The 57,276-nt window shown below is 50.1% G+C and carries 51 protein-coding genes, 2 tRNA genes and 1 pseudogene; 29 read left to right on the top strand and 25 right to left on the bottom strand.

All coding sequences use genetic code 11. The features are described from left to right. Positions 1-22: 22 nt before the first annotated feature. From ACTS3T_RS20710 to ACTS3T_RS20730, 5 genes are all read left to right on the top strand, one after another. Positions 23-265 (top strand): hypothetical protein, encoded by a 243-nt coding sequence (locus tag ACTS3T_RS20710; protein ID WP_462935548.1) that lies wholly within the window; start codon positions 23-25, stop codon positions 263-265. 196 nt (positions 266-461) lie between these two features. Then, entirely contained in the window at positions 462-1,289 is an 828-nt protein-coding gene (locus tag ACTS3T_RS20715; RefSeq protein ID WP_462935549.1) for a response regulator transcription factor, read from the top strand. 169 nt (positions 1,290-1,458) lie between these two features. Beyond that, a complete protein-coding gene (locus tag ACTS3T_RS20720; RefSeq protein ID WP_462935550.1) occupies positions 1,459-3,102 on the top strand; it encodes a CmpA/NrtA family ABC transporter substrate-binding protein in 1,644 nt (547 codons plus the stop codon). 23 nt (positions 3,103-3,125) lie between these two features. Further along, a complete protein-coding gene (ntrB, locus tag ACTS3T_RS20725) occupies positions 3,126-3,965 on the top strand; it encodes a nitrate ABC transporter permease (protein WP_462935551.1) in 840 nt (279 codons plus the stop codon). Then, entirely contained in the window at positions 3,962-4,849 is an 888-nt protein-coding gene (locus ACTS3T_RS20730) for an ABC transporter ATP-binding protein (protein WP_462935552.1), read from the top strand. Before ntrB ends, ACTS3T_RS20730 begins: the two co-directional genes overlap by 4 nt. Positions 4,850-4,926: 77 nt before the next feature. On the opposite strand, the gene ACTS3T_RS20735 is transcribed toward ACTS3T_RS20730, so the two are convergent. Further along, entirely contained in the window at positions 4,927-5,058 is a 132-nt protein-coding gene (locus tag ACTS3T_RS20735; protein WP_462935553.1) for a hypothetical protein, read from the bottom strand. Between ACTS3T_RS20735 and cynS the strand changes: the two genes are divergently transcribed. The 3 genes from cynS to ACTS3T_RS20750 all read left to right on the top strand — a co-directional run bounded on the left by cynS (position 5,057) and on the right by ACTS3T_RS20750 (position 6,907). Then, positions 5,057-5,500, top strand: a complete 444-nt coding sequence (gene cynS / locus ACTS3T_RS20740; RefSeq protein ID WP_462935554.1) for a cyanase — start codon at positions 5,057-5,059, stop codon at positions 5,498-5,500. The genes ACTS3T_RS20735 and cynS overlap by 2 nt on opposite strands. Positions 5,501-5,550: 50 nt before the next feature. Further along, positions 5,551-6,210 carry a HupE/UreJ family protein gene (locus ACTS3T_RS20745; RefSeq protein ID WP_462935555.1) on the top strand — a complete coding sequence of 220 codons (660 nt, stop codon included), beginning with the start codon at positions 5,551-5,553 and terminating at the stop codon, positions 6,208-6,210. Between the two features lie 220 nt (positions 6,211-6,430). Further along, positions 6,431-6,907: a nuclear transport factor 2 family protein gene (locus tag ACTS3T_RS20750; protein ID WP_462935556.1), complete on the top strand. Its 477-nt coding sequence runs from the start codon at positions 6,431-6,433 to the stop codon at positions 6,905-6,907. Between the two features lie 94 nt (positions 6,908-7,001). Here the strand turns inward: ACTS3T_RS20750 and ACTS3T_RS20755 are convergent, their stop codons facing one another. Next, entirely contained in the window at positions 7,002-7,445 is a 444-nt protein-coding gene (locus tag ACTS3T_RS20755; RefSeq protein WP_462935557.1) for a hypothetical protein, read from the bottom strand. A gap of 181 nt (positions 7,446-7,626) precedes the next feature. On the opposite strand from ACTS3T_RS20755, the gene ACTS3T_RS20760 reads away from it, so the two are divergent. Both ACTS3T_RS20760 and ACTS3T_RS20765 read left to right on the top strand, forming a co-directional pair. After that, on the top strand, positions 7,627-8,106 hold the full coding sequence (locus ACTS3T_RS20760) for a DUF4188 domain-containing protein (RefSeq protein ID WP_462935558.1): 480 nt from the start codon (positions 7,627-7,629) through the stop codon (positions 8,104-8,106). A gap of 120 nt (positions 8,107-8,226) precedes the next feature. Further along, a complete protein-coding gene (locus ACTS3T_RS20765) occupies positions 8,227-9,258 on the top strand; it encodes a cysteine hydrolase family protein (protein ID WP_462935559.1) in 1,032 nt (343 codons plus the stop codon). Between the two features lie 88 nt (positions 9,259-9,346). Here the strand turns inward: ACTS3T_RS20765 and ACTS3T_RS20770 are convergent, their stop codons facing one another. The 3 genes from ACTS3T_RS20770 to ACTS3T_RS20780 form a co-directional block, all read right to left on the bottom strand. Further along, positions 9,347-10,150 (bottom strand): eCIS core domain-containing protein, encoded by an 804-nt coding sequence (locus ACTS3T_RS20770; RefSeq protein WP_462935560.1) that lies wholly within the window; start codon positions 10,148-10,150, stop codon positions 9,347-9,349. 99 nt (positions 10,151-10,249) lie between these two features. Next, positions 10,250-10,468: a hypothetical protein gene (locus ACTS3T_RS20775; RefSeq protein ID WP_462935561.1), complete on the bottom strand. Its 219-nt coding sequence runs from the start codon at positions 10,466-10,468 to the stop codon at positions 10,250-10,252. 97 nt (positions 10,469-10,565) lie between these two features. After that, positions 10,566-11,897 (bottom strand): pentapeptide repeat-containing protein, encoded by a 1,332-nt coding sequence (locus ACTS3T_RS20780; RefSeq protein ID WP_462935562.1) that lies wholly within the window; start codon positions 11,895-11,897, stop codon positions 10,566-10,568. 262 nt (positions 11,898-12,159) lie between these two features. On the opposite strand from ACTS3T_RS20780, the gene ACTS3T_RS20785 reads away from it, so the two are divergent. Next, positions 12,160-14,688 (top strand): CHAT domain-containing tetratricopeptide repeat protein, encoded by a 2,529-nt coding sequence (locus ACTS3T_RS20785; protein WP_462935563.1) that lies wholly within the window; start codon positions 12,160-12,162, stop codon positions 14,686-14,688. A gap of 75 nt (positions 14,689-14,763) precedes the next feature. On the opposite strand, the gene ychF is transcribed toward ACTS3T_RS20785, so the two are convergent. Then, on the bottom strand, positions 14,764-15,855 hold the full coding sequence (ychF, locus tag ACTS3T_RS20790; RefSeq protein WP_462935564.1) for a redox-regulated ATPase YchF: 1,092 nt from the start codon (positions 15,853-15,855) through the stop codon (positions 14,764-14,766). 186 nt (positions 15,856-16,041) lie between these two features. Between ychF and ACTS3T_RS20795 the strand changes: the two genes are divergently transcribed. Both ACTS3T_RS20795 and ACTS3T_RS20800 read left to right on the top strand, forming a co-directional pair. Then, positions 16,042-16,698 (top strand): hypothetical protein, encoded by a 657-nt coding sequence (locus ACTS3T_RS20795; RefSeq protein ID WP_462935565.1) that lies wholly within the window; start codon positions 16,042-16,044, stop codon positions 16,696-16,698. Positions 16,699-16,791: 93 nt separating this feature from the next. Then, entirely contained in the window at positions 16,792-17,367 is a 576-nt protein-coding gene (locus ACTS3T_RS20800; RefSeq protein WP_462935566.1) for a thylakoid membrane photosystem I accumulation factor, read from the top strand. Positions 17,368-17,446: 79 nt separating this feature from the next. Here the strand turns inward: ACTS3T_RS20800 and egtD are convergent, their stop codons facing one another. The 8 genes from egtD to ACTS3T_RS20840 form a co-directional block, all read right to left on the bottom strand. Further along, positions 17,447-18,496, bottom strand: coding sequence for an L-histidine N(alpha)-methyltransferase (egtD, locus tag ACTS3T_RS20805; RefSeq protein ID WP_462935567.1), 1,050 nt, complete (start codon positions 18,494-18,496; stop codon positions 17,447-17,449). A gap of 134 nt (positions 18,497-18,630) precedes the next feature. Further along, on the bottom strand, positions 18,631-19,902 hold the full coding sequence (locus ACTS3T_RS20810; RefSeq protein ID WP_462935568.1) for an SUMF1/EgtB/PvdO family nonheme iron enzyme: 1,272 nt from the start codon (positions 19,900-19,902) through the stop codon (positions 18,631-18,633). Then, on the bottom strand, positions 19,899-20,699 hold the full coding sequence (egtC, locus tag ACTS3T_RS20815) for an ergothioneine biosynthesis protein EgtC (protein ID WP_462935569.1): 801 nt from the start codon (positions 20,697-20,699) through the stop codon (positions 19,899-19,901). The genes ACTS3T_RS20810 and egtC overlap by 4 nt, the downstream gene beginning before the upstream one ends. Positions 20,700-20,793: 94 nt before the next feature. After that, positions 20,794-21,180: a DUF423 domain-containing protein gene (locus ACTS3T_RS20820; RefSeq protein ID WP_462935570.1), complete on the bottom strand. Its 387-nt coding sequence runs from the start codon at positions 21,178-21,180 to the stop codon at positions 20,794-20,796. 95 nt (positions 21,181-21,275) lie between these two features. Beyond that, positions 21,276-21,938, bottom strand: coding sequence for a ribosomal protein L7/L12 (locus ACTS3T_RS20825; RefSeq protein ID WP_462935571.1), 663 nt, complete (start codon positions 21,936-21,938; stop codon positions 21,276-21,278). Positions 21,939-21,944: 6 nt separating this feature from the next. Next, the gene (locus tag ACTS3T_RS20830) at positions 21,945-22,370 is read right to left on the bottom strand and encodes a hypothetical protein (RefSeq protein ID WP_462935572.1); all 426 of its coding nucleotides are present in this window, start codon (positions 22,368-22,370) and stop codon (positions 21,945-21,947) included. A 38-nt stretch (positions 22,371-22,408) separates the two neighbouring features. After that, a complete protein-coding gene (gene bchM, locus ACTS3T_RS20835) occupies positions 22,409-23,092 on the bottom strand; it encodes a magnesium protoporphyrin IX methyltransferase (protein ID WP_462935573.1) in 684 nt (227 codons plus the stop codon). Between the two features lie 206 nt (positions 23,093-23,298). After that, positions 23,299-23,526 carry a hypothetical protein gene (locus tag ACTS3T_RS20840; RefSeq protein ID WP_462935574.1) on the bottom strand — a complete coding sequence of 76 codons (228 nt, stop codon included), beginning with the start codon at positions 23,524-23,526 and terminating at the stop codon, positions 23,299-23,301. A gap of 502 nt (positions 23,527-24,028) precedes the next feature. On the opposite strand from ACTS3T_RS20840, the gene ACTS3T_RS20845 reads away from it, so the two are divergent. Next, a complete protein-coding gene (locus tag ACTS3T_RS20845; RefSeq protein WP_462935575.1) occupies positions 24,029-25,282 on the top strand; it encodes a PAS domain-containing sensor histidine kinase in 1,254 nt (417 codons plus the stop codon). 155 nt (positions 25,283-25,437) lie between these two features. Here the strand turns inward: ACTS3T_RS20845 and ACTS3T_RS20850 are convergent. Continuing rightward, positions 25,438-25,510: transfer RNA gene (locus ACTS3T_RS20850), tRNA-Val, on the bottom strand. 96 nt (positions 25,511-25,606) lie between these two features. Between ACTS3T_RS20850 and ACTS3T_RS20855 the strand changes: the two genes are divergently transcribed. Beyond that, on the top strand, positions 25,607-26,143 hold the full coding sequence (locus ACTS3T_RS20855; RefSeq protein ID WP_462935576.1) for a metal-binding protein: 537 nt from the start codon (positions 25,607-25,609) through the stop codon (positions 26,141-26,143). Positions 26,144-26,181: 38 nt separating this feature from the next. After that, positions 26,182-27,036 (top strand): nucleoside triphosphate pyrophosphohydrolase, encoded by an 855-nt coding sequence (mazG, locus tag ACTS3T_RS20860; protein ID WP_462935577.1) that lies wholly within the window; start codon positions 26,182-26,184, stop codon positions 27,034-27,036. Between the two features lie 116 nt (positions 27,037-27,152). Here the strand turns inward: mazG and ACTS3T_RS20865 are convergent, their stop codons facing one another. Next, on the bottom strand, positions 27,153-30,542 hold the full coding sequence (locus ACTS3T_RS20865) for an EAL domain-containing protein (protein ID WP_462935578.1): 3,390 nt from the start codon (positions 30,540-30,542) through the stop codon (positions 27,153-27,155). Positions 30,543-30,684: 142 nt separating this feature from the next. Further along, positions 30,685-33,165, bottom strand: a complete 2,481-nt coding sequence (locus ACTS3T_RS20870; RefSeq protein ID WP_462935579.1) for an endonuclease MutS2 — start codon at positions 33,163-33,165, stop codon at positions 30,685-30,687. A gap of 378 nt (positions 33,166-33,543) precedes the next feature. Between ACTS3T_RS20870 and ACTS3T_RS20875 the strand changes: the two genes are divergently transcribed. The 3 genes and pseudogenes from ACTS3T_RS20875 to ACTS3T_RS20885 all read left to right on the top strand — a co-directional run bounded on the left by ACTS3T_RS20875 (position 33,544) and on the right by ACTS3T_RS20885 (position 38,728). Further along, positions 33,544-36,981 (top strand): response regulator, encoded by a 3,438-nt coding sequence (locus tag ACTS3T_RS20875; protein WP_462935580.1) that lies wholly within the window; start codon positions 33,544-33,546, stop codon positions 36,979-36,981. 7 nt (positions 36,982-36,988) lie between these two features. Beyond that, positions 36,989-38,218, top strand: a pseudogene (locus tag ACTS3T_RS20880) (DUF790 family protein); the annotation flags it as partial. A 138-nt stretch (positions 38,219-38,356) separates the two neighbouring features. Further along, the gene (locus tag ACTS3T_RS20885; RefSeq protein ID WP_462935581.1) at positions 38,357-38,728 is read left to right on the top strand and encodes a response regulator transcription factor; all 372 of its coding nucleotides are present in this window, start codon (positions 38,357-38,359) and stop codon (positions 38,726-38,728) included. A 117-nt stretch (positions 38,729-38,845) separates the two neighbouring features. Here the strand turns inward: ACTS3T_RS20885 and ACTS3T_RS20890 are convergent, their stop codons facing one another. The 3 genes from ACTS3T_RS20890 to ACTS3T_RS20900 all read right to left on the bottom strand — a co-directional run bounded on the left by ACTS3T_RS20890 (position 38,846) and on the right by ACTS3T_RS20900 (position 42,044). Further along, positions 38,846-40,231: a UDP-glucose dehydrogenase family protein gene (locus ACTS3T_RS20890; RefSeq protein WP_462935582.1), complete on the bottom strand. Its 1,386-nt coding sequence runs from the start codon at positions 40,229-40,231 to the stop codon at positions 38,846-38,848. Positions 40,232-40,416: 185 nt separating this feature from the next. Beyond that, the gene (locus ACTS3T_RS20895) at positions 40,417-41,373 is read right to left on the bottom strand and encodes a UDP-glucuronic acid decarboxylase family protein (protein WP_462935583.1); all 957 of its coding nucleotides are present in this window, start codon (positions 41,371-41,373) and stop codon (positions 40,417-40,419) included. Positions 41,374-41,861: 488 nt separating this feature from the next. After that, positions 41,862-42,044, bottom strand: a complete 183-nt coding sequence (locus tag ACTS3T_RS20900; RefSeq protein WP_462935584.1) for a hypothetical protein — start codon at positions 42,042-42,044, stop codon at positions 41,862-41,864. 159 nt (positions 42,045-42,203) lie between these two features. On the opposite strand from ACTS3T_RS20900, the gene ACTS3T_RS20905 reads away from it, so the two are divergent. The 3 genes from ACTS3T_RS20905 (at position 42,204) to ilvC (ending at position 44,874) form a co-directional block, all read left to right on the top strand. Continuing rightward, a complete protein-coding gene (locus tag ACTS3T_RS20905) occupies positions 42,204-43,268 on the top strand; it encodes an aromatic ring-hydroxylating dioxygenase subunit alpha (RefSeq protein WP_462935585.1) in 1,065 nt (354 codons plus the stop codon). Positions 43,269-43,271: 3 nt separating this feature from the next. Continuing rightward, complete coding sequence (gene uraH / locus ACTS3T_RS20910; protein ID WP_462935586.1) at positions 43,272-43,634, top strand: hydroxyisourate hydrolase; 363 nt, start codon at positions 43,272-43,274, stop codon at positions 43,632-43,634. 244 nt (positions 43,635-43,878) lie between these two features. Further along, entirely contained in the window at positions 43,879-44,874 is a 996-nt protein-coding gene (gene ilvC, locus ACTS3T_RS20915) for a ketol-acid reductoisomerase (RefSeq protein WP_462935587.1), read from the top strand. A 183-nt stretch (positions 44,875-45,057) separates the two neighbouring features. Here ilvC and ACTS3T_RS20920 read toward each other — a convergent pair. Further along, positions 45,058-45,131, bottom strand: a tRNA-Val gene (locus ACTS3T_RS20920). Between the two features lie 106 nt (positions 45,132-45,237). Between ACTS3T_RS20920 and ACTS3T_RS20925 the strand changes: the two genes are divergently transcribed. Continuing rightward, a complete protein-coding gene (locus ACTS3T_RS20925; RefSeq protein WP_462935588.1) occupies positions 45,238-46,011 on the top strand; it encodes a DUF1350 family protein in 774 nt (257 codons plus the stop codon). Positions 46,012-46,171: 160 nt separating this feature from the next. Here ACTS3T_RS20925 and ACTS3T_RS20930 read toward each other — a convergent pair whose 3' ends face one another. Beyond that, positions 46,172-46,645 (bottom strand): DUF4079 domain-containing protein, encoded by a 474-nt coding sequence (locus tag ACTS3T_RS20930; RefSeq protein WP_462935589.1) that lies wholly within the window; start codon positions 46,643-46,645, stop codon positions 46,172-46,174. A gap of 211 nt (positions 46,646-46,856) precedes the next feature. Between ACTS3T_RS20930 and ACTS3T_RS20935 the strand changes: the two genes are divergently transcribed. From ACTS3T_RS20935 to rpsU, 4 genes are all read left to right on the top strand, one after another. Next, complete coding sequence (locus ACTS3T_RS20935) at positions 46,857-48,548, top strand: M48 family metallopeptidase (RefSeq protein WP_462935590.1); 1,692 nt, start codon at positions 46,857-46,859, stop codon at positions 48,546-48,548. A 207-nt stretch (positions 48,549-48,755) separates the two neighbouring features. After that, positions 48,756-49,832 (top strand): magnesium-protoporphyrin IX monomethyl ester (oxidative) cyclase, encoded by a 1,077-nt coding sequence (acsF, locus tag ACTS3T_RS20940; RefSeq protein WP_462935591.1) that lies wholly within the window; start codon positions 48,756-48,758, stop codon positions 49,830-49,832. A gap of 337 nt (positions 49,833-50,169) precedes the next feature. Beyond that, positions 50,170-50,934, top strand: a complete 765-nt coding sequence (locus ACTS3T_RS20945) for a hypothetical protein (RefSeq protein ID WP_462935592.1) — start codon at positions 50,170-50,172, stop codon at positions 50,932-50,934. Between the two features lie 193 nt (positions 50,935-51,127). Beyond that, positions 51,128-51,304, top strand: a complete 177-nt coding sequence (gene rpsU, locus ACTS3T_RS20950; RefSeq protein WP_272064374.1) for a 30S ribosomal protein S21 — start codon at positions 51,128-51,130, stop codon at positions 51,302-51,304. Here the strand turns inward: rpsU and ACTS3T_RS20955 are convergent. The 3 genes from ACTS3T_RS20955 to ACTS3T_RS20965 all read right to left on the bottom strand — a co-directional run bounded on the left by ACTS3T_RS20955 (position 51,301) and on the right by ACTS3T_RS20965 (position 53,864). Continuing rightward, a complete protein-coding gene (locus tag ACTS3T_RS20955; protein ID WP_462935593.1) occupies positions 51,301-51,996 on the bottom strand; it encodes a response regulator transcription factor in 696 nt (231 codons plus the stop codon). The two genes, rpsU and ACTS3T_RS20955, sit on opposite strands and share 4 nt — an antisense overlap. Continuing rightward, positions 51,993-53,216, bottom strand: a complete 1,224-nt coding sequence (locus ACTS3T_RS20960; protein WP_462935594.1) for a sensor histidine kinase — start codon at positions 53,214-53,216, stop codon at positions 51,993-51,995. Before ACTS3T_RS20960 ends, ACTS3T_RS20955 begins: the two co-directional genes overlap by 4 nt. Positions 53,217-53,411: 195 nt before the next feature. Continuing rightward, on the bottom strand, positions 53,412-53,864 hold the full coding sequence (locus ACTS3T_RS20965; protein ID WP_462935595.1) for an iron uptake porin: 453 nt from the start codon (positions 53,862-53,864) through the stop codon (positions 53,412-53,414). 150 nt (positions 53,865-54,014) lie between these two features. On the opposite strand from ACTS3T_RS20965, the gene thrB reads away from it, so the two are divergent. Beyond that, a complete protein-coding gene (gene thrB / locus ACTS3T_RS20970) occupies positions 54,015-54,920 on the top strand; it encodes a homoserine kinase (RefSeq protein ID WP_462935596.1) in 906 nt (301 codons plus the stop codon). Positions 54,921-55,469: 549 nt separating this feature from the next. Further along, positions 55,470-57,086: an NAD(P)H-quinone oxidoreductase subunit 4 gene (locus ACTS3T_RS20975; RefSeq protein WP_462935597.1), complete on the top strand. Its 1,617-nt coding sequence runs from the start codon at positions 55,470-55,472 to the stop codon at positions 57,084-57,086. Positions 57,087-57,276 lie beyond the last annotated feature (190 nt).

Below are 57,276 nucleotides of genomic sequence, written 5' to 3' on the forward strand. Positions count from 1 at the left end.
CAGTGTGCCACCGTGAGAGATCGTGATTCAAGCGCCAGCGCCCCAGCCAATCAACCGCTCTAAAGACCTGCTCAAAGCCGAGATTAAAGCCCATTTGGACTGGCCTATACCGTTTAAGCAAAGGGCTGAGCCGACCTTTCTGGAGGCGATCGCTCGCCAAAACTGTATTCTAGTACACTACAAACCGACGCTTCACCGACTAATTAATAAAGACAAGTGGGTGTCTCAATTAAACAATATTGCAGGGAAAACAGCTAATGAATAAATAGGCTGTTCACCAGATTGATCTGTCAATTCAGGGAAAAACAGTCTAAATCAGCTCAGCCAAAATGTAAGCTGAGCACTTATCTGTTTAAGCAAAATAGTGCAGCCATATTGCTTAACTTAAGCAATATTTAACTGTTTTTTGCAGAGTAAATGGCTTTTGGAGTTCTCCTGAAACTAAGATTTCTGGAGCTTTTATGAAAACAATTTTGGTGATTGAAGATGAAACGCAAACTCGCAATATTTTTCTCAAATGTTTAGAGTTTGAAGGTTTTCGTGCCTTTGGCGCTGGCGATGGCACAACGGGTATGGGGCTGGCTAAGAACCACTGCCCTGATTTAATTGTGTGCGACATTATGATGCCGGATATGGACGGCTATTCCGTGCTGACGGCGCTACGTCGTTGTCAAAAGACAGCGCTAATTCCCCTAATTTTTTTAACCGCTAAAGTAACCATGTCTGATCTGCGTCGGGGTATGGAAATGGGCGCAGATGACTATCTCACCAAACCTTGTACGGTTGAGCAATTTTTAGCCGCCATCAACTCACGCCTGAAGCGCCAAGAAGAATTATTACGCCTTTATGGGCAAGCTGCGGCTGTGAATAGCCCGCAACCGACAGCCCCAACGATCGCCAAACCTCTCAGTCCTAACCCTAAAAAAACAGTTGACGAAAAGGGTTTCTTTCCGGACTGTCCTAAGCTGGCGGCGGTCTTTCATTTTATCGAAGCCCACTATCGTCAACCTATTAATCTCAGCGATGTAGCGCAAGAAGCGGGCTACTCTCCGGCTTACCTTACCAACTTGGTTCAAGAAAAAACTGGCCGCTCCGTAAAACGTTGGATTATTGAACGCCGTATGGCTCAAGCTCGCAATTTACTCGCCAATACGGTTCAACCTGTGCGCTATATTGCTGAATCTTCTGGCTATAGCGATGCTGGTTATTTTACTCGCCAATTTCGTCAGTTTCATGGGGTTTCGCCTCAGGTTTGGCGACAACAATCTGTAGCAAATTTAACGGATTAGTCCTTATTTTAACTACAAAAACTAAGTTCCAAAGAAAGTCCTATTAAGTTCAAAAATTGATCCAGTGCGATTTAGATTCAGCCTTGATATGGTACAGAACAACACAGCCGCTAGCTGATAATTCATCGATCAAGAGATATTTGCAGTCGCGTTCAGTTGGACTAAATCTATGGTTTTTGCATCATCCACTTCAACCAATCAAAGATGGGGAAATCTAAACTGCGATCGCGGAGAACTCTCTGATTTGCAGCTAGCTTGCATTATTTGTGGTGGGCAACATCTAACCCGCGACCACTGGGAATTTATGCAAACCATGCCCTCAGACCCAGTCGATATGGTCGATGACCTGGTGAAGATGGGTCTTTACAAAGAAAACCAGTTGCGAGCGGCTGATACGGTTAATGCTTATGAACTACGCAAAGCCCTGTTTCTCAAAACAGTTGGCCGTGGTGAGCCAAGACGAGAAAAGCTGATTTTGGCGCTTTGCCAACAGGCAGGTGGTTTAGAAAATGCGTTTGCGGCTGCTTTTGGCCCCCAAGCTGGTTTCTTCTTTGCTGACTCCATCCGCAACAGCAACGTCACGCGTCGAGAATTCTTACGCAATATGGCCGTGGGAGCAGCTTTGGTAACGCTGGCGAGCTGTACTAGCGGCAGTGGCGGAGAAGTGGCTGAAGATGGGCCAGACGAGCCAGTTTCTACGGAAGGCTTAGAAAAAACCGAGTTGCAAATTGGCTTTATTCCTATCACCTGCGCAACGCCGATTATTATGTCAGAGCCGCTGGGTTTCTATCAAAAGTATGGCTTTAACGCCAAAGTCGTTAAAATGCCAAGCTGGGGAGCGGTTAGAGATTCAGCGATCGCAGGCGAACTAGACGCCTACCATATGCTAGCCCCCATGCCCATCGCCATGACCTTAGGCTTGGGTTCTGCTGCTTTTGGCGTAAAACTAGCCAGCATCGAAAACATCAACGGTCAGGCAATAACAGTGGCCGAGCGTCATCGGGGCGCTGTCAATGGCCCTGCCGACTTCAGAGGCTTCACCATCGGCGTGCCTTTTCCTTACTCTATGCATAATTTACTATTGCGCTACTATCTAGCCACAGGTGGTCTTGACCCCGATGTCGATGTGAAGATTCGTCCTGTCCCCCCCCCGGACAGCATTGCCCAAATGGTAGCTGGCGATATTGATGCCTACCTAATGCCAGATCCCTTTAATCAGCGGGCGGTCTATGAAGGGGCTGGCTTCATCCACATGATTACCAAAGAACTGTGGCCGGGGCACCCCTGCTGCGCCTTTGCCGCGAGTGACCAGTGGATTAGCGAGAATCCCAACACCTTCCGGGCTTTAAACAAGTCAATCATTGAAGCCGCTGGCTATGCCCGCGATCCGAAGAATCGGCCTGAAATTGCTGCTGCTATCTCTGAGCGTGCCTTCCTCAATCAGCCCGTAGAAGTGGTAGAAGCCGTCTTGACAGGTAATTTTGAAGATGGCAACGGCAATACCCTCAGCGTGCCCGATCGCATCGACTTTGATCCCTATCCCTGGCAAAGTTTCGCTAACTGGATTTCCTCTCAACTGGTGCGCTGGGATCTCCAAGGCGATAGCAAAGCTGCACAAGTTATTCCTGAACGCGGCTATGACGAAGTCGGCAAAGAAATTTTCCTAACCGATCTAGCGCGAGAACTGGCTACCGAGTTAGGCCAAACACCGCCCGCCGAAATTTATCGCACCGAAGAGCTAAAGTTTGGCAGCTTTAACCCGGAAGCGCCAGACGAGTACATTCAAACACAAATCGACGAGTACGGTGTGTAGCGCAGTTTGACGGAGGTATCATCATGGCGTTAAGTAACCCGGCCATCCGGTCAGTTTCTAAAGCAAAAGGAGAAGCTCCCTTTCTTAACGAAAACATCCGCGCTATTGGGCTGTTTCTGCTGTCCTTGTTAGTTTTTCTCTTGTTTTGGGAAATGGGGGCACGGGCTGGCCTATTTGCTAAAGGGATGCCAACAGCCACCAAAACACTTCAAGAGTTTTGGTGGTGGATTACCCATCCCTTCTTCAACAACGGGCCTAACGATCTCGGTATTGGGTGGAACCTGCTGATTAGTTTGCGGCGCGTTGCGATTGGCTATCTTTTAGCTTCGCTAGTAGCGGTTCCTCTAGGAATTTTGATTGGCATTTCCCCGGTCGCATACAAAGCTTTTAATCCTTATGTGCAATTGCTCAAGCCCATTTCTCCTTTAGCTTGGCTACCGTTGGGGCTTTACATTTTGCGTGATTCTGAGCAAACCGGAATCTTCATTATCTTTATTTCCAGCATTTGGCCAACGCTAATCAACACCGCTTTTGGCGTAGCCAATGTAGATAAAGACTATCTGGACGTTGCTAACACGTTGGGAGCCTCACGTTTGCGCACTATCTTTAAGGTGATTATTCCGGCAGCGCTGCCTAACATCGTGTCGGGTCTGCGCATCAGCATGGGGATTGCCTGGTTGGTGATTGTGGCCGCCGAAATGCTGTTAGGGACGGGGTTGGGCTATTTCATCTGGAATGAGTGGAATAACCTTTATATCCCCAACATTTTGGTAGCAATTTTCATTATTGGTTTGGTGGGGCTGCTGCTAGATAGCATTTTTGCGGCTTTGGAAAAATTTGTTGCATTTGGTCGAAACTCGTGAGCTTAGCATCTGTGAACGGCGTCACTTCTGCTGAGTCGATATCTGATTCGTCTCAGTTGTCTATTCGCAACGTAGCGAAAGTCTTCTCTGGTAAGAAAGGTTGGTTTAACAAGCTTTCTGGTAAAACCAGCCGCGATTTTACCGCCATTGAAGATATCAGCATGGAGATTGAGCCTAATACCTTTGTCACTATTATTGGCCCCTCCGGCTGCGGTAAATCTACGCTGCTGGGCATGATTGCTGGGTTAACGCCCATTACCAAGGGTGAGATTTTGCTCAATGGTCGGCCTATTGCTGGCCCAGGGCCAGACCGGGGTATGGTGTTTCAAAACTATGCCTTGATGCCTTGGATGACGGTTGAAGAAAATATTCGCTTTGCGGTTGAAACAGTCCATCCCAAAATGTCGCCCAAGGCTATGAGCCGGGTGATCAAAGAAAATATTCAGCTTGTAGGGCTAGAGGGAGCCGAGCAAAAACATCCCCACGAACTCTCAGGTGGTATGCGGCAACGGGTGGGTATTGCCCGGGCATTGGCTATTAATCCGCAGATTTTGCTGATGGATGAACCCTTTGGGGCTTTAGATGCGCTCACACGCGGCTTTTTGCAAGACGAGATTGAGCGCATTTGGGAGCAGCAACGTAAGACGGTGATTATGATTACCCACAGTATTGACGAAGCCCTGCTGTTATCAGACCGAATTGTGATGATGACGCGGGGGCCTGCTGCCCGAGTAGACGAAATTTTAGAAGTGCCTTTTCCCCGCCCACGCAACCGCGAAACTATCGAACAACATCCGGCTTATCACGCGCTCAAGGCGGAAATGGAAAGCCATTTGTTTAGAGAAACCCGAGCGGTTGAAGCGGCTCGTATTCAGGGGGCGTAAGCGAAAACTGGCCGTGTCACATCCAGACGCAAATGGTTGATTCTGGTGGATGAGCAAAGCCTAGCTGCCATCAAAGCCTAACCTTTTAGCCGAATAGAGCCAGAACCATGTTTTTTGCCGATTCTGGTGTGATCCAACCCGGTGGGGCCAATGCGGTACTGCGATTTTTGGCAAATTTGACTTGACGTAATTGTGAGGACTTTAGACATGGCAATTTCAGAAATTACTGAGAAGTTGTTGGCCGCTAAGAAAGCCGCAGGGCTGAGCTTTGCCGATTTAGAAGCCAAGGTGGGCTGTGATGAAGTCTGGATTGCTGCGGTGATTTATCGGCAGGCCAGCGCTTCTGAGGAAGAAGCAACCAAGATTGTAGAAGCGATTGGGGCGGATGCTTCGCTAATCGAACCTTTGACGGAATGCCCGCTGAAGGGATCTCTAGAGCCAGTGATTCCTACGGATCCGCTGATTTATCGTTTCTACGAAATTATGCAGGTCTATGGCATGCCGATCAAAACTGTGGTGCATGAGAAATTTGGCGATGGCATTATGAGCGCCATCGATTTCACGATTGACGTTGAAAAAGAAGAAGATCCCAAAGGCGATCGCGTCAAAATCATCATGTGTGGTAAGTTCTTGCCTTACAAGAAGTGGTAAATCGTCCGGTCACGTCTCCCTTATGTTCATCACTTGCTGAGAGGATGCAAATGTTCAATTCCCTGTATCGTAGAGCGTTTCAGCCAACAGTCCGACGCGTTGGATCTTTAGGACTTGTGGTTACGGTCGGGCTTTTGCTGGTGTCAACGCCAGCGCTAGCTCACCACCCCTTTGGCGGACAGACACCTGCTAATGCGATTCAAGGCTTTTTGTCGGGTTTGGGTCACCCGGTCATTGGGCTTGATCATCTGGCTTTTGTGATTACGGCTGGGCTGCTGGCAGTGGTGACGGGCAGGGGGTTGAGCATTCCAATTGGTTTTGTGCTGGCGTCGCTGATGGGTACGGGAATTCACCTGATGGGGCTGAATCTACCTGCGCCGGAGTTTTTCATTTCGGCTTCTGTGTTAGTGTTTGGCATTTTGCTAGCCCTGAAAGCGCAACCCCCCACCGGACTGGTTTTGAGCTTAGCTGCTTTGGCGGGTATATTCCACGGCTATGCCTATGGTGAGGCGATCGTCGGGGCAGATATGGCGTCGCTTTTGGCTTACCTGCTAGGATTTACCGCCATCCAAGCTGTTATCGCGGTTGCGGCTTACTGGATCGCTCAGCGATTAGGGGCGGAGCGCGACAAGGCTCTGGGTCTAAGGTTTGCGGGCTTTACGGTTGCTGGCGTTGGGGCGGCTTTTTTAGCGGGCGTGGTGCTGGGCTAGAGCGCTACGAACCGTTTTGAGGGGTTGAACATTTTCAGTCAGCAGCCCTCTAGCGGCTTGACGTTTGCTGGTTGCAGGTTGGAGCTAGCTGGATTGAATATGCTTTGCAGCTTACTGCGCTCTTTTCTGCAAGAGCCGCTCTGGCTCTAGGCATTTGGTCAAATCCGCTCTGGCAGACGGTTTGCCCGGTAAAGTCTATTCTGTAACGATGGTTTGAATCATGACGGCCTCTGCAAAAAAGCTGATTCCTCCCTTTGATCGAGACAGTGCGATCGCTAAAGTTCGCATGGCTGAAGATGCCTGGAATAGTCGCGATCCTGAGCGAGTTTCTCTGGCCTACAGCGAAGATAGCCATTGGCGCAACCGGGCTGAAATTTTTCAGGGACGAGAAGCGATCCGCGCCTTTTTGCAACGCAAGTGGGATAAAGAATTAGACTACCGCTTGGTAAAAGAGATGTGGGCTTTTGGCGAAAACCGTATTGCTGTTCGTTTTCAGTACGAGTGGCACGATGACGCCGGACAGTGGTATCGAGCCTATGGCAATGAAAACTGGGAATTTGACGATAGCGGTTTGATGCGCCGCCGAGAGGCCAGTATTAACGATCGCCCTATTCCAGCGAGCGATCGCCGTTTTCACTGGTCGGCTCCTGGGCCACGGCCTCAAGATCATCCCGGTCTGATTGACTCTCCTGTTTGAGGAGGGCGCTTTATCCTGTCTAGACTCTCCCGAATTTAAAAATTTTTGGACGTACGGCTACGGCAGTACGTCCAATTTTTTAGCCTCCACGGCCTCAAGCGCTGGCTACCAGCACCCCACCGACAACAATCAGCACAGCGCCGATCAGCAGCTTAACGACTGAGATACTTTGCCATTCTGCAAAGAGGAGCAGCCCCAACATCACCGCTACCAGGGTGTTCATGTTGTAGAGCGGTACCAGTTTAGAAATGGGCGTGCTGTAGCGGGTCAGGGCGATCGCCACTAATGCTGTGCCACCCGCCCAAAACAGCCCCATCAACACCGTGTAGCCAAAAGCCAGCGGTGGCAAACTCCGGTTTGGCAGCAGGCTATAGCTAATGCCACCGAGCAGCAAAACACCCACACCAATGCCAATTAAATAAGGGCCAAGCCCGATATTGCTTTGATTGCTCGACTTCTGCAGCACACCAAAGAAGCCATAGAGTAAGGCCGGAGCCAGTCCACCAACCAGCAAACCGATGATTTGCGCAGGGGGCATACCAAAAATCCTGTCGTTTTCCTTCCTATTATCCGCCATACGCCCGCCCGCCTTGAGCCACCCACCAGATTGAGCATTTGGCGCTTGACATATTCAATAAATTGCATATAAATGAAAGCATTAAATGCAAAAAGTAGCATATGCATTTAGCTGAACACTCTGAGTAAGAGAGGTCAAGACTATGGCCCCGGTTTTTCCTGGTCGTTATACGGCTGAAATTGAAGGTTCTTTTGTTGTGTTTTTGATTGGCTTGCGGGTTAATCAGTTTTGGGCTTTTCGTCAATGGTTGCCCATTGTGCAGGCGATGCCGCCTATGCTAGAAACGCTAGAGCAAAATCCAGAAAAAGGCTTTTTGGGGGCTGAACAGTTTTTTCGGTTGAATCCGCTAGCGACGCTAATGGTGTCTTACTGGCGCTCCTTCGCTGCTTTGGAGACATTTGCCCGTAGTCATGACGATCCGCACTGGCAGGCGTGGCAAGACTTTATGCGTCGAGTGGGCAGCGATGGTAGCGTGGGGATCTGGCACGAAACCTATCTGGTAGAGGCAGGCCAGTATGAGTGTATTTATGCCAATATGCCGCAGTTTGGCCTCGCAAAGGCGGCTGATCATCGGGCGATCGCTCAAAAAAACCAAACGGCTCGCCAGCGAGTAGCCCAATAGTTCTGCAACACCCCTGACGTTGTAAAGTTCCGTTCAGTTCTGAGGCCAGGAATCTGACGGAACCTGAGGGGCTGACTACAATCGTAAAAAGGATTGATTTGTCCAGCCGGGTAGCCATTCATGACCCCTCAAACCCAACTTCCCATTCCTGCCTATTTTGATGCCGCCCGTGTGGGTGAAGTGTGGCGAGTCTTATATCAAGAACGCGCCATGCAGGCAAAAGCTTGGGCGCAGCAACACCACATTCAGCCCGCCGCCGCTGATGAAAAGCGTATTTGCTTACTCGCGATCGATGTGCAGAATACCTTTTGCATTCCTGACTTTGAGCTATTTGTGGGTGGGCGATCGGGTATGGGAGCGGTGGACGATAATGTCCGTCTGTGTGAGTTTATCTATCGCAACTTGGGGGTCATTACTGAGATTACGCCGACGATGGATACCCATACAGCCATGCAGATTTTTCATGCTGAATTTTGGGTAAATGAAGCTGGCGAAAACCCGCCCCCGATGACCAATATTCACTTTAAAGAGGTGCAGCAAGGGCACTGGCGGGTGAATCCGGCGATCGCCCCTGCTCTTGCTAATAGCGACTACGACAAGCTTCAGGCTTATGGTTTGCACTATGTTCAACAGCTCGACGCGCGGGGCAAATATCCACTGACAATCTGGCCTTATCACTCAATGCTGGGGGGGATTGGTCATGCTCTGGTGGCAGCCGTCGAAGAAGCCTGCTTTTTTCATAATTTAGCCCGCAACAGCCAGACCCGCTTTGAGGTGAAAGGCAGCAACCCCTTTACCGAAAACTATTCGATCTTAAGCCCAGAGGTGCTACAAGATGAGGCAGGCAAAGCGATCGCCCAAAAAAATACCAGCCTGATTGATAAACTGCTGACGTTTGACCAGGTGATTATTGCTGGACAGGCCAAAAGTCATTGCGTTGCCTGGACGATTGACGACCTGCTACAAGAAATTCAAGCCCACGATCCAACCCTGGCGCGGAAGGTCTATTTGCTAGAAGATTGCACGTCTCCGGTGGTGGTGCCGGGGGTGGTGGACTATACAGATCAGGCAGAAGCCGCCTATGCCCGCTATGCGGAGGCGGGTATGCATCTGGTGCAATCGACTGCAGCGATCGCCGATTGGCCTGCTTAGCAATCGGGCAGATATGACCCCAGGCATCAGGCAAGGACGCCGCCTACAGCAAAAATAGAGCCAGATTGCGATCGCCTATCTGTCTTTTCTACCGATCTTTTTTCTGCTGAATAGCGCTACCGTTTTGCTGAACCACATGGGTTAACTCGTGGGCTATCAGTTCTTGGCCGCCTCTATCACCAGGGTTGTAAGCGCCTTGGCGGAAGAATACATCTTGCCCCGTCGTGAATGCCCTAGCCTGAATTGACTGGTTGAGCTGATCAGACTGGGCATCGGTATGCACTCGCACCCCGCTAAAGTCCGCACCAAAAGCTTGCTCCATCGAGCCGCGAAGGCCATTATCTAGGGGCTGTCCCTGACCCCGCGAAGCCTGGATAGAAGATTCTAAGTCAGCTTCGGCCTGCATTCCTCCGGTCGATTGCCGCTGCAACATCGGCTTCATTTGCAGTTCTTCTTCTTCCGGCATGGCTTCGCGCTGCAACATCGGCTTCATTTGCAACTCTTCTTCTTCCGGTATATCTTCACGCTGCAGCATCGGCTTCATTTGTAGCTCTTCTTCTTCCGGCATGGCTTCGCGCTGCACAGGCTGGCCGCTTTGAGCTTGCGGTGAATTTATTTGACCGACAACCTGCTTGGCAACGTTGTCAGCTTCTTGTTCATATTTATCGCCCACCTGACCAATCGTCAGCTTGGTTTGAACAGTAGCCATCGCCGCTGGAAACACAGAAACCTGACTGGGGTCGAACCCGGTGGTTTTAGCCTGCGTTAGCTGAGCGTTGACGTCTGCGGTTGCATGACTGGCATCGAATGGCCGAGTGTGAAGCGATTTAGCCTGGAGATGCGCCACTGTGCTTTGGGCATTGGGGACTTTGGTTTGCTGTCTCGTACGCATAGCAGACCTCCAGCGGCTATCTGTGAACCTGTCGTTTGCTTCAAGTTTGGCACAGATAGCTATGGCTGTACCAAATTGTAAGGAAAATTCGACCTAGGTCTAGTTCCCCTCAGCGGGGCTGGTTGCAGCTACTGGTAGCCAGAGGGCAGCTTCGCTAGGCACCGTTTCGCTAGAAAACAAATCGGGCGATCGCAGACCCACAACCAACGGAATAGCTGCGACCAAGCAGGCTTGCAAAACAACAAAGCCCACCGTAAAAAGCGGATGGTAGACCGGAGCCTGGGCTACCGCTACCTGAGGAGAGTCTTGAGTATGCATGGGAGGAAATAAAAATGGCTTTACTTCCAACATAACGCCAAAAATCTGTAGCGTCTGTTACAGATTTTTTCCAGAAGCTTAACTTTATTCAGGTAACCTATCGGCAACCATGAATCTCCCCATCGGGCATAGTCGTGCCACAGAGACGGGTGCGATCGGAAAATACAATATCTTCCAACGTGGTTCCTAGCAGGCTGGCCTCGCTTAAGTCAGTACCGCGCAGGTTGGCATTGGTCAAATTGGCGTTGCTTAAATTAGCGCCAGCAAGATCCGCATTACCTAGGTCGGCATTTGTGAGGTTTGCCCCGCGCAAATCAGCGCCGCGCAAATCGGTACCGCGCAGGTTGGCATTGCTCAGATCAGTATTGCTGAGGTTGGCGGCTTGCAGGTCTGCGTTGCTGAGATCAATGTCGCTCAGGTTAGAGCCGCTTAAGTCAATGCTGACTAAATCAGTGCCGCTGAGGTTGGCTCCCCTCAAATCGCTACCTTGAGAAATGGCTGCTTCTAGCTCCGCTCCGCTCAAGCTGACCAAACTCAGCGTGCTGCCTGTCAGGTTTGCACCTGAGAGGTCGGTATCTTGCAAAGCAGAACCAGACAAGTTGGCTTGGCGCAGATCGGCTAAAAACAAGTTGGCATCGGTCAAGTTAGTGTTTGACAGGTTTGCAGCGGGCAAGATAGCTGAGTCGAAGTTGGCCGCTTGTAGATTGGCCTGTGTTAGGTTAGCGCCTTCTAAATAAGCCAGCGATAAGTTGGCGGCTTGTAAGTCGGTGGCTGTTAGGTCAGCTCGTCTGAGGTCGGTTGCCTGTAGGTTGCCTGCTCGCAGGTTTACCTGAGTAATGCCTGCGTCTTGCAGAGAGGCCAGAAATAAGTCAGCGCCTTCTAAATTTGCTTCACTCAGATTACTGGTACTGAGGTTAGCGGCTTCAAAGCTAGCGCCTGAGAGGTTGGCTCCTGTCAAATCTGCTTGGCGAAAGTCAACTTCGTCTAGGTTGGCATTGCTTAAATCGGCTCCGGTGAGGTCGCGATCGCCGACTCCTTCAGTTACCAAGGCATGAACCAGTCGCCATTTATCGTCAATGACGGTGAAGGTATCGACGAGAGCATTGGCTAACTGAGCGCGATCGAGTTCAGCACTGGTCAGGTTTGCGCCCGAAAGATTGGCATTGCGCAGGTCAGCTTCGTTCAGACGGGCTTGGATTAAAAATGCACCGCGCAAATCGGCTCCGTTCAAATTTGCCCCCCGCAGATCGGCTCCGCGCAGGTTTGCCTGCCGCAGATAAGCGCCAGACAAATCGGCATCTTGCAGATTGCAGTTGGCACACTGACGCGTTTCTCGCAGACGGGCGACGTGGTTTTCGTTTGCGCCATAGGCTGCTGAGGTCAGAACCAGCAGTAGTACCCCGCTAGGAAGCAAAGATTTTAGCATCATTGTCTTTAGCCTACCCATTCGTGCAAATCTTAGCCGATTGGGACAGGCTCAAGCATTCGACGTAGGTTTAGCTTGTAGCCCATAAAGCGATCGCAAAATGGCTAAAGCCGCTAGCAGAAAAGTTCAACTTCTGCCTTTTGCCCTTAGCAACAACTGGCCATTTTGCAGCCGGATAAACCTTTTTTCAAGCTATCTAACGGTTGCCGTCAGATTGGATTTGGAATTGGATAATGGCTTTATACCGTAAAAGCTCAAAATTGCCGTGAAGTTAATTGTCGCTTGCTTGAGTCCCTTACTGCTTCAGCTTTTACCGTTAACGGCGATCGCCCAAACCCCTGAGAGCTTGCAGCCTTACTATCAGTCTCTTCTCGACGATTATCTTGCCAACCCGGTGCCTGCCACGGCTCAAGACTGGCAAGCCATTGATCGCTTGAACGGTGCAGGTATTGCCTACCGCTACTTTGGCAATCCCCAAGCTGCTTGGGCGTTGCACCAACGCGCCTTAGCCATTGCCCAAACCTTAGGCGATCGCCCTCGCGAACTCGATACCCTACGGCACCTGGCTACCACTGCCAACCAATTAGGCGACGATCAAGGCATCGACTTTTATCAGCAGCAACTGGCGATCGCCCAACAACGCCAAGACGCCGAACTAGAAGCCTACCTACTCAACAACCTCAATCTGGCCTATACCAGCATTGGGGATTTGTCAGCGGCACTGGCTACCTACCAGCGCTACCTGCCCCTCGTTAGCCGTCTCGGCCAGTGGGAAAACCAGGTACACGCTTTGCAAGGGCTTTCGACGCTTTATTTCAGCACCTTTGGCCAGCCTCAAACCGCTTTAGAACTGCTAAAAGAAGCGCAGGCGATCGCCCAAACCCACGTCCAAACCCAACCGCAAATACTGCAAAACGTTTTGCTTAACCTGGCCACCGTTTATGAACTGTTGGCAGATACGCCTAACCTGATTCAAACCTATCAGCAAGGCATTGCCTTAACCCAACAAACCAACGACTACCAAAGCCAGTTACTCATGCAGCAAAAGCTGGCTTATCTCTATGCCCGTCTTGACCAGTTTGACCTTGCTCTGCCCCTGCTGACTGCCAATCTCACCTTAGCCCAGCAACAGCAAGATACCACTTGGGCTGCTTGGAGTTTGGATGATCTGAGCTTTGCCTACTGGCAGCAAGGTGATTTGGAGCAGGCGATCGCTTGGCAAACCCAAGCTTTAGCAAGGCATCAGGCCATTGGCGATCGCAGCGGCTTTAGCATCAGCGAAGCACAAGCCCACAGCAATTTAGGCTGGCTGTATTTGGCTCAAGGGCAGGCAGCCGTTGCTGAGCGATCGCTACGGGTGGCGATCGCTCAGTATGAAGGGCTAGCCGACTCGCTTTGGCAAAACCAAGGTTTGTTTGGCCAGCGAGTTGACGATTTGCAGGTCAATTTGCGCGAGGGCTTTCGCGATACGTACCAGGTTTTGCAGCAAGCGCTCGTGGCTCAAAATCAAATAACCGCCGCCTTAGAGGTAGCCGAGCAAGGCCGCGCCCGCAGTTTAGCCACCCTATTAGCGCTTCAAAGCGATCTGCAGGCTACTCCGGTTGAACCCCCCAACTTGGCTCAGCTCCAGCAGATTGCCCGCAGCCATCAGACCACGCTGGTTGAGTACAGCGTTCTCTACGACCAGCCCCGCAGCCAGGTGCAGGGGCGCTTGTCTCAAGTGCCGCGCGAAGCAGCGCTGCTGATTTGGGTGGTGCAGCCCAGCGGCCAGGTCGATTTGCGGCAGGTCAATTTGCGATCGCTTTGGTCTTCTGCATCCCCGCAACCGTTTGGCAGTTCACCGCTCAATGACCTGGTACAGCAAACTCGCGAAGCACTCGGCATTTATGGTCGGGGGTTAGCGGTGACTAATCGTACAGACGCTAATCGCCCTAGCGCCGCAGTTTCGTTACAACAGCTCTATCAAGTGCTGATCGCTCCGATTGCCGACCTGCTGCCTAGCGATCCCCAGCAGCGACTGACGATTATTCCGCAAGATTCGTTGTTTTTTGTGCCGTTTGCTGCCCTGCAAGACCCCGAAGGTCGTTATCTGATTGAACAACACACGTTGCTGATGTCGCCTTCAATTCAAATTTTGGGTTTAACCGAACAGCGCCGCCAGCAGCTAGATGCAACAGCCGGAACCGCCTTAGTTGTTGGCAATCCGCTCATGCCTCAAATTCGACCCCAGCCAACGGCTCCTCTAGAGCCGTTACCCCGTTTACCCGGTGCAGAACAAGAAGCCAGGGCGATCGCTGACTTACTTAACACCTCGGCCTTAATTGGCGCAGAAGCAACAAAGGCTGCTCTGCTAGAGCGTTTGCCCACCGCCCGCGTCATCCACCTGGCTACTCATGGCTTACTAGATGCCACCTACGGCTTTCAAAGCGCCTTAGCGCTTACCCCTACCGCCACAGACAACGGTTTGTTGAATACCCGTGAAATCATTAACTTAGATCTCAAAGCTGAGCTAGTGGTGCTAAGTGCTTGTGACACAGGGCGCGGTCGTTTGACGGGGGATGGTGTCATTGGCCTCTCGCGATCGTTTATTGGCGCTGGGGTGCCCAGTGTGGTGGTTTCGCTTTGGGTTGTGCCCGATGCGCCAACAGCAACCTTGATGACGGCGTTTTATCGCCACTGGCAACAGTCGCAAGATAAAGCCCAAGCCCTGCGGCAAGCCATGCTAGAAACCAAGACCCAATACCCTGCCCCCCAAAGCTGGGCCGCTTTTACCCTCATTGGCGAAGCTAACTAAAGGAATCAAACTTGGCTGGCCACCCCTCGCCCTCGAAAGGCCAAGTGCTAACCTCCTCCCCGCGACAAACTTGGCCTACACGTTAAACCGGAAGAGCATGACATCTCCCTCTTTGACGGTGTAGTCTTTACCTTCGCTGCGGACAAGACCTTTTTCTTTTGCGGCATTCATAGACCCAGCGGTAACCAAATCGTCATAGGCTACCGTTTCAGCGCGAATAAAGCCGCGTTCAAAGTCAGAGTGGATAACGCCTGCCGCTTGAGGTGCCAGCATTCCGGCTTGAATCGTCCAGGCACGGGTTTCCTTTGGCCCGGTCGTAAAATAAGTCCGCAGCCCTAGCAGTTCATAGGTTGCTCGAATCAGAGACTTCAGCCCCCCTTCTTCTACCCCCAGCGATTCTAAAAAGTCTTTACGCTCTTCGGCAGAAAGTTCTACCAGTTCAGCTTCTACTTGGGCAGAGACAACCACGACCTGAGCCGCTTCAGCCTGAGCCAACTGCTGTACCTGTGCTACCCAATCATTGCCTGTGGCTAAATCGTCTTCTGAGACATTGGCTGCATAGATGATTGGTTTGCGGGTGAGTAAGCCTAGCGGCTTGATAATCAGCGCTTCTTCTTCGTCTAGGGTGACGGTGCGGGCTGGTTGCCCTTCATCTAAAGCGGGCTGGAGTTTTTCTAAAATAGCCAGTTCTGCCTGGGCTTCTTTGCTGGTGCGGGCTTGTTTACGCACCCGCTCTAGGCGTCGTTCAATTTGAGCGAGATCTGACAGGGCTAGCTCCAGGTTGATCACCTCAATATCGCGCAGCGGATCAATCGAGCCAGAGACATGGATAATGTCGTCATTCTCAAAGCAGCGCACCACATGGACAATGGCATCGACTTCGCGAATATTGGCTAAAAACTGGTTCCCTAACCCTTCACCTTTGCTAGCCCCTTGCACCAGCCCTGCAATATCGACAAATTCAACCCGTGCAGGTAGAACTTCTGCCGACTCAGAGATTTTGGCTAAAGCCTCTAGGCGTTCATCGGGAACGGCCACAACGCCCACATTAGGTTCAATGGTGCAAAACGGAAAATTGGCGGCATGGGCTTTGGCATTAGCCACAAGGGCGTTAAACAGCGTTGATTTTCCAACATTGGGTAGACCAACGATTCCGGCTCTTAGCATGGTAATTTCGACTTGGCGTTTGCGATCGCAATAAAAAAGATGAAAAAGATAAAGTAGTCGCTCTCAACCTATCCTCCCACTTTTTTCGAGAGCCGTACGGCTAGGGACAGGTTGAAATCGTTAGGGGTGAGTCAACACCTCTCTCTAACCTCATCCTGGGAAAATTTATCTTATCGCTTAGGTGCTATGCTTTGGCTACAATTACCCCGTTCTTTATCGGCATTGAGAGCGATGGCAACTCAGCACATTAGGGTGACAGCAACGATCCCGGTCTTGATGGGCTTTTTACTCAGCGGTTGCAGCCTGGTAGAAGATCTCCTGGGCATTTCTGAACCAACTGAGGTTGAATCTGTAGACACACAACCTAACGCAACCCCTAGCTCCGACAACAACAGCCTGGGGCAAGGTGTCCGCAGCGAAGACGGTACCCTACAGCTATCTTTACCCGCTGGCTGGCAGCGAACCGAAGGTCTACACAGAAGCGCTCAGTTACAGGCAGCGCAGCAGGCAGAAGACCTGTATACCATTGTGCTGGCAGAAGACACAGAAAATTTAGACAAGTTTTCCTTAGAAAACAATGCCACTATCTACCGCCGTCTGCTGATTGGGGGGCTAGACCAGTTTGTTGAGGAAACGATCACCGATGTCGATACGGTCAACAATAACAATGCCGTACAGTACGTGATTGAAGGAGTCTATGAAGATGTGCCGATTACCTATCTGCATACCACTGTCGCCACTCAGCGCTCTTACTACCAAATTATTAGCTGGACAGAAACCGACCGATTCGATGGCTACCAAGAGGAGTTTCAGCAAATAGCCAGTAGCTTTCGCGAGAATTAGTCGGCTAACGACTCTCAAAATATGGCCTAATGAAGAAAGGGTCAGGGCAATCCCAGACCTGCTTTGTGTGTTGTTCTAAATGCTGCCGATTGAATGCTGCTTAACGCTCTCCAGTTTTGCCAACGTTTTTGCCGAAGTGTAGTTTTAGCCCTGCTGCTGTTTAGCCTTTTGGGGTTGATGCCTGCAACAGCGCTAGCGGGTTTAAATGACGATCATTACGATGGCAATATTTTTGCTTTGTATGCGGGCAATGGCTCTTTAGTGCCGCCGCGGGTTAACCTGGCGCAGTCTTTTAAGGCGCATAAGCCAGCTATTTTGGTTTTTTATGTCGATGATAGCGCTGACTGTAAGCAGTATTCGTCGGTGATTTCTCAACTGCAAGCGCCCTATGGACGCGCTGCAAACTTTATTCCCATCATGGCCGATTCGGTACCTGCGCAAGATAGCTATGAGCCAACGGAACCGGGGTATTACTTTAAAGGTTCAGTGCCGCAAACTCTGATTTTTGACGAAGCGGGAGAAGTGGTTTTTGATGCGGTGGGCACGGTTGCTTACACAACGGTGGATGATGCTTTGAGAGAAGTGTTTAACTTGCTGCCGCGATCGCAGTCGATTGAGCTAAAGCGACGTCCGGTTAACGAGGTGAATACTGAGCTGGTTAACGAATAGCCAATTGCTGTCTGGCTCAGGATCGAGGCTGAAATTTTACGGCAGGGGCACGACCAAGCGCCCCCTTTAACCTGTGGGTTTAAGCAGCCTGACGCTGGCACAGCAGCAGCGCGAACCACTTTTGCTCGTCGGTAAATGCTTGCAGACAGGCAAGCTGAAATGCGGCTAGTTCCTGCGTCATTTCTTCGAGGTCAAATTTGCGAGAAATCTCGCTCAGCAAACGCTCACCCTTAGCAAACTCAACCGTTAGATCTAAGGCCGCAAGCTGTACCGTTTGATCACGCAAACTTTCAATATAAATTTCAATTTGGTGGGCTACTGGGTTGTAAAAAGCCACATGGGCAAACTGAGACACATCAAAGTCACCGTCAAAGCGCCAGTTGAGGTGATGCAGCATGTTGAGGTTAAAAGCTGCCGTAATGCCCTGGCTGTCGTCGTAAGCAGCCTCTAAAATGGCTTTGGGCTTGCGCAAATCGATACCCAGCAAAAAGTATTCACCGGGTTGTAGCGCTTGTGAAACTTTGGCTAAAAAGGCTTGGCAGGCATTGGGGGCTAAATTGCCCAAAGTGCTACCGATAAAACCAATCAGGCGGCTGGGCAAAGCGGCTTTGGGTAGTTGAGCTAGGGCTGTTTCATAGGTGCTAACAAAGCCCTGCACCTGTAGCTGGGGATAGTCTTTTAGCAACTGGAGAGCGCTGTCTTTGAGAATACCGCCGCTAACATCAATGGGTAGGTAGTGTAGCGGCTGGCCTGCTGCTTGATACGCATCTAGCAAGAGGCGAGTTTTAGTAGAGCTACCACTACCAAGTTCAACCAATTCGCAAGAACCCGTTAAATGGGCGATCGCAGCGGCAGAGTCTGCCAAAATTTGAGTTTCGGTACGGGTCAGATAATACTCAGGCAGTTGGGTAATTTGTTCAAAGAGCTGAGAACCGCAATCATCATAAAAATATTTAGGGGGCAGTGATTTTGGCTGTTGAGACAGCCCCGTAATCACATCTTCTCCCATAGGGGCTGAGGCAGTATCCTCTAGCCAGTTGTGGAGGGTTAAGCGGTCTTCTATCACCTGGCTAGTTCTTGGCTCAGGTGGCTGGATCGGCGGTGTTTGTGACAGTTTTGAAATAGACATGACGTTTATAGCTAGGCGGATATCATCAACGTGACAAGCTTCACCTGTAGGCCGCTAAGCGGTTTCAGGCGGTGGATCCAGACGAAACTAACAGACTTTGGGGTTGCAAGCGTATTGTCCCACCCAGAGGAACTTTAACCGTTAGCGGCTAATTCTTTGTCAGATACACAGCGAAAACCCACAAAAACCTGCCGAACGTGGGGGTGATACCAGTTCCGAAATGTCAGCCGCCGCACCCAAGGGCGAGTTGCCCAACTGCTGCCCCTAAGAACCCGGTGCTGACCATCAAAGTAAACCTGAGAATAGCCGGGATAAGGATAGGCGCAAAAGCCTTCATATTCGGCAAACCAGGACGCTGTCCATTCCCATACTTGCCCTAGTGATTGGGTGAGATCTACCCTGGCAAGCGGATCTGGTTTCTGATGATCGCTGCCATTGTAAGACGTGCGATCGCCCCAGCCGTCTTCCATTAGAGTGACTTCTGCTACAGAATGGAGTCGCATAGCCTTTTCCCATTCTGCTTCGGTGGGTAATCGTTTGCCGACAAAGCGCGTATAAGCCTCTGCTTCATACCAGCTCACCCCGCAGACGGGAACGGTTTGCCACCCATCGCCCCAACGCCAGTAAAGCGGCTGACTCACCTGGGCTTGCTGTAGCCACTCCCAGCCAGCGGCTGACCAATAGGTGGGGCTTTGATACCCCTGAGCGGCGATAAACTGCTGATAGTCGCCTTGGGTGACGGGATAGGCGTCTAGATAAAATTCGTCTAAGTCAACCGTGTGAGCCAGCTTTTCGTTGTCAATTGCTGCTAGGCCGTCGTAGCCCATTTGAAAAGAGCCAGCCGGGATGCGGCAGGCAGGCAGGGGCACGGCAGCAGTGAGGGGTGTGGGAGTTTCCCAGGCTTGTGTCCCCCGGTGCAAAGCTAAGACCATTGCCATCGTTTCATAATGCTGGCTTTCGTGCTGCAAAAGCCAGTGCCACAGGCGACCCTGCTGGGCCAGCGGGGCGATCGCCAAATAGCTCAAAACTTGATCGCGGATAGTGCTGAGATAGCTCAGCAGGGTAGGCAAGTCGGGCAGATTTTGGCGCTCGGCTTTGGGTAAACCATCGGCGGCGAACAGGCGGCGATATTGGGGAAAAGCGCAAGGCTGCTGAGCTAGGTTCTCTAAAATCCACAGCGATTCGGTAAAGCCAATGTGCCCTAGGTGCCAGCCAATGGGGCTGAAATCTGGGTGGGCTTGTTGATAGAAGGTCGCCTCATCGAGATGAGCCACCAACGCCAGCGTATCGGCTCGACACTGAGCGTAGGCTTTTTCCAGGTGCGATCGCAGGACGATAGGGTCTGTTTCTAAGCCGACTGCGTGAGACGCTGAGCGCCGCAGGAGAGGAGAACTGGCATCCATCATGAGGCAAAGTCTAAGGGGCGGCTATGGAGTTCTAAGTCGGAGCTGATGTGTAGCAGCGTCGAAGGGGGACAAGCAACCCAATCAGCCTCAAAGAGCGGTTCTGAAACCACCAGAACCGCATTGGGCAACCTGAGGTCGTCACGCAGCCAGTAGAGCGAAGGTTGCGGAGCCGCAGTGGCAAAGCGGGCAGCGACCAACTGTTGGCCGTCGCTCACAACGATATTGGCTAAAGTGCGAATGTTGTGGGTGTGGCTGAGTTGAGAGAGTTGTTGCAGGGTTTGGTAGAGCGCTGCTGATAAAGACAACTCTGGCTGAACTGCGAGCTGATGCACCAGCAAAGCAAAAATATGCTCAGAGTCGGTCGTTCCCTGAATCCCTTGATAGGCCACATCACACAGGCGATCGCGCAAGGGGCGACAAAGCGACTGGCGAAAATTTTCAATAAAGCCGTTGTGGATAAAGAGCCAATGCTGGTGCTGAAAGGGCTGACAATTTTCTAAACTGATGGCCTGCCCAGGGGTAGCGCTGCGAATATAGGCCAAGGCACAACCCGACTCTATATAGCGACTTAGCGACGGCAAGTTGACATCATTCCAGATTGGCAGAATATTGCGATAGACAAAGGGATCGCTACGCCGCTGGGCGTGGTACCAGCCCAGACCAAAGCCATCGGCATTGAGCAGGGCAGTTTCCATTTCACGCGGCTGATAGCTTTGCTCAATGAGAGAATGCTCTGGCTTGGTCAACCAGCGATCGAGCGGAATGGCAGGGCCTAAATACCCCAATAGACGGCACATATAGCTTGTATCTAAGTGCAGGCGCTATTGGTGACTATAGCCTATTTACGGAAAAACACGGGTAGAGACGCCATTAGCGAAGGGTGAGCCGACTTCATCCGCCTGGGGTTGTTGTCAACGCGGCGATCGCCAGACAAGCCCAACCCACAATAAAAGCCACACCGCCTAACGGGGTGATAGCTCCCCACCATTTAATTCCTGAAAGGCTTAAGGCATAAAGGCTACCCGAAAAGATCAAAACACCCAGCCCAAACCCCCAACCCGCAGCGGTTAACCAGCCACTACTGGCCGATCCTTGCACACCCAAAATACCCACAGCCAGTAGCCCCAGCGCGTGATACATCTGGTAGCGAATGCCCGTTTCAAAAATCTCCAGCGATCGCACCGCTAGCTGGTTTTTCAACGCATGTGCCCCAAACGCTCCCCCAGCCACTGCTAAACCCGCCAAGACTGCTGCCAAAACCAGAAAAATACGAGCCATTTTTCCTACTCAAAACGCTGGAGCGATCGTATCGTTATTTTGCCAGCATCCGGTGGGTCGGTCTGGTTGCCCATTGCCGAGATAGAACCGCCCGCTCAATCGCGCAACACCAGTACCACCTGCGCCCCAACTGCTTCTAGCTGCCGCTTAAAGTCTTCGGCGGTCGTTTGAGCTGCCCCTTTTTGAATAGGTTGCGGCAGTTTTCTCATCAAGGCTTTAACATCTTTCCAGCTCAAGCCCGTCAGTTTTTGCACCGTGCGCACAACTTCCCGTTTTTTATATTCGGGTACTGCTTCTAAAATCACATCGAAGGTTACGGCGGGGGCGGGGCGTAGTAGCTGGGTATCGACATCGCCCAAATGAAAATAGTAGAAAACTCCACCTCGATCGTCTACCTGAAAATCTGCGTCGTAGATGCGGGCACGTTCGTCGAGATAAGCCTTGGCTGCTTCACCAGTCAAATTAGCTTCCATGGCAAATCGCAGCGGCGCTACTTTGCCTTTGCCCGCTTTGACCAGCTTAAAAAAAATAGCTTGCAGGCGATCGCGCTCTTGCCGTTTTTTTTGCAACTGGGCATCAAGCCCCAAATAAGCACCAAAGCCCACCGCCGGAACGCCCAGTAAAATTCCAGCTAATACCGTTTCGCGTTTATCTAGCCGATTGGGGTTGCGATCTAGCCCTGTTTCTAGCGATCGCGCCAAACACCAAAACCCAACCAACAGCAGCAGTCCGGCTGAAATTTGCTTAACTCGCCTCATGCCTCTCTACCTGGGGAACTGATAGAAAAACTCTCCTTGCTCTCCTACACTAAAGTCTGCCCCAAATTCTTTAGCGCGTTCGTCTAAATAGGCGCGAGCTTCTTGGCCTGACATGCCAGTGGCTCTGGCAAATTGCAGAACGCTGAGGGAACCTGAGTTTTCATCTATGAGTTGAAAAAAGGTCTGCTGTAGCTGCGCTTGGGCGGCTTCTGCCTGAGCAATTTTGGCCTGCTGCACCTGAGTGCGAAGTCGCCAAGCCCACCAGCCCCCTGCTAGTAAAGGCGGGCCACCAAAAATAGCAGCGGCGGCCAACAAGTCAGCGCGATCGCTAGCATTTTCAGGGGCAAACGCAACCGCGACAAACAACCCCAGCAAAAACAGACCTAGCAAAAGCAAACAGCCGGAACCGACTGTTTGAGCTGATTTCTTCATAGCGCATCCACAGGAAGACCGCCCCCATCTTAGCCTTGCTAGCGGGTCGCTTCCAACAGCCGAGAAAAGTAAAACTGGGTTTTGTTAAAAGCTGTGCGCTGAACTGTCCAGCCATTGGCTTCTAAAATTTTAACCACATCTGCTGGGCGGTGCAGGTAGGCACGGGTGGCTTTGCTAGGGCCAGGAAAAAAGTCGCCCACTTTTTTCAGGACTGTGTAAAAAATAGTTTTGGGAGCAAAGCTGAGAATCAAGCGCGATTCTGCCAGCGAACTCAGGTGCTGAATCATGTCAGCGGCTTTGTCTTGCGGGTAGTGAATCAAAACGTCTAGGCAAACGACAGTATGATAGCGACCTGCTAACTGTTCGAGATCTTTAACTTCAAAGGTTGGTACTTGCTCCGGTCGAAGTTCGGCTTGGGCGCGCTCTTTCGCCTCACCTACCATTTTTTCAGAAATGTCGCTAGCGTAAACCTGTGCTCCTGCCGCCGCCATCGGCAGGCTTAAACTACCGACTCCACAACCCGCATCACAGACCGACAAGTCTGCTAAGTTGCCATCTGCTGCAAACCAGGTCATAACAGTGTCAACGGTTTGCTGATGACCTTTGCGAATATCAAGCTGGACTTTATTAACTTCGCCGTCGCCATAGATGCGACGCCAGCGATCGAAGCCTTTGGCGTTAAAGTATTCGCGGACAACGGTTTTATCGTCTACTGCGGTCATAAGATATGTAAAGTTAAAAAGGCTGGCAAGATAAATCCTATTACGTTTTGCTGTCGTCAGTAACTTTTAGGGTGTGTTTGATCAAAAAATACTTGGCCAACAGAAAAGTGCAGCAGGATCGAACTGCTGCACTCTAGTACGCTTTTGGGATTAGGGGTCTAAAAAAAACTAGAAAATCGCTGGTCTAATTGATTTTTTGCTGCTTGCTAGCCGCCGTTTTGACCGAGAGACGCAGCAAACTTAGTTGCTAAATCTTGATCGGCTTCAGTGGCTTCTGACGCTAGCTGTTCGGTTGTTTCGCTGTCAACACCCACGTTTTCGTCTTCTAGCGCTTCGGCATGGTCGGCTTGGGCGGAAGCAAGGGTTTCGCGGACTCCACAGCGGCTCTCTTCAGACTGAAGTTCTGAGGGATTAAAGGGTTTAAAGAAAGTCATGATATTCTCCAGGGTCGTTAAAAATGTCTGTTTTAGAGAGCATTTCAACCACTAAGATTAAAGCCCAAGGGCCAAGCCCGTTCGTTTTCTACTCTCTACTTTTAAGATAAAAAGTAAAAGTAAAAAAGTTGATAGGGTTGGGCTTTTAACTTAGAAGTTCAGCCTAAAGAAAAAGGCTTCAGTCTAAAGAAATAGGCGATCGCTGAGAAATGAACAAAAGCCTGTTTCTAACCTTTGTTTCTCTCTTTTATCGCTTGAAACATAAGCGTAGCCGCTTTGGGTTTGCGCCTAGGAAGCGGAAAGATAGCCATCAAAAAGCAGAAATCGTACGCAGAAGCCAAGCAAACGTCAGGCGTAAAGCGCCCTTCACCGTGCCGTTTGCTTTTGTCTCCAGCCTGCATCCTTCTTGCTGCTTGCTGCCTTTGGCTATAACTTTGGCAAAGCAACCCCGTCTAGGCGACTAAGGCTGCAAAACTCAGCTTAAATGTTAAGCAATATTGCTATGACGCAAAATTACTGGCTATCTCCGTCTGGCTCTCCTTTACCGCCAAACGCTCCCCCAGGAGAAACCGTAGAGCAGCTACGTCGCCAGCATCAATTAATTTTGAATGCTGTTGGAGAAGGGGTATATGGCCTAGATGTTGACGGCAATGTCACCTTTGTCAACCCAGCCGCCGCCGCGATGATCGACTGGCCGATGGCAGAACTCATTGGTAAATCAATGCATGTGGTCTTACATCACTCGCATCCTGATGGGACGCCTTACCAGCGCGAAGATTGTCCGATTTATGCCGCCTTTCAAGATGGCAGTATCCGGCGAGTGACTCATGAAGTCTTTTGGCGACAGGATGGCACCTCCTTCCCGGTGGAATATATCAGTACGCCCCTGCATGACGAGACAGGGACACTCATTGGCGCAGTGGTGACATTTCGCGATATTACCCAGCGCCGCTGGGCTGAGGAGGTACTACAGCGCACCAACGAAGAACTAGAGCTAAAGGTACAAGAGCGTACGGCTAAGCTGCGGCAGGCAAATCACCAACTGCGGGAACTGAGCGATATGCGATCGCGCTTTGTTTCAATGGTTTGTCACGAGTTTCGCAATCCGCTGAACAATATTGCGCTGTCGGTATCATCTTTGCAGCGCTACGAAGCTCAGCTCAGCCCTGAGGAAAAAACGGATTATTTGCTGAACATTAAAACCAACGTCGAACGCATGACCGAAATGATTGACGACATCCTGGTGATCGGCAAAATCGAAGCCAAGGTACTGGAAGTCAACCCTCAGCCGCTCGATCTAGTGGCTTTTTGCCAGGAGTTGCTAAATCAGCAGGAGTATTGCAGAGCGCAAACCTCCATTCAGTTTAGCTGCCGCAGTCGGCAGTTAATCGCAAGTTTAGATGAACGCTTACTGCGATCGATCTTGAGTAATTTATTGTCGAACGCGATGCGCTACACACCGGATGACAAGGCTATTTGGCTAAAACTAGCCAGACGCCAAGGCCAGATTATTATTCAAGTGAAAGATGAAGGTATCGGCATTCCTCTGGCAGATAAGCGTCATCTGTTTGAGCCGTTTCACCGAGGCGGCAATGTTAGTAATGTACCAGGAACAGGTTTAGGGCTAAGCATTGTCAAACAGTTTGTAGAACTGCTGCGGGGGACGGTTAAAGTTGTCAGTAAGGTGGGGGCAGGCACAACGTTTATTGTGCGCTTGCCTGTGAAACGCGGCGATAAATTAAATGGCGCAAGCTAAATCAAGCCGCGATCGCCTCAAGCTTGAAGAAGCTATTCGCTGCGAACTGTCGATTGCCGCATGACAGCATTTAAGCAAACCATTTTTCATTTCCAGCCCAGATTGCCAAAGCAAAACTAGCTTGTGTGTTTCTAGGTATTTACTGTGTTAAACAATGGGCGGTACTGGACTCGAACCAGTGACATCCTGCTTGTAAGGCAGGCGCTCTACCAACTGAGCTAACCGCCCCCATTGCTTGCCGAATTGTATTGTAGCAGACTCCTCAGAGTTTATATCCCCTTTTTTAAATTTGCAGTAAGCTAAATCTGCTGATACAACTGCACCATGCCTTCAGGTCGCACTCACGATCGCATTACCCTCTGGAGCCTTCCCCTAGTTTTGCTATTGGCATTTTGGCTTACCCTGAGTTTTTGGCTCACAGGGTTGGTGGGGGCAGGGTTTTTGTTTGGGGGCTTCATGTTCGGGCCAGATCTAGACGTGCGATCGCTACATTCGCGCCGTTGGGGATGGTTTCGTTGGATTTGGGTGCCCTATCGCGGCAGTCTCAAACACCGTTCGCGCTTTTCGCATGGCCCCCTTATGGGAACGGTGGTGCGGGTGGTGTACTTGGCGCTCTGGCTGGCACTTTTGGGGATAATTGCCATTGAAATTGTCAATGCGATTGGCCTCACCGAAATTACCTGGATCGAGATTCGCCAAAGTCTTTTGCAAACTTGGCGTAGCTATTGGCGCGAATGGCTCGCTGTGTTTGCTGGTCTCGAATTAGGTGCCCTCAGTCATTACAGCAGTGATTGGTTAGTTTCTGGCTACAAAAAATCGAGAAAGCGTCGCCAGAAACAGCGGAAGTCTAAGCGAAAATGAGACACTAAAGAAGTTTCCTCTGAGTGACTTAAAAATTCATGACCCAAGCCCAGCCTGATGCCGCTCATGCCCTCACTTCGCCCATCCTGGCGGCTCTGCAGCGCTTAGTTGAGGTGGTGGCTCAACTGCGCCACCCCGAAAGCGGCTGTCCCTGGGATCTGGCTCAAACACCGCAAACGCTGATTCCTTACGTGATTGAGGAAGCCTATGAGGTGGTAGATGCCATTCAAACGGGTCAGCCAACTGATATTGCCGAAGAACTGGGTGATTTGCTCCTACAGGTAGTTTTACAAGCCCAAGTCGCTCAAGATGCCAATCAGTTTGATCTAGCCGTAGTAGCTAACGGCATTGCTGACAAGCTCATTCGTCGTCATCCGCATGTTTTTGGGGATGTCAACACTACCGACATTGAAGAAATTCATCGTACCTGGGAGCAGATCAAAGCAGCCGAAAAAGGTATTCCCCACGACCCCGATAAGCTCACCCCCAAGCTGCAAAAATACAGCCGCACGCTCCCCCCTTTAATGGCTGCGATGAAAATTTCTAAGAAGGCTGCTGGAGCCGGATTTGAATGGGAAAATATAGAGGGCGTATGGGAAAAGTTTGACGAAGAATTGGCCGAGTTTCAACAGGCGATCGCAGATGAACCCAAAGCTAATCAGCAGGCAGAGTTGGGCGACTTGCTCTTTACGCTGGTAAATATTGCCCGCTGGCACAACCTCGACCCAGCAGAAGCGCTACAGGGCACCAACCGCCGTTTTATTCAACGCTTCGCCCAAGTAGAAGCCGTTGCCGAGCGATCGCTGAGCGATTACTCACTGGCCGAACTAGAAGCCCTCTGGCAAAAGGCCAAGGCAAAACTGGCTAAAGAAACCGATCAATCTACCCATTGAGCCAACGTCATAGCGGTAGACACTAAAGCTGAAATATTTAAATGGCTAAAAGTCGATGACAGAAAAGCTTTCATTCTGCTCTTTGCCTTCAGCCCTCTGCCTTTAGCTGCCTTTAGCTATATCTGGTTAGGCCAGGGTTGCGGTTCAGCAATGCCATAGCCCTGTAGATAGTCCACCCCAATTTGCCGCAAATGCTGCATCGCCACCTCAGTTTCGACAAATTCAGCCACGGTCTGTAGACCCATTACATGCCCAACATGATTAATAGACTCCACAATGGCATAGGCCGTTGGATCCGAGTCAATGTCTTGAATAAAGCGGCCATCAATTTTCAAAAAATTTACAGGCAGCGTTTTTAAGTAGGCAAACGAGGACATGCCGCTGCCAAAGTCATCTAAAGCAAACCAGCAGCCGAGCGATTTCAGCTCTTGCATAAAGTGAGTTGCTTTCTTGAGATCACAAATCGCGGCAGTTTCCGTAATTTCAAAACAGATGCTGCTGGGTGAAATTTTGTAATGGTTGAATTGCTCTCTCAGAAAATCGAGAAAATACTTGTCGTTGAGACTGGCTCCAGACAGATTGAGCGCATGGAGATCGTAGGGCAAACTCGACGGTGATTGGGTTTGATGACGTTGTAGCTCAGCAAAGCAAGTTCGAATGACCCAGCGATCGACTTCAGGCATTAGATCATAGCGTTCAGCCGCCGAAACAAACGCCGCAGGTCGAATCAGCCGCCCTTCCGCATCAACCATGCGCAACAAAATCTCAGTATGGGCTTTGTTCGTTTCCGCCGCAGCCGAAATAATTGGTTGGTGGTAAAGGCGCAACTGGTGATCTTCTAAAGCTTGGCGAATTCTCACACTCCATTGCCGCTCTTGGCGCTGATGGGTAAGCGTCACGTCATCGGTTTGGTAAACCTGTACCCGGTTGCGACCCGCATCTTTAGCCGCATAACAAGCCGCGTCTGCAGCACTCATGACGCTGACTAAATTAAGGCTTTCAGCATCAATAACAACCAAACCCATGCTAACGCCCACACCAAAAGATTTTTGCTCCCACACAAAACGAAAGGTATGGACAGCCTGCCGTAATTCTTCAGCGATCGCGATCGCCCGGTCTAAAGGGCACTGATAGAGCAAAATACCAAATTCATCACCGCCTAAGCGAGCTAAGGTATCGATGGTGCGAATACCACTTCTGAGTAACCGAGCAAGCTGGCGCAGCAATTCGTCCCCTGCTATATGGCCGCAGGTATCGTTAACCACCTTAAACTGATCCAGGTCTAGGTAGCAGAGAACATGATGCTGATTTTCTTGATGGGCACTTTCAATTGCTTGAGTTAGCTTTTGCTCAAAATAACACCGATTTACCAAGCCCGTCAGCGCATCGTGATTGGCTTGCCAAGACACTTGCCGAGCAAGCTTACGAGCCTGAGTGACATCGCGAAAGACCAACACCGAACCCACGACCTCTCCTTCTCGGTTGCGAATAGGAGCGGCTGAGTCTTCAATGCTATAGCGCGTGCCATCACGATGAATCAGCGCCGTATGATTAGCCAATGCCAAAACACAGCCTTCTCTCAATACCTGCTCAATTGGATTAGGCGCGGGTTCTAAGGTAATTTCGTTAATAATCTGAAAAACTTCTAGCAAAGGCCGTCCTTTTGCCTCGGCTTCACTCCAGCCCGTCAGTTGTTCGGCAATGGGGTTGAAGTAAACGACCTGCCCCTGAGCATTGGTCGTAATAACGGCATCGCCAATAGACTGTAGCGTAATTTGAGCCAGTTCTTTTTCTTCAAACAGAGCTTGCTCGGCTCGTTTGCGATCGCTGATATCGCGCACAATTTGCAGCACCGTCTCTGGGGTATAGGGCACCATCTGCACTTCTTCATACTGCAGGCGATCGCCAATATAGACTTGCTGCTCATATTGCTGAATTTCGCCTGTCTCTAAAGCGCGGCGACAGGCAGCCAAATGCCGTGCCGCAATTTCAGGCGGTAAAAAAGTCGCCAGCGGTTTACCCACGATTTCACAGTCAACCCCTAGCAAATTAATAGCTGGATTTTGGCGGACTTGTTTGGTATAAAAGCCATCTCGATGCAATATCAGCATCAAATCGGGAATCGTAGAAAGAATCGCTCGAGTTTCCGCTTCTTGCTCAACTAAGGCGGCTTCCGTTCGCTTGCGATCCGTCACATTTTGCGCCAGCGACAAAATTGAAATGAGTTCTCCCGCTTCGTTAAACAGCGCCGAATTGTACCATTCGCAATCAACAACGCCGCCAGCTTTGGTGTAGTTGCGGTTATAAACAATATTGTGAGGCGTTTGCCGACTGAGTAACTCTCTTGCTTTTTGGCCAACCCTATCGACATCAGCTGCGTAAACAAACTGCCAATCATTCAGGCTTTTGCCAATAACCTCATCAAGCGTCCAACCAAAAACAATTTCAGCCGTTTTTGACCATTGCTGGACACAGAAGTTGTGATCCCATTCGATCACGGCTAAAGGCGAGTTTTCAAAATGAAAGTGCAGCCGCTGTAAAGCCTGTTGTAGCTGGGTTGCGGTTTCTTTTTGGGCAGTGATGTCAGTAATGGTGCCGACATAGCCTGTAATTTGGCCTGCTAAATTGCGCTCTGCAATGGCTTGTCCATAAACCCAGGTAACTTTCCCTTCAGAGTTTTTGAAACGATATTCTAATTGAAAAGGTTGATGAGACTGGGCTGCCTGTGACCACGCGGCATAAACAGGTGCCCGATCAGCAGGGTGAAGCCCTTTAGCCCAGCCTTCTCCTAAAGCTTCCGATAAGGATAAGCCAGCAATCTGACACCAGCGTTCATTTACATACAAACAGCAACCTGCCGCATCGGTTCGGAAAATACCAACAGGAGAAATTTCTGCCAAGCTGGCATACTGCGCCTGACTTTCTAACAGCGTGGCCTCAATTAGCTGACGTTGCCTAATTTCAGCTTGTGCTTGCTGATAAAGTTCACCCTGATGAATAGCGATCGCAACCTGAGAGGCTAACCGCCGCAATAGCCCCACTTCTAACGTTTTCCAAAACCGAGGGGCACTGCACTGGTGGGCAACTAAAACGCCCCACAGCCGCCCTTCATAGTCAATGGGGACTAAGAGACGAGCCTGCACCCCGTACTGCTGCAACACTGTTCTAAAGGCTGGAAAAATTTTGGCCTTGTTCAGATCGCTGTCAGCCACCACAAACTCCTGGCTGATATCAAACTGCTGCCCCAAAGGCTGAAAGTCCGGCAGTACGACACCTTGCATCGAAGGCCACGGAGACGCAACAGACTCTACCCGTACCTGCTGCCGTCCATCTGGCAACAGACTATTAATGAGAACCCGATCTGCCTGAAGAAACTGGCGCACCTCACTGACAGTCGTTTGTAAAATTGTTTCTACATCTAAAGATTGACGAATGCGCTGGGTTAGAGTAGCCAGTAACCGATTAAATTTGAGTCGTCGGTTCAGTTGCGGCGTACTAATTTTCATAGCTTAAAGCGCATTTTCAGCGTTTAGATGCCATTGAGATGCTATAGCGTAGCAAAAATCACAACTCTCCCAAGTGACAAGCGTCACTTGGGAGTTAGGTTCTTATTGCTCTCAGCTTTGATTTCTGCAAACCTAAGCTACCCTACACGTAGGCCACAGTAACGCCCGTACCGCCATCAGCTTGGGCGGCTGGTTCCCATCGTTCGACCTGTGGGTGGCGTTTGAGAAATTCATGGACGCCTTGCTTAAGTTTGCCAGTTCCGTGACCGTGAATGATCCAGATAGGGCCATTGGCTTTGGCGATCGCCGCTTCTAAAGTCACCTCAGCTTCACTAACGCGTTGGCCGCGCAGGTCAAAAGTATTACGAGCGGTACGCACAGCCGGCGCTTTAGCCGCAGGAACCGTAGGTAGGGGAGCCGCAGGTTTGACTGGAATATCAGCCTTCTCGCCTGCTAAAGATTCAATGTCTGACAAAGCAACCGTCATTTTCATCAAGCCAAAGCGCACCGTTAGCTTGTTGTCTTCATCCGGTTCAGTCAGCACATCTGCGGTTTGTCCCAGGCTGGGAATCCGAACTCGATCGCCAGTTTTCGGTCTAAAGCCAGGTTGGCGCGGCGGCGATGGCGGCGGTAGCTGCTGATGGGCAATTTGATCAATTGCGGCGGTAGCCTGTTGAGCCGCTTGGGCTTTAGGTTCTCCTTGCTGTAACCGTCGGATGACTTTAGCAATTTCGGCTTTAGCTTCTGCGATCGCTGACTGAACGGCTTGTTCTTGCTGTCGTTTGAGTTCTTGCTCTCTGGTTTGTAGCTGTTGGGCTTTGTTCGCCACTTCTGCGTGTAGCTTTTCCGCTTGGGCGAGTAGCTTTGCTGTCTCTTCAGCGCTATTTTCCTGGCGACGACGCTGGGCTTCAAGGCCAGCAATCACCTGGTTGACATCTTCCTGACCGCCAAGCCCTACATAGTTTTCAGCTTCAGCAACCACCGCTTCATCTAACCCCAAACGACGGGCAATACTCAGCGCATTCGATCGCCCAGGAATCCCCCAAAGCAAGCGATAAGTTGGCGATAGGGTAACCTCGTCAAACTCGACAGAAGCATTTTCAAAACGCTCATCTTCGTATTTCAGCGCTTTTAGCTCACCAAAATGAGTTGTGGCAACGGTGAGACGAGCATGATCAGCAAGGTGCCGCAATAAGGCGATCGCTAAGGCACTCCCCTCCGAAGGATCGGTACCAGCGCCCACCTCGTCTAAAAGAACAAGGGCATTGGTGAGGGAAGGCGCTAGCGGCCATACGGGCTTGTCTACCGCTGTGGGATCTGGCGGTGTTGGCTCAACCGGGGCAGATGGGGAGGGTGCCTCTATCACCGGAGAGTCAGCCATTGCAACGGGCTGCAGAGCAGTCAAAATGCGGCTAATGCGCCGAATGTGGCCGGAAAAGGTTGAAAGACTTTGCTCAATTGATTGCTCGTCACCAATATCTGCCAATACCTGATCAAACCAGGGCATTTCAACTGGCTCACGCGCCGGAATGAAAAGTCCCGCTTTAGCCATCAGAGCTGCTAAGCCCAGCGTCTTCAAGGTAACGGTTTTACCGCCCGTGTTTGGCCCAGTAATCGCCACCACTCGAATTTGCGGCTGAATCACGACGTTAGTAGGAATGACCGCAGGGCCGTCTTCGTGTTGCGCTTGCCAGACCAAAAGCGGATGGCGTAATTGACGGAGCGTTGTGACGTCATCGGCGGTAACAAAGCGGGGAGGATTGGCCTCCAACCAGCGAGAATAACGGGCACGCGCAGTAGCAAGATCCAGGGTGGTGACGATCGCCAACAAATGTTCTAAATCAGGCAACGCTTCAGCGACTTGCGCCGAAAGCTGCCGCAGAATCCTGTCTTCTTCCGTTTTTTCTTGTCGTTGCAATTGCCGCAAACGGTTGCCCATTTCGATGACGCTTTGCGGCTCAATATAAAGCGTGGCTCCGCTGGTAGAAGCATCATGCACAATCCCTGGAATGGCATCTTTTTGCGGAGCTTTGACTGGAATCACAAAGCGATCGCTGCGCTGCGTAATGAGCTGTTCTTGCACAGCGCCTGCCTGCCGCTGCAAAATCCGCTGTAGTTTTTGGTAGATCTGATCGCGACCTTGCTTGAGCTGGCTGCGAATGCCGCCTAGCTTGGGGCTAGCGCGATCGCTCACCTCGCCTAAATCATCAATTGCATGGTGAATTGCCTGCTCTAGCTCTGGAGAAGTCCGCAAATCAACAACCAATTCGCTCAGCGCTGGCACCTCCGTTTCGTAGCTGTCAATAGTGCGTCGTAGCTGCCGGGCACCGTTTAGCGTTGTCGCGATCGCCAACAACTCTTTACCCGATAAAACGCCTTGCTTTTCGACTCGATCCAGAGCCGCACCAATATCTTCAATGCCGCTAAAGCTCAACCCTGTGGTTTCGCTCTCTAGCCAATCCACTTGCTGAGTTTGGGTTAACAAAGATTCACTTTCAGCCTGACGCTTCGGTAACGTTAGATGTCGAGCGGCGATCGCGCCTAGCTTAGTTGCCGCAAAGGTGGCAAGCTGTTGACAGAGACGAGGCCATTCAAGCAAATCAAGTGTTTCAGATTGGATCAAGGTTCAATTTAATTAAGATGAAGCCAACATTGAGAGCAGGTAAACTCACCCTGTTAATCAGTATAAAAGCCTTGAATTCCACTTGCCTATTACGCCATGTGGCTGGAGTTTAGTTACAAAATTCGGTTTAAGCGGAAAACTACAGATAATTAAAATAGGTAGAACGCCTCAGTTAGGGTTTTAACAAACTTTTGCATCAAAGCGGCTATCCCTTGAGGGAAGACAGTGCAGTGGGTTTACAGGGTTAGCATTTCATCACCATTGGTAACGCAACGGCAACTTTCACAACAAGGATCAGTGACCGTGATAGTTAACCTTTTATCTCCTTGGCAGCCTCAACGCGGCTCAACCGCGTCATCCTGACAGCCTCATTGCCCTATGGCTCATTTTTCCCTCAAGCGTTCGCTCACCCAAGCTTCTGGTAAGTTACCACTACGCAACGTGCTGGTAGTTTCGTTTGTGGTTCAAATAACAGCAGTTGTCGGCCTGACATCCTGGATTTCTTTTCGCAACGGTCAAAGAGCCGTTCAGTCTCTAGCCACTCAATTAAGTCAAGAAATTAGTGCCCGAATTGAAGACCATGTGGAAGCTTATTTAGTTCAGCCGACCTGGTCTTTAGAACAAAGTCTCAGCGCGATCGCCAGCGGTGATCTCTCTACTCAAGATTTAGAGGCTCTAGAACGTCACTTTTGGCATCAGCTACAAGCTGCCGATTACTTAAGTGCCCTCTATTTTGGTAGCGAAACGGGTGAGTTTGTTGGCGTACAGCGCCGTGAAGACGGCGAACAACTCTTGTGGTACATCGATGTCGCCTCAGTGCCGCAGCGCAAAACCTATCGCCTTGATGCCAACGGGCAGCCTCTAGAACTCACAGGCACACAAGCCTATGATCCGCGTTTACGCCCCTGGTATCAGGCGGCAGTCAGCGCTGGCCAGCGTACCTGGAGTCCGATCTATCGCTTTGCCTCGCAAGACTACGCCCTGTTGGGCATAACCCCAGCAGCACCTGTCTACAGCGATCGCGACCAGCTTCAAGGCGTACTCGCGGTTGACATTACCCTAGAGCAAATCAGCGAGTTTTTGCGGGACTTGCGCATCAGCGAAAACGGACAGGCTTTCATTGTTGAGCGAACGGGTGAAATTGTTGCCAGTTCTACCCAAGAACCCCCCTTTGTTAACACGCAGGAACAGCAACAACGCCTGCAGGCTACCGCTAGCCAGTCACCTTTGATTCAAACTACAGCGCTAGCCCTGCTCAAAAACTTTGGCAGTCTCAATCAAATTACCGAGATTCAAGAGTTTAGCTTCTTACTAGCCAACAAACGCCAGCTTGTCAGAGTAGTGCCCTTTCAAGAGGGTAGCCGCCTCGATTGGCTAATTGTTACCGTTGTTCCCGAGGCTGACTTCATGACTCAGATTGCCGCTAGCAATCGCAAAACGCTTGAACTCAGTCTGATCTCTTTGTTAGTTGCTAGCCTGGTTGCAGGAATGACCTCGCGCTGGGTGGTGCGACCGATTCTCCGGCTTAACACAGCCGCTAAGCAGTTGGCCGTTGGCAACTGGGATCAGCCTTTACCAGAAGGGCGCTTTGAAGAACTCGCTGAACTAGCCATTTCCTTCGAACAGATGGCAGCTCAGCTCAAGCACTCTTTTGGCAGCTTAGAAGCCAAAAACGCCGAACTGCAACGCCTCGACCAAATCAAAGACGAATTTCTAGCCAATACTTCCCATGAGCTACGCACACCGCTCAACGGCATTATTGGTATAGCCGAATCCTTAATTGACGGGGCAACAGGGCCTCTGCTGCCGTTAACACGCGCCAATCTGGCAATGATTGTTACCAGCGGACGGCGGCTAGCGACGCTGGTAAACGACATTTTAGACTTTTCTAAAATGCGTCACCAAACCCTTGAACTCCAGCTCAAACCCATTGGCCTAAGAGAAATTTCTGAAATTGTGCTGGCGCTTAACCGACCTGTGGCCAATCAAAAGCAACTGCAATTGATCAACGCCGTTTCGCCCCATTTGCCTATGGTTCTAGCAGATGAAAATCGATTGCAGCAAATCCTGCACAATTTGGTAGATAACGCCGTCAAATTTACTGAAAACGGCATGGTCGGGATTTCGGCTCAGGTAGTGGTTAGCGAGTCTTACAGCTTATCTAGCTTCGGGTCAGAGGCCGCCGTCCCTCATTCCTATTTTTCTAAGCGGCCAGAACAACTGGCGATTACCGTCTCGGATACAGGCGTGGGCATTGCCGACGATCAAATACAGCGGATCTTTGAACCTTTTGAACAGGGAGATGGCTCAACCGCACGCACCTACTCAGGAACAGGGTTGGGGTTGGCGGTGACCAAGCAACTGGTAGAACTGCACGGCGGCACAATTCAGGTGATCTCCCAGGTAGGGGCGGGTTCACAGTTTGTTTTTACCCTACCGATCGCGCGATCGCTCTACGATCAGCCCCCTACCAAAGCTCCGCTGGCAAACCGGGGACTGCGGATAGAGCCACAGATTGTGATTCCAGTCGTTACCAGCGATTATTTATCGCTAGAAGAGACCTCTTTTGAAGCTCGCCTAGAACAAGAAACACAGCGGCTCTCGCTCAATCCAGAAATGCTCAAGATTCTGGTAGTTGATGACGAATTAATCAACCGCCAGGTAATCGCTAATCACTTGCAACTCCATCACTACGGCGTCTTACAAGCAGCCAATGGCCCAGAAGCGATTGAGCTGATTGAGAAGGGTTTGCGTCCAGACTTGTTGCTGCTCGACGTGATGATGCCCAAAATGACGGGGTATGAGGTGTGTCGGCAGATACGGCAGACCTTTCCAGCCCACGAACTCCCTATTGTGATGCTAACGGCCAAAAACCAGGTACCCGATATTGTAGAAGGGTTGAATGCTGGCGCTAACGATTATTTGTCTAAGCCAGTTTCAAAGGATGAGCTAATTGCCCGTATCGGCACCCATCTGCGCCTTTCTAAAATTAATCTGGCTTATGGTCGCTTTGTTCCCCAGGAGTTTTTGCAGTTTCTCAAAAAAGACAGTATTGTCGATGTGCATTTGGGCGATCAAGTAGAGCAAACCATGTCGGTTTTGTTTGCCGACATTCTGGATTTTACGCATCTTTCAGAACAAATGACGCCGGCAGAAAATTTCCGCTTCATCAACGCTTTTCTGTCGCGCATGGAACCTGCGATCGCCGAAAATGATGGCTTTATTGATAAGTACATTGGCGATGCCATCATGGCGCTTTTTAGCGGTGGTGCAGACGATGCCATTCGGGCTAGCCTTTCTATGCTCAAGCGTCTAGCCCTTTACAACGACAGGCGCATCCACAAAGGTTACGTTCCGATTCAAATTGGTATTGGCATCAATACAGGGCCACTGATGCTAGGTACAGTCGGCGGCAAAAATCGGATGGACAGTACGGTCATCAGCGACACCGTGAATGTAGCCGCGCGAATTGAACGCATGACTCGTCACTACCAGGTTTCGCTGCTGATTTCTCACTACACATTCTTGCAACTGCAAGATATGGGGCAGTACGCTATGCGCGTCGTCGATCGGGTGCAAGCCAGAGGAAAAAGCCAGTTTATTAGCGTTTACGAAGTGTTTGACGCTGATCCACCGCTTGTGCGCGATCGCAAGCTAGCCAGCAAAACCGAGTTTGAAACCGCTTTGATTTTGTATTATCAGCACTCTTATCGGGAAGCGGCGCTGAAATTTGAAGCTTGCCTAAAAGACAACCCTGCCGACTCAGTCGCTAAAGTATATATCGAGCAGTGTCATCACCAACTCGTGAGAGGATAAAGCAACGTTAACCAGCGATTTATTAATTTATCGGTTGAACGGTGAAAGCCTCATTCCCAAACGCTTAGCCCTCACGCCTGCAAATCTGGAAATGGCTCAAGCGTTGATTGACCTTTTTCAGCAGGCTGTTGGGCAACCGCAAGCTCAGCTTAACCAGCAGTTGCAAGCAGTTGAGGGAGAAGAAACCGACTACCGCATCAAGCGAGGCTTAGCGCATTTGCTACGCAGTGGCTTTAGCACCTTTGATATTGTCAGCCCCTTAGAGCCTATTGAACTGCGGCAACGCGTTTTTGCCCTATCCGCTCAATCCGTACCCAGCCCAGAACAAACCGAGCGATCGCTTCTTCACTTAGCCCAACACCTGAGTCAAGAACTTGAGCGAGAAATCGAGGTTGCTCATATTCGCCAAGGGCTGTATGCCGATTTGCAAGAAAACCGCATTTTAGTCACCTTTGAAGCACCCACACCAGAAGCTTTGCTTCATCGTTACAACCTTTCGCAAGTGCAGGGCGTTTTTTATCGAGCCAGTCAAATTACGCTCAATGTTCACCGCAACGATCCGGGCGAATACAAATTGATGTTTCGCTATCTCAAACTCTTTCGCTTAATGACCTATGTTGAAGGCGACGCCGATCATGGCTTTACCATTGCCATTGATGGCCCCACCAGCTTGTTCAAAGCCAGCACCCGCTACGGTCTTGACATTGCTAAGCTCATTCCAGCAATTTTGTATGTCACCCGTTGGAGCTTAACGGCAACCCTGCAAATTCGCGATACCTACAGCAACACAACCCGGCAAAAGCAGTTTACGCTCGATGCCAATTGTGACCTGGTTAGCCATTATCCACCGGGGCAACCCTATGACAGCCTGATTGAGTCTGCCTTTGCCGATCGCTGGCACAACCTCAAAACGCCTTGGCAGCTAGAGCGGGAAGTAGACCTTATTCCCATTCCTGGCAGCGTCATGATTCCAGATTTTCGGTTGGTGCATCCCGATGGCCGCACCTATCTACTTGAGATCGCGGGATACTGGCGACCGGAATACCTGCGCAAAAAATTCTCTCAGGTGCAGCAATCCCGGCGCAGTGACCTCATTCTCGCGGTTTCAGAACGGCTCAATTTAGATAAAGCGGGCGTTAAACTCAGTCAAACCCCTGCCAAAATTGTTTGGTTTAAGGATAAACTACAGCCTAAGGCAGTGCTGAGTTTGCTAGAAGCCTCTGAGTCGTCAGCTTAGCGTTTAACATTAGAAGCAATCCCAGACCTGCAGTTTATCTTGAGGAATTGACTGAGCGCGATCGCTTGCATTTCCTCAGAAAGCTAGGGAATATAGACTGGGTAAGCTGAGCAGAGTGTAGCAGTTTAACAGAGAGCTATGAGTACGGTCTTGATTGTGGATGACAGCTCAACCCTCAGAGAAATGATTTCGGGTCTTCTGATCAAGGCTGGTATGACGGTCATTGAAGCCAAAGATGGGGTTGAAGCCAAAGAGAAAATTCAAGCCAGTCCACCCGATTTAGTGGTGTTAGACATTGTTATGCCTAACATGAATGGCTATGAATTGTGCCGCTGGGTGAAGAGTAACGCGGGAACTGAAAATGTACCTGTGGTGATTTGTTCTTCCAAAGGAGAAGAGCACGATCGCTACTGGGGCATGAAACAGGGGGCTGACGCCTATATTGCCAAACCGTTTCGTCCGGCTGAAATGGTCGAAACGGTTAAACAGCTCTTGCGTAGCCGAGGATAGTTGACGCCAGCCTACTTTTGCTAAAAAAGCCGAATTTCCAGTCAATTCACTAGAAATCCGGCTTTTGTTGTGGCAATTTTCCGAAGGTACCTAGCGGCCTATACCGAGATAAAAGACCTAGCGACCAATACCGAGATAGCGGAATCCCGCTTCTTCAATAATGGCTTGATCGAGGAAGTTGCGACCATCAATCAAAATTGCAGAGTGCATAGACTCAGCCATTTTGACATAGTTGAGGTTCTTGAACTGCTTCCAGTCGGTAACTAGAACCAGCGCGTCACAGCCATCGGCTAGCAGTTCAGGATCCGTTTCAACAATTACCCCTGTCAAACCATCGCGTATGCCGCTTTGAGAAATAATAGGGTCATACGCTTTGACCTTAGCCCCAAGACGATTGAGTTCTTCAATCAACTTGAGCGAAGGCGCATCTCGCATATCGTCGGTATCTGGCTTGAACGTCAGCCCCAAGAGGCCAACTGTTTTCCCCTTAAGGATTTTCAAAACTTGTTGTAGCTTTTCTAGGGTGACCAACCGCTGACGCTGGTTTACCCGAATCGTGGCGTTGAGCAGTTCGGCCTCATAGCCGTAATCTTCGGCAGTGTGAACTAAGGCAGAAACGTCTTTCGGAAAACAAGAGCCACCCCACCCCAAACCAGCCTGCAAGAACTTGCTACCAATTCGAGAATCTAAGCCAATGCCTTTAGCCACTTGCACCACGTCCGCCCCAACGCGATCGCAGATATTGGCCACTTCGTTAATGAAGCTAATCTTAGTCGCCAAGAAAGCGTTGGACGCATACTTCACCATCTCTGCCGAGCTGAGATCAGTGACCACAACGGGTACGGCTGGCAAAGAGGGGTCTTCGGCAAACTGCCGCTCTACAATCGGGGTATATAGCTCTTTCATCAAGGCGATCGCCTTGGCGCTATTGCTACCCAAAACGATGCGATCGGGGTTGAAAGTATCGTAAACCGCAGACCCTTCGCGCAAAAATTCAGGATTGCTGACAACATCAAAATTTGCATCAATGACCGGAGGCGCTGCAACTGGCGCGCCTGCACCTACTAGAGCCTGCTTGCGCTCAGAAATACCATCTAGCACAATCATGCGTACCCAGTCCCCAGAACCAATGGGAACCGTAGATTTATTGACGATAACTTTGTAGCCGCCATTGAGATGCTCACCAATACCGCGAGCGACAGCTTCTACATAACGGGTATCGCTTTCGCCTGTGGGCAAAGCTGGGGTGCCGACTGCAATGAAGAGAATTTCACCGTGGCTAACGCCGGCGGCGAGGTCGGTTGAAAAACAAAGCTTGCCCGTTTCCATCGAAGACTTCATTAGCTCCGACAAACCGGGTTCGTAAATGGGCGATTGCCCAGATTTCATCAGTTTGACTTTTTCTTCGTTGTTGTCAATACAAACGACATCATGACCCGCATGAGCAAGGCACACACCCGTTACCAGGCCAACGTATCCAGTTCCAATTACACAAACACGCATAGGGCTGAATCCTCTTAAATGTCAGGGCTAATAGCTTCTAGAAAACTTTCATCAATCAACGCAGTAGCGAAGGCATGACTGCGGGCTGCTTTCGCTTTAAGGAGGCAAAACTCCCGGCGGGGCCATTACGAGAAAAGCAGGCATCATTTAGCGTTCCTCACAGGTTTAGATTAAATTAGCGAGTTTTAGACAGGGGTAGCCGCGATCGCCTTTTCTGCTGTTAAACGCTCTTTAAAGTCACGGATCGTTAACTCTAAGCCTTGCTGTAGCGGCACAGTAGGTTCCCAGTTCAGCCAGGTTTTGGCGCGGGTAATGTTCGGCTGACGACGGCGAGGATCATCTTGAGGTAGCGGCTCAAATTTTAGTTCAGCATCTGGATTAACCATGCTTTGAATCGTTTTTGCTAGCTCTAAAATCGTGTACTCATCCGGATTACCCAAATTAATAGGCCCCGTGTGATCACCATTCATCAAGCGCATCAATCCCTCAACCAAATCAGACACGTAGCAAAAGCTACGAGTTTGAGAACCCTGGCCATAAACCGTCAATGGTTTGCCTTGCAGCGCTTGCACAATAAAATTGCTGACGACCCGACCATCGTTTTCCAACATACGAGGGCCGTAGGTATTAAAAATTCTAGCAACTCGAATATCCACATCATTCTGGCGGTGATAGTCAAAAGCTAGCGTTTCGGCCACACGCTTACCTTCGTCATAACAGCTACGAATTCCAATAGGGTTAACGTTACCCCGATAGTCTTCTGGCTGAGGATGAACCTCTGGATCGCCATATACCTCTGAAGTAGACGCTAGCAAAAATCGAGCTTTAACCCGCTTTGCCAAACCCAGCATATTCAGCGTTCCCATCACGTTGGTTTTGATGGTCTTAACTGGATTGTACTGATAGTGAACTGGAGAAGCAGGACAAGCCAGATGATAAATTTGATCAACTTCTAGGCGAATAGGCTCAGTAATATCGTGACGAATGAGTTCAAACCTTGGATTACCAAACCAGCGGAGAATATTATGTTTGTGCCCAGTATAAAAATTATCGAGGCAAATAACCTCATGACCTGATTCCATCAGCCGATCAATCAGATGGGAGCCAATGAAACCAGCACCACCCGTGACTAAAATTCTCATAACGCTAACAAGTTGAGGAACATTAGGGACTAAACCTACACCAGTGTAAATCAGTGCTAATTCTTGCTAAGTCACAGCATTAACCTGCTGAGTAACCTGTCAAACCTAGATCAGCCGCTATAGGGGTCTAGGTTGGAGTACGCAGCCGGGGGTGGAAAGCTGCAACCACCTAGCTTGCAAGCAATCTAACAGAGGATTCACAGCGGAGTTGATCAACTCTGCGTGAGTTCACTAAAACTTCAACGCTCTCTAAAGGAATACCCAAAAAACACGGTTCCTTATCAGAGGGCGATTAGAGGTGGAGTATCGCAATCAAAAGGTTGGAAATCTGCCGCAAGGGAGAATAAAGATGAGCAAAAGACTCTGTTGCTTTTGTCTATTAGTTCGTGTTTAGTTTTTCGCTGTCAGCCTTTTCTATCTCTTCAAAGGGTAAAAATGACAGCTGAACAAAAGGGGCGGACTGCTTTTGTCAAAGCTAGATTGAGTGTCTAAGGCTCATCTGCAACATCAGTTTCTGGTTTGTTGGTTAAAGTTTGCCAGAAACCGCTAATGAACCAAACCGCAGCGGCCAGGAGCAGTAGCAGCATCAGCGGCGCGAGGCCAGCAAAGGGAGCCAGCACGCTGATTAAGAGTAATCCCAAGACGAAAATTGTAAGGTTGGGGCGATTCATGCTTTTGGCTCAGAAGACGTCATGATTAGGTTACAAACAATGACACCTATCTAGCCTCTAGCGTTCGAGACATTTTACCGCGACGGGGATGAGTCCGCTAATACAGTTACCACAAACAAACTCAACTATAGTGGCAAAAACGCACCCACACGAGGTTATATGCTAGTCACTCAACAACCCGTCTTGAGACGTTTTTGGTATCCTGTTGTCCCTGTAGAACAGCTACTAGAGACACCCACTGCGTTTGAACTGCTAGGCGAAAAACTCGTTGTGTGGCGCGATCAATCAGGTCAACCGGCTGCACTGCGCGATCGCTGCTGCCACCGCTCGGCTCAACTATCTTTGGGCAAAATCAAAGATGGCAATGTCTGCTGTCCGTATCATGGTTGGTCTTTTGACCCGACAGGCCGCTGCGTGCATGTGCCCCAAATTCACAAAGACAACTCGATTTCCCCTAGCTACCGGGTAGAAGCGTATCACTGTGCTGAGCGCTACGGCTATGTTTGGGTCTGCTTAGCCGATGAACCCTTGAGAGACATCCCTGGCATTTTAGAAGCTAATGACCCCACCTTTCGTTTGATCCACGAGTTTTATGAACCCTGGCACTGTGCGGGTCTGCGGGTGATGGAAAACGAAATGGATATGGCTCATCCAGCCTACGTTCATCCGACCACTTTTGGCAGCGAGGCTTACCCAACTCCCGACGCTATGGAGTTAGAAGAAACCGAGTGGGGACTCAACTATCGCAGTGTCTTGAAAGTTGTCAACCCTGAGCTGCAAAAGCAAAATCTCAAGATGGCGCAGGATCAAACTGTCCGCACCATGATGATGCGTTGGTTTATGCCCTTCACCGTCATGCTGCGGATTGATTATCCCAATGGATTGGCCCATGTCATTGTGAATACGATGACGCCAATTGATGATTGCACATCGCAAATGGTACAGTTTTGCCTGCGCAACGATACCGAAGCTGATGTTAAAGCCAGCGATGTGATTGCCTTCGATCGCGCTGTGACGTTAGAAGATAAGCGCATCCTAGAAACCACAGATTACGACGTACCGCTCTCTTTGTCGCAAGAGCAGCATATGGCTACCGATAAACCGGGTATTCTTATGCGCAAAAAAATGGCGGCTTTGCTCAAAGCGCACGGGGAAACTGAGCAAACTCGGCACCGAGTTGATTCACCCACGTTGCCCACCCGGCAGCTAGTTTTAGAGAAATAGCCGATGACTGGCAAGCTAACAACCCACGTTTTAGATACAGCCCGTGGTTGTCCGGCGGCGCAAATGGCGATCGCGCTCTGGCATATTGAGCCGGAAGCCGCAGCGCGATCGCTGCTAAAAACGGTGGTAACCAACGCTGATGGCCGTACCGATATGCCTTTGCTGATCGATGAAGATTTTCAAACAGGGAATTATGAATTAATTTTCTCGGTTGGGGCTTATTTCGCCCAGCATGTCAGTGACTTGCCCAACCCGCCTTTTTTAGACCAAATTCCCATCCGCTTTGCGATCGCAGACAAAAATCTGCACTACCATGTGCCGCTGTTGGTTTCGCCTTGGGCATACAGCACCTACCGGGGCAGTTGATCGCTAGCAGCTAACGTTTCCTAACGCCCAACCTGGCATTCAGCTACGGCAAAGGCTCCACAACTAACCAGCAAAGCGACCATTCGCCCCTTGGCAATGTCGCCATTTCGATGTTTGTCATAGAGCGTTTCGATAGGTGAGGGTTAGATCTAGCGGAGTATGCTGAAAGACTCTGGTTCCGCATCTTTGATAAGATCAAAGGCTTGCAATCGAAGTTAGCTGATCTGGCTAAGGAGAATCCTCAATGGCCCGCATGTATTACGACAACGATGCCAATTTAGATTTGCTCAACGGCAAAACGGTTGCCATTATTGGCTATGGCTCTCAAGGACACGCTCATGCCCTCAACCTCAAAGACAGCGGTGTGAATGTCTTAGTGGGCCTTTATGAAGGGAGTAAATCTGTCGCTAAAGCCGAGGCCGCAGGGTTGACTGTTAAGCCTGTTGCTGAAGCCGCCAAGGCAGCCGATTGGGTCATGATTTTGCTGCCTGACGAAGTACAAAAAACAGTTTATCAGCAAGACATTGAGCCGAATCTCAGCGAAGGCAACGTCTTGTTTTTTGCCCACGGCTTCAACATTCACTTTGGCCAGGTTGTTCCTCCTGCTCATGTTGACGTTGCGATGGTTGCTCCTAAAGGCCCTGGGCACCTCGTTCGTCGTACGTATGAGCAAGGCCAAGGCGTTCCTTGCCTATTCGCGATCTATCAAGATGCTTCTGGGCAAGCCCGCGATCGCGCTATGGCTTACGCTAAAGGAATTGGTGGCACTCGTGCTGGCATTCTCGAAACCACCTTTCGCGAAGAAACCGAAACCGATCTCTTTGGTGAACAGGTTGTTCTTTGCGGCGGCTTGAGTGAGCTGATTAAATCAGGTTTTGAAACGTTGGTAGATGCAGGTTATCAACCGGAGCTAGCTTACTTTGAATGTCTGCATGAGGTAAAGCTGATTGTTGACCTGATTGTAGAAGGCGGTCTGGCCAAGATGCGCGATAGCATCTCTAACACGGCAGAATATGGTGACTATAGCCGCGGGCCTCGTATTATCACTGACGAAACCCGCAAAGAAATGAAGAAGATTTTACAGGAAATTCAAACTGGGCAATTTGCTAAAGAGTTTGTCCTAGAGAACTTGGCTGGCAAAGCAGGTTTTACTGCCATTCGCCGCCGCGAAGCTGAACACCCGATTGAGGAAGTCGGCAAAGACCTGCGGGCTATGTTTAGCTGGCTGAAGAAAGTCTAGTTTTGGTATGCCCGCGGCTTATCGCTAAAGGCAAAGGGCTGAGGGCAGCAGGAAAGCGTTTCTGTCAGAGGCTTTCAGCCATTTTAAGTGGCTCAACGCTTATGGCCACAGCTATACGACGAAACCATTCTGAGTGAAGGTGGTCGGAGCACCGCCTTCACTTAGCACATAAGGTTGAATCAATGGACACAACTGGACTCGAACCAGTGACCCCTACGATGTCAACGTAGTGCTCTAACCAACTGAGCTATGCGTCCAAATGGATAACCAGATTACCATAGGCCAGAGAATCTATGCAATCCCTTTGGCCGAGATCAAGCGGCGTTATCTCGCTAGGATAGAAAAAAGTCAATTACGAATTTTATGGACTGGCAAGCGGTTGCAGGCAACTGGATTTTAGTCCCTTCTAAACCCAAAGCACTTATTCACTTTTTAGGGGGTGCTTTTGTGGCGACAGCTCCTCATTTAACCTATCGTTGGCTGCTAGAAGCACTAGGTCGCCAGGGTTATGCAGTTATTGCCACACCCTTTGTTAATACCTTTGACCACAAAGCGATCGCCCAAGAAGTTCTTACCACCTTTGAGCAGGGGTTGTACTATCTAAAAAAGCGAGTTTTAGGTCAAAGCTACTTACCTATTTATGGTTTAGGTCATAGCATGGGCTGTAAAATTCATTTGCTCATCAACAGCCTCTACGACGTAGAAAGAGCAGGCAATGTTTTAGTCTCATTCAACAACTATCCTGCCCGCCGCTCCATTCCGCTATTAGAGCAGATGATTAGCTTTGCACCTGCTTTCAACGTTGAGTTTATCCCCTCGCCCGAAGAGACGCTGCAGCTAGCAATTCAGCATTATGGTGTTCGCCGCAACTTACTAATTAAGTTTCAGCGGGACGATATTGATCAAACCCGATCGCTCTCGGATGTACTGATCCGGCGTTTTCCTGAATTGACAACCGTAAAAATTCTGCCAGGTACGCATACCACCCCGATCGCTCAGGACGTCGCTTGGGAACCGGGCGCTAGCTTTAGCCCATTAGATGCGATCGGGCAATTTATGAAGCAAGAATTTTATCGAGATCTTAACCAGCTCAAGCAGACGTTGCTACAGTGGCTCAACCCATTGGCTGTCATTTAGGTGCGGTGGCCGTCTACAAGAAAAAACATCTCGTTTGAGCCTAAAGGTTCAATCAAGATGTTTTCTAGATTTCCCTAATGCTGGGTATTTCTGCGCTACCGCAACTGATTCTTCAAGAGGTGGGCTGCACAGGTGAGTGAACGAGGCGATCGCCCTAGCACTAAAACTTTTCTAAAATTCTCTGCACAATCTGCATACCCGTCACCGCCTGCCAGCCAAACAAACCAACCAGCACAGCATTGAGCGTAATGTGAGTGTAGCGAGCAGCCTCATTACCCTTTTGCATAAGAGGCACCAATGAGGCCGAAGTGGCAATGAGCGCCGTCATCCCCAAACCTGCCAGCAGATGAGGCCCAAAAAACAGCTTACCGTTATTAATATAAGTAACTGCCATGCCCCCGATTGAACCAATTACCATAAAAGCCAGCAAAACAGAGCCAGCCTGATGGTGGCGAATACTGTATCGTCCTTGAATCAGTGCTTTCTTCTTCTCTTTGTCTTCAACGGTACGAACTCGACGAGATTGAATGCCTAAATAAAGGGCGTAAAGGGTCAATGCTAAAAGACCCCACATAATAACGGGATGAATAAAATTCAGCCAAGGTTTGATAGGTTCGAGCGCCTCTAAATTCATAAGTCTTTTGCTGAGTAATGTCTTCACAAAAGTTAGCATAATTTCTCGCTATGTGAGAAAGCTAAGATGATAAAACTAGCTTCTCTTAGAAGCCCAGCTCTCAGGGGCAAGCCGATCGCTATAAAGGGGATGCCTAATAGCACTCAAGCAGGCTGCGATTTGTTCAGTTGTACTGGCTGATACCTAATATTGAGGGGAGACTTGATTAACCATGAAACTGCGCTGGAAATCGCTGCTAGTGGCTTTCAACAGTTCGCTTTTGTTGGGTAGCAGTGGGCTGTTAGGAGGCGACATTTGGCCGCGATCGCTTTCGGTACAAGCCCAATTAATTGAGGTTGAGGTCGATCAAAATAGCGCAGCCAGTTCTGCTGATAAGCCACCCGCTTCTTCGACCGCTGACCCCAGCGATCGCCTACCTGAGGCCGCGGCGGCAGATACTCACGCAGAAAATGCGCCTGAACTTCCCCCAGAAGCAAGCGAAACACCAGGCGAACCAGAAGCAGCCAACCCCGCTACCTCGCAGCCCAGCCCAGACGAGTTGGCTAGGCAACAATTGCTGATCGAAGCAGATCAGCTTTTTTTAGCAGGCGATACGGCTGCGGCAGAACGGCTATATCGCCAAGCCAAACAAGCACTACCTGAAGGCGAAACCGATTGGGTGTTACCTGAACCCGTTTTAACTGCGGAAAATTTGCCCCCAGGAGCCGCTGTTTACTGGCAAGAGGCTGCAGCCGGAACGGAACTGGGCTTAGAAACGCGTACGCTGGTGCCGCTGAAGCTTTTAGTTGAAGAATATCCGGCGTTCATTCCAGGGCATATTCGCTACGCTCAAGCGCTGATTGAATACGATCGCTTAGACGAGGCGATCGCCGTGATGGAGGCGGCAGCGACTCGCTATCCGGCTCAGCCCGATCTGCTTATGGCTCAAGTCGATGTGCTCATGAGCGCGGAGCAATGGATTGAAGCTTCCATCGCTGCCCGCCAGTTTGCGGTGCTCAATCCTCAGCATCCTGAGTACAACGCAATGCTCGATCTAGCCAGCACAAACCTAGATCGCTTTCGTCGGCAGCTACGACAAGAGATTCAAGGCAACGTGATTGGCAATATTGTGACTGGGGCACTGGGCTATGTATTGACGGGAGGTTTGTTTGGCCCCTTTTCAGCGCTGGATTCGACTTTATTGCTATTACAGGGAGAAAGTGGTATCGGCGATCGCGTTTCTGAGCAAGCTCGCCAACAGCTGCCGCTGATTGAAGATCCAGAAGTGCTGGCTTATATCAACGGTTTAGGCGAACGACTGGCTCGCGTGGCTGGGCGTGACGAATTTGATTATGAATTTTACGTCATCCTTGATGAGCGTCTCAACGCGTTTGCCCTCCCTGGCGGTAAAATTTTTGTCAATGCTGGCGCAATTCTCAAAACCGAGTCTTCTGCCGAACTAGCAGGGCTGTTAGCCCACGAAATTTCTCATGCTGTGCTTTCACATGGGTTTCAGCTAGCTACAGAAGGGAACTTGACCGCAACGCTAGCCCAGTATATTCCGGTACCTGCTGTAGCTAATATTGCTACTGGCTTGGTGGTTACTGGCTACTCCCGACAGATGGAACGGCAAGCCGATGTCATGGGAACCCAGATTCTGGCAGCTAGCGGCTATGCGGCTGATGGCCTCTATCGCCTGATGATTAGCCTTGATCAAGAAGCCGAAGAACGGGCTGGCTTAAGCTGGTTTGCGACTCATCCCAGTACCGACAACCGCATTCTGTATTTAGCCGAACTGGTTGAGAATGGAGGTTACAACCGCTTTACATACGAAGGCGTCGAACCTCATTTAGAAATTCAGCAGCGCGTTGCTGCCCTTTTAAAGGAATACGAGTTGCAGGAACGCTTAGAGACCGATCAATAGTCAAGCCAGACTGTTGCAATTCTTAAACTGCGCAACGAGGTTTAAGGGCTTTGAGGTTGATAAACTAAGGGTCATGATTGGGAGATGCTGTCTGGCTGATCCCCCAAACTCAACTTTGCCAAAACTGCGGGCTAAAAGGCTATTAGCAGCTTCAACCGCGATCGCCGAACGTCGGCGCAACCCTCATAAGCAAGTATTAAACGACTCATGGTAGATTCCCTCAAAAAACCTGATTTTCAAGAAATAAGACCCGGCGTCAAGGCACCCGCCCAGGATACAATTCTGACGCCTCGGTTCTATACCACTGACTTTGAGGAAATGGCAGAGATGGATATCTCTGTCAATGAAGGGGAGCTAAAAGCCATCCTGGAAGAGTTTCGGGCTGACTATAACCGCCATCACTTCGTTCGTGATGAGCAGTTCAATCAGTCTTGGGATCATATTGATGGTGAGACGCGGAAGCTCTTTATCGAGTTTCTAGAGCGCTCTTGCACGGCTGAATTTTCTGGTTTCTTGCTTTACAAAGAACTGGGACGTCGCCTCAAAGACAAAAGCCCAGTTCTAGCGGAGTGCTTTAACCTGATGTCGCGCGATGAAGCCCGTCATGCGGGTTTTCTTAACAAGGCAATGTCAGACTTTAGCCTCCAGCTTGATTTAGGCTTTTTGACCAAAAGCAAAAAGTACACTTTCTTCAAGCCTAAGTTTATTTTCTATGCCACCTACCTCTCTGAGAAGATCGGTTACTGGCGTTACATTACAATCTATCGCCATCTAGAGTCTCACCCAGAAAACCAGATTTACCCAATTTTCCGCTTCTTTGAAAACTGGTGCCAAGACGAAAATCGTCATGGTGACTTTTTTGCAGCCTTGATGAAAGCTCAGCCGTCTATTCTCAATGATTGGAAGGCAAAGCTGTGGTGTCGCTTCTTCTTGCTGTCAGTCTTTATCACCATGTATTTGAACGACTTGCAGCGCAGCGATTTCTACCAGTCTATCGGCCTAAATGCCAGAGATTACGACATTCACGTTATCCGTAAGACGAATGAGTCAGCCGGACGGGTTTTTCCAGTCATTCTTGATGTTGATCATCCCAAATTTGTGAAGCTGATGGATGAGGCTGCTGCTAGTAATGCCAAGCTTAGCGAAATTGGTCGTTCCAAGCAATCTCAACCGCTTAAGTTACTGCGTCGTTTGCCCCATATTGCGGCAATTGGGCTTAAAGTTGTTCAGCTTTATCTGCTCAAACCAGTGGATGTTACCTCGCTACGGGCAGTAGTGCGCTAAGCAGCTCGTTACGCGTAAATTTCCACCCCCTTAGGCGGCTCTGGCGTTCAGAGCCGCTTTTCTTTGCTGCCGTCGAACCGCTAAGGCGTTAGCATAAAGGCTGTTTTGTCTGCTCTGTTGGGAGCAAAGTTACGCAGTTTGCAGTCAAAGATGATACATATTGCCAAAGGCAGAAGACTGAAGGCAACATGAACGATTTTCGCTCAGCGGCTTGCTGCGTTTAAGGCTCTCACTCTTGGTGAAGACAGCCATCTCTCTATTGGCCCTAAGCAACTCCGCGACTTTGTCTAGCGTGACATCTAACGATTCCGATTGGCCAATCTCAAAAGTCATTTGCATGCGTTTTGACCAACCTCAACGGGCTTTACTACTTAACTCTTTCCAAAAAGCAAAGGCTAAGCTTTCTACCGGGAAAACCTGGGTGAGTAGCTTGGTGGGGCTATGTTTTTTTTTACCTGGTTCGGCGATCGCCAAACCTGAAAACACGGAAGATAAGAATGCTGTAGATGGCGTGGAGATTGCGCCCGAACTGATTGAAGCAAGCCCCGTTTTGCAGCGATGGCTAGAAGACGTACCTGATGTGTTGTCCGAAATTCGTCACGATCCTAGCTTTCGAACCCGCTTGCACGTGGGGTATGTCAGCTTGCCGTCGAGTCAGGCTACTAGTGGATTTCAGGTGGGTATTGAAGATGTATTTATAGGTCGCACTGGATTAACGCTGAGCGGAGATTATCAAGCCAGTTTTGAGGGCGATCGCCAATCTTACGGCGCAGACCTACGCTATTACGTTTTGCCTTTGGGCAATTATGTCAATATTGCCCCTGTAGTTGGCTATCGAGTATTAGAAACTGACCACTACGAAGTAGAGGGTTTGAATTTGGGGCTACGCCTGCAAATCGTCCCGTCCCGTCCGAGTGCAGCCGATGTATCTCTAACGCAAACTTGGGTTGCTCCCCGCAGTGGTGAAGAAGTTGGTTTGACAACGTTGTCGTTTGGCTATGCCGTGACTCCCCAATGGCGACTGTCTACCGATATTCAATTGCAAAATTCAAGGCAGCACTCAGAGCGGCAAATCGGTGTGGCGGTTGAATGGATGCTTTGAGGGTGATGCCGCCAGGAAATTATGCTAATTTTAAATCTGAGCTGACCTGCTGGGTCAGATAGGATGCTTATGGTTAAATTTTGGGGATGGGAGGTGTTGCTATTTTTCTCAGCAGGTTCGCTAAAGCCTTGAGTTTTGTAGTACTTTACTATTTTTGCTAAATAGATCGTAGACGCAAAGACATCAGAACGATATGACCCAGGTTGTAGTTGGTGAAAACGAAGGAATTGAATCCGCACTGCGTCGTTTCAAGCGGCAGGTTTCTAAAGCAGGCATTTTTTCAGAGGTTAAACGGCGTCGCCACTTTGAAACACCTCAAGAGAAACGTAAACGCAAAGCGGTAGCTCGTCGTAAGAAGCGCTTCCGTTAACACCCCGATTCGTTAAACCTTTCTAGCTGCGATCGCGCTGAAGCTGCAAAAATGGCAGCCTGGGTGCGATCGCGTAAGTTTAAACGGCCTAGTATACTCGTGACATGATTTTTGACGGTTCCCTCCGACAGGTAAAGAGCGGCAGCAATTTCGCGGTTGTTAGCCCCCTGCCCAATCAGAGCTAGCACTTCTCGCTCACGTGGGGTAAGTGAGCTAAAGCCGGGGGGCAAGTCTGTTGCAGCTTCTTTGAGACGTTGAGAAGTTTGCATCTGAGCCATTGCCTTTTGCCAAATGCCAGGGCCAAACTGACTGTAGCCGCGCTGCACCGCCCGTATCGCTTGGGCGAGTTCTTCAGAAGGGGTGTCTTTGAGCAGGTAGCCGAGTGCGCCAACTTGCAGCGCTTGAGCTACCTGCTCATCGTCATCAAAGGTCGTCAATACTAGTACCTTCAAGTCAGGAAATTGTTGCTGAATGGCTGCGGTAGCCGCGACGCCATCCATTCCGGGCATCCGAATATCCATCAGCACCACATCGGGACAATTTAGGCTTGGATAGAGACGGGCGATCGCGGCTAAGGCAGATTCGCCATTGTCAGCTTCTCCTACAATATTGAGATCGGCTTCCAGTTCTAAAAGCGCTCTCAGCCCCTGCCGAATCAGGCTTTGATCATCAACCAAAAAAACTCGGATCATCCGTTTTCTCCCGCTTGAGGTAGCCAAACCTGAAGGCAGCACCCCTGTCCTGGCTGGCTGCTAATCTGGCAACGACCGCCCAAGCTTTCTACCCGTTCTTGTATTCCTCTTAAACCAAAGCCGCTTGAGGTTTGGACTGGGTCAAAGCCACAGCCATTGTCTTGAATTTTGAGATAGACCTGGCGGCCTGACTGCAGCACGAGATCAACTTCGCTGGCTTGAGCATGTTTGTAAATATTGGTCAGCGCTTCTTGCACAATGCGATAGAGCGTCGTTTTGAATTTATCTGGCAGTTCAACCAGTGCTATCTGGCAGCGCGGCTGAATGCCGGTGGTGCCTTGAAACTGCTGAATCAGAGCCGCGATCGCAGGCTCTAAGGGCTGATCTTGCAACGGCTCGTCTCGTAGCGCCGACACAGATTGGCGAACATCTTGCAAGGCTGTAGAACCTAACCGTTTAGCCTCTCTGAGAAAAGTAAACGCCTTTTCAGGGTTGGCCTGCCACAGTTTCAGGGCACTTTCTAGCTGAATATTTAACGCTGTTAACGAATGACCCAATGAGTCATGTATATCGCGGGCAATGCGACTACGTTCCTGAGACATGGCTAACTGCTCGATTTTTGTAGCAGATTGACGAAGCTGCTGATTAGCCTGCTTAAGCTGAGTTTGGCTTTGGCGTTCAGCTAAGAGCGCATTGACCAGCAACATCACAAAGGCTAATGAGAGACTAAACAAAAAGACAAAGTTGAGCTGAAACGGTATCAGTAGACGATTGACCCGAGCTTGGACAAAAGGTGAGAGCCGCTCCCCTAACCACTGTAATCGCAGTTGCACAGTAGACAAAAACAACACAAACGCGGCTCCAGCCACCATCAGCCGCCCCGGCCAGACAAACATAAAACAACTGCGAATAACCAAGACTAAACACAAAAATGGAAACAGCCTCAACCCAGCCGTACCCAGTCCAGAGGCTAACAAAATCAACCCTATTTGAGCTGCAACATGCCCTAAGCGATAGCGGATCTTGCCTGTTGGTAAATATAGCCCCAACAGCGCAAACAGCAACGTACTCACTGTCACTAAGGCTGGAAAATGCGGAAGGCGGGGAAACACAGGTGGCATTAGCTCACTGGCGATCGCCATAGCAAGTAAAGCCCACTCTAAATAGAGCAAAAAAGGAAAAGGATGATTTTGGTAGCGAATCGGCTGAGATATAGGCATATATAGCTTGTTGTCACCAGCCGATGATGTTTGCGGCGGCTCAACAGGTTAAAAAAGTCAGGCTTTGCCATAACCTTGACAGCAGGCAAGATGACTCAGCTTTGAAGATAATCTAGGTAGCTAGGCTTTTTCTACCAGCAGTCAGTGAGGGATAGCTGCCGAGGCTTTCAGCGGATACACGCTTGAGCAAGCGAATCAGTCTACGCAAGTGCTAGTAGCCAACTCGTCTGCCTCTTCTAGGGTAGTCACGTTTTCGTCTAGGCAAAAAAGCTGTTGCTGTAGGTTCTGCTGAGTCGCTAGCACCTCGGCAGTGTCGCTTGCTGCTTCGTTCATCTCAATGAGCTGTACCAGTGTTTCTAAGCAAGCATTCATGGCTGCAGCAAACTCATAGCGGGTGAGTCGCTGGTCGCCGCGAAACGTACCGTCCGGATAGCCCGTCATACAGCCATATTCGGTGACTAAGCGCTGTACTGCGGTATAAGCCCAATGAGTGGGGGATATATCGCTGGGCTGTTGCTCATCAGGTGCCGTCTGAGCGATCGCTGCAGGCACAACCCCAGGTTCAGCCCCGGCGATCGCCGCTGAGGCTCTTAGCCCAGATAGCAGAGCTATAGCTACCAGCACCAGTTTGCTGAAAGCGATGCGCATGGTTTTACCTATCTATTAAAGGTTAGAACTAAGGCTCAGCGCGATCGCTGAGAACCCCTTAACTGATAGCATAGACAATCTGACCGATGCATCGGTCAGTGACCTGTCGCCTTCTTTTATAGACGCAGTTTTAGCGTATCGGTGCCTGTGATGACGACCGTAACTGTGCCAGCTACAACCGCTAATATTGGCCCTGGCTTTGACTGTTTGGGGGCAGCGCTTAGCCTCTATAATCGCTTTCACTTTTCGCTACATGACGGCGATCGCTTCGAAATTCGGGCTAAAGGGCTAGCAGCAGAGCGCGTCTCCACTGGGCCAGACAACCTTGCCTACCAGTCATTTTTAAGGCTATTTCAGCAGATCGAGCAAGCTGCACCGCCCATTCGCATTGAAATCGACTTGGCCGTACCGCTCGCGAGGGGGCTGGGCAGTTCTTCTACCGCCATCGTGGGTGGACTATTGGGCGCGAATGCGATCGCGGGTTCACCCCTTCAGCAATCTGAGCTTATGGCGTTGGCGATCGCTATTGAGGGCCACCCCGATAATGTCGTGCCTGCTCTACTAGGCGGTTGCTGTTTAGCCACGACAGACAGCCGTGAGCGTTGGGTTATTTGTGATATTCCCTGGCATGAGTCCATCCAAGTTGTCGTGGCGGTGCCGGATTTTCAGCTTTCAACGGCGACTGCTCGTCAGGTTTTGCCTGACAGCTACCCCAAAGCTGACGCTATTTTTAACACCGCTCACTTGGGGCTATTGCTACGAGGCTTAGAAACAGCAGAACCCGACTGGCTAGCAGCAGCGATGAGCGATCGCATTCATCAGCCTTACCGCCAAGCTTTAATCCCCGGATACGACGATGTCTATCAAGCCGCGATCGCCGCAGGGGCGCACGGTCTGGTAATCAGTGGTGCTGGCCCCACCCTTCTAGCGCTGACTGCTGCCGACTCAGCTAACTCCGTAGCGCAATCGATGACTCAGGCTTGGGCTAATTCAAAGGTTAAAGCGATCGCTCATATTTTGGCGATCGACTTTGAGGGCGCTAAAGTCAGCCAATAGCCAGGCACATTTAACCGTTGGGGTCGCCAGTACTTGCTAGCCGCAGACACCCCACACTAATGGCTTGCTTTTAAAGCACACTTAGCAAAAGTCAGCAAAAAACAAATATTTTCTACAATAATCAGCTTTTATTTACAAAAAAGCTTGAAAGAGAAGTATTCACTCACACACGCTTGCAGCGATCAGGTGGACTACTTCAAGCCAGGATGTTTACAAATCCTTGATGGAACCTGATTTTTTCAAAATTTAGGCAATTTACACTTATCAAAAGTTCACTAAGTTTTCTATACTGGCTAGGGGCGCATCAAAATAGGTATTTATCCTTATGCCAAAGTCCGGTTAGTTCGCCTAGTCAACTCCATTCAGCGTCAGAGGCATTGAATGCTGGATTCCCCCGACCTTAATCCGCTTGATTGGGCCGCTGCGAAAACGGTTGCTTCCTTCAGAAGCTCTCACACCGCCTAGATGCTCTATTCAGCTCTGCTAGACAAACGCCTAAACCGGATCCTCACTGCGCTTTTGTTATTTATTGACCTCACGTGAATTGTGATGATTAGCGAACAATTTCCGTGGCTGACGACCCTAATCTTATTCCCCTTGCTGGCAGCCTTACCGATTCCTCTGCTGCCCAGCAACAAAGGTAAGCTCATTCATACTTATGCTCTGGGGGTAGGCTTACTAGAGTTCGGCCTCATACTATTTACCTTCGGTCGTTATTACGACTTACAAAGAGCTGGCTTCCAGCTAGCCGAAACCTACGCTTGGATTCCACAAATTGGCTTGAACTGGTCGGTTGCGGCTGATGGTTTGGCGATGCCGCTGGTGATTCTTTCTGGTTTGGTTACAACGCTAGCTCTCTTGGCTTCTTGGAACGTTACCCACAAACCCCGACTTTATTTCTTGTTGCTGCTGACGATGTTCAGCGCTCAGGTGGGTGTTTTTCTAGCCCAAGATATCTTGCTGTTCTTCCTCATGTGGGAGCTTGAGCTAGTTCCCGTTTATCTACTGATTTCCATCTGGGGAGGTCAAAAGCGTCTTTACGCAGCAACCAAGTTTATTCTCTACACGGCGGTCGCTTCGGTCTTCATCTTAATTGCTGCTCTGGGAATGGCCTTTTATGGAGACACCGTTACTTTCAATATGACTGAGCTGGGTTTGAAGGATTATCCCCTCGCCTTTGAACTATTCGCCTACTCAGGCTTTTTAATTGCGTTTGGCGTCAAGCTACCCATTTTTCCTTTCCATACTTGGCTGCCGGATGCCCACAGCGAAGCGCCCGCTCCTGTCTCCATGATTTTGGCGGGTGTTCTGCTGAAAATGGCGGGCTACGGCTTAATTCGCATGAATATTGAAATGCTCTCAGACGCTCACCTTTACTTTGCGCCTGTGCTAGCGGTCTTTGGCGTGATCAATATTCTGTACGCTTCTCTAACAGCCTTTGCTCAAGACAACCTCAAGCGTCGTTTAGCCTACTCTTCAATTGCGCACATGGGTTTTGTCCTGTTAGGGTTAGCAGCTTTCACTACGCTAGGCATCAGTGGAGCACTGCTACAGATGATCTCTCATGGTCTGATTGCAGCAGCCCTCTTTTTCCTTTCCGGCGTCACCTACGAGCGAACCCATACCTTGGCAATGGAAAAGATGGGGGGTATGGCGAAATCTATGCCAGTCGTGTTTGCTCTCTTCACGGCGGGCGCGATGGCTTCTTTGGCTTTACCTAGCATGAGTGGGTTTGTAGGCGAGCTGTCTGTCTTCCTGGGTCTGGCTACTAGCGATGCTTATAACACCCTTTTCAAAGCGTTAGTAATTGTGCTGGCTGCCGTGGGGGTCATTCTCTCGCCCATCTACTTGCTCTCCATGCTACGTCGAATTTTCTACGGTGAACCTAGTCAAGCTTTAGCAGACATTTCTGCTCAGTTTTCTGACATCAAACCGAGAGAATCCTTTATTGCCCTCTGTTTGTTGGTTCCTATCATTGCCATTGGTTTGTATCCGCAGTTGGCAATTCAAACTTACAATGTCAAAACGGTGGAGGTGGCTAATCGCGCTCAAAGCGCCCTTCCTCTAATTGCTAATCAGTCTGTGCCGCTTTATTCGCAGATTCTGGCCGCGCCGCAGTTGACGGCTGTTAATCCGCAAACAGAGGAGGAAACCATTTTCGACTAATCCACTCCTTGAGCCGAATGCTACTGAACGACGGGCTAAAGCAATGGCCCGTCGTTTTGGTTTGTAGAGCGGGTCAAGCGTTCTCTGCCTGCTTTAGAATCAAAAGATCTAATATCAAATAAATAGGTTGGCTAGTAAATAGGTTGGCTAGGCTCTGAAGGGTTGATAAGCAGACAATGGTAGATCCAGA

Source organism: Almyronema sp. (assembly GCF_052168255.1).
GTDB classification, from domain to species: domain Bacteria; phylum Cyanobacteriota; class Cyanobacteriia; order Phormidesmidales; family Phormidesmidaceae; genus Sphaerothrix; species Sphaerothrix epifaneia.

Bases quoted from the DNA above. Each gene is read 5' to 3' on its own strand.
- ACTS3T_RS20715 (WP_462935549.1), top strand. From the start codon at position 462: ATGAAAACAATTTTGGTGATTGAAGATGAAACGCAAACTCGCAATATT.
- ACTS3T_RS20720 (WP_462935550.1), top strand. From the start codon at position 1,459: ATGGTTTTTGCATCATCCACTTCAACCAATCAAAGATGGGGAAATCTA.
- ntrB (WP_462935551.1), top strand. From the start codon at position 3,126: ATGGCGTTAAGTAACCCGGCCATCCGGTCAGTTTCTAAAGCAAAAGGA.
- cynS (WP_462935554.1), top strand. From the start codon at position 5,057: ATGGCAATTTCAGAAATTACTGAGAAGTTGTTGGCCGCTAAGAAAGCC.
- ACTS3T_RS20735 (WP_462935553.1), bottom strand. From the start codon at position 5,058: ATGTCTAAAGTCCTCACAATTACGTCAAGTCAAATTTGCCAAAAATCG.
- ACTS3T_RS20745 (WP_462935555.1), top strand. From the start codon at position 5,551: ATGTTCAATTCCCTGTATCGTAGAGCGTTTCAGCCAACAGTCCGACGC.
- ACTS3T_RS20750 (WP_462935556.1), top strand. From the start codon at position 6,431: ATGACGGCCTCTGCAAAAAAGCTGATTCCTCCCTTTGATCGAGACAGT.
- ACTS3T_RS20755 (WP_462935557.1), bottom strand. From the start codon at position 7,445: ATGCCCCCTGCGCAAATCATCGGTTTGCTGGTTGGTGGACTGGCTCCG.
- ACTS3T_RS20760 (WP_462935558.1), top strand. From the start codon at position 7,627: ATGGCCCCGGTTTTTCCTGGTCGTTATACGGCTGAAATTGAAGGTTCT.
- ACTS3T_RS20765 (WP_462935559.1), top strand. From the start codon at position 8,227: ATGACCCCTCAAACCCAACTTCCCATTCCTGCCTATTTTGATGCCGCC.
- ACTS3T_RS20770 (WP_462935560.1), bottom strand. From the start codon at position 10,150: ATGCGTACGAGACAGCAAACCAAAGTCCCCAATGCCCAAAGCACAGTG.
- ACTS3T_RS20775 (WP_462935561.1), bottom strand. From the start codon at position 10,468: ATGCATACTCAAGACTCTCCTCAGGTAGCGGTAGCCCAGGCTCCGGTC.
- ACTS3T_RS20780 (WP_462935562.1), bottom strand. From the start codon at position 11,897: ATGATGCTAAAATCTTTGCTTCCTAGCGGGGTACTACTGCTGGTTCTG.
- ychF (WP_462935564.1), bottom strand. From the start codon at position 15,855: ATGCTAAGAGCCGGAATCGTTGGTCTACCCAATGTTGGAAAATCAACG.
- ACTS3T_RS20795 (WP_462935565.1), top strand. From the start codon at position 16,042: ATGCTTTGGCTACAATTACCCCGTTCTTTATCGGCATTGAGAGCGATG.
- ACTS3T_RS20800 (WP_462935566.1), top strand. From the start codon at position 16,792: ATGCTGCTTAACGCTCTCCAGTTTTGCCAACGTTTTTGCCGAAGTGTA.
- egtD (WP_462935567.1), bottom strand. From the start codon at position 18,496: ATGTCTATTTCAAAACTGTCACAAACACCGCCGATCCAGCCACCTGAG.
- ACTS3T_RS20810 (WP_462935568.1), bottom strand. From the start codon at position 19,902: ATGATGGATGCCAGTTCTCCTCTCCTGCGGCGCTCAGCGTCTCACGCA.
- egtC (WP_462935569.1), bottom strand. From the start codon at position 20,699: ATGTGCCGTCTATTGGGGTATTTAGGCCCTGCCATTCCGCTCGATCGC.
- ACTS3T_RS20820 (WP_462935570.1), bottom strand. From the start codon at position 21,180: ATGGCTCGTATTTTTCTGGTTTTGGCAGCAGTCTTGGCGGGTTTAGCA.
- ACTS3T_RS20825 (WP_462935571.1), bottom strand. From the start codon at position 21,938: ATGAGGCGAGTTAAGCAAATTTCAGCCGGACTGCTGCTGTTGGTTGGG.
- ACTS3T_RS20830 (WP_462935572.1), bottom strand. From the start codon at position 22,370: ATGAAGAAATCAGCTCAAACAGTCGGTTCCGGCTGTTTGCTTTTGCTA.
- bchM (WP_462935573.1), bottom strand. From the start codon at position 23,092: ATGACCGCAGTAGACGATAAAACCGTTGTCCGCGAATACTTTAACGCC.
- ACTS3T_RS20840 (WP_462935574.1), bottom strand. From the start codon at position 23,526: ATGACTTTCTTTAAACCCTTTAATCCCTCAGAACTTCAGTCTGAAGAG.
- ACTS3T_RS20845 (WP_462935575.1), top strand. From the start codon at position 24,029: ATGACGCAAAATTACTGGCTATCTCCGTCTGGCTCTCCTTTACCGCCA.
- ACTS3T_RS20855 (WP_462935576.1), top strand. From the start codon at position 25,607: ATGCCTTCAGGTCGCACTCACGATCGCATTACCCTCTGGAGCCTTCCC.
- mazG (WP_462935577.1), top strand. From the start codon at position 26,182: ATGACCCAAGCCCAGCCTGATGCCGCTCATGCCCTCACTTCGCCCATC.
- ACTS3T_RS20865 (WP_462935578.1), bottom strand. From the start codon at position 30,542: ATGAAAATTAGTACGCCGCAACTGAACCGACGACTCAAATTTAATCGG.
- ACTS3T_RS20875 (WP_462935580.1), top strand. From the start codon at position 33,544: ATGGCTCATTTTTCCCTCAAGCGTTCGCTCACCCAAGCTTCTGGTAAG.
- ACTS3T_RS20885 (WP_462935581.1), top strand. From the start codon at position 38,357: ATGAGTACGGTCTTGATTGTGGATGACAGCTCAACCCTCAGAGAAATG.
- ACTS3T_RS20890 (WP_462935582.1), bottom strand. From the start codon at position 40,231: ATGCGTGTTTGTGTAATTGGAACTGGATACGTTGGCCTGGTAACGGGT.
- ACTS3T_RS20895 (WP_462935583.1), bottom strand. From the start codon at position 41,373: ATGAGAATTTTAGTCACGGGTGGTGCTGGTTTCATTGGCTCCCATCTG.
- ACTS3T_RS20900 (WP_462935584.1), bottom strand. From the start codon at position 42,044: ATGAATCGCCCCAACCTTACAATTTTCGTCTTGGGATTACTCTTAATC.
- ACTS3T_RS20905 (WP_462935585.1), top strand. From the start codon at position 42,204: ATGCTAGTCACTCAACAACCCGTCTTGAGACGTTTTTGGTATCCTGTT.
- uraH (WP_462935586.1), top strand. From the start codon at position 43,272: ATGACTGGCAAGCTAACAACCCACGTTTTAGATACAGCCCGTGGTTGT.
- ilvC (WP_462935587.1), top strand. From the start codon at position 43,879: ATGGCCCGCATGTATTACGACAACGATGCCAATTTAGATTTGCTCAAC.
- ACTS3T_RS20925 (WP_462935588.1), top strand. From the start codon at position 45,238: ATGGACTGGCAAGCGGTTGCAGGCAACTGGATTTTAGTCCCTTCTAAA.
- ACTS3T_RS20930 (WP_462935589.1), bottom strand. From the start codon at position 46,645: ATGAATTTAGAGGCGCTCGAACCTATCAAACCTTGGCTGAATTTTATT.
- ACTS3T_RS20935 (WP_462935590.1), top strand. From the start codon at position 46,857: ATGAAACTGCGCTGGAAATCGCTGCTAGTGGCTTTCAACAGTTCGCTT.
- acsF (WP_462935591.1), top strand. From the start codon at position 48,756: ATGGTAGATTCCCTCAAAAAACCTGATTTTCAAGAAATAAGACCCGGC.
- ACTS3T_RS20945 (WP_462935592.1), top strand. From the start codon at position 50,170: ATGCGTTTTGACCAACCTCAACGGGCTTTACTACTTAACTCTTTCCAA.
- rpsU (WP_272064374.1), top strand. From the start codon at position 51,128: ATGACCCAGGTTGTAGTTGGTGAAAACGAAGGAATTGAATCCGCACTG.
- ACTS3T_RS20955 (WP_462935593.1), bottom strand. From the start codon at position 51,996: ATGATCCGAGTTTTTTTGGTTGATGATCAAAGCCTGATTCGGCAGGGG.
- ACTS3T_RS20960 (WP_462935594.1), bottom strand. From the start codon at position 53,216: ATGCCTATATCTCAGCCGATTCGCTACCAAAATCATCCTTTTCCTTTT.
- ACTS3T_RS20965 (WP_462935595.1), bottom strand. From the start codon at position 53,864: ATGCGCATCGCTTTCAGCAAACTGGTGCTGGTAGCTATAGCTCTGCTA.
- thrB (WP_462935596.1), top strand. From the start codon at position 54,015: ATGACGACCGTAACTGTGCCAGCTACAACCGCTAATATTGGCCCTGGC.
- ACTS3T_RS20975 (WP_462935597.1), top strand. From the start codon at position 55,470: ATGATTAGCGAACAATTTCCGTGGCTGACGACCCTAATCTTATTCCCC.